General features: G+C 68.4%; 42 protein-coding genes and 1 pseudogene. 20 read left to right on the top strand and 23 right to left on the bottom strand.

Annotated elements, in window-relative coordinates:
- Both FV217_RS09420 and rocF read right to left on the bottom strand, forming a co-directional pair.
- Positions 1-666: urease accessory protein UreD (locus FV217_RS09420; RefSeq protein WP_147816934.1), on the bottom strand; the 666-nt coding region annotated here is incomplete at its 3' end.
- Between the two features lie 9 nt (positions 667-675).
- Positions 676-1,623 (bottom strand): arginase, encoded by a 948-nt coding sequence (rocF, locus tag FV217_RS09415; protein WP_147816933.1) that lies wholly within the window; start codon positions 1,621-1,623, stop codon positions 676-678.
- Positions 1,624-1,905: 282 nt separating this feature from the next.
- Here rocF and urtA point away from each other — a divergent pair, with 282 nt between their 5' ends.
- From urtA to FV217_RS09385, 6 genes are all read left to right on the top strand, one after another.
- Positions 1,906-3,147 carry an urea ABC transporter substrate-binding protein gene (urtA, locus tag FV217_RS09410; protein WP_246682748.1) on the top strand — a complete coding sequence of 414 codons (1,242 nt, stop codon included), beginning with the start codon at positions 1,906-1,908 and terminating at the stop codon, positions 3,145-3,147.
- Between the two features lie 10 nt (positions 3,148-3,157).
- Positions 3,158-4,747, top strand: a complete 1,590-nt coding sequence (gene urtB, locus FV217_RS09405; protein ID WP_147816931.1) for an urea ABC transporter permease subunit UrtB — start codon at positions 3,158-3,160, stop codon at positions 4,745-4,747.
- 1 nt (position 4,748) lies between these two features.
- Positions 4,749-5,906 carry an urea ABC transporter permease subunit UrtC gene (urtC, locus tag FV217_RS09400; protein ID WP_147816930.1) on the top strand — a complete coding sequence of 386 codons (1,158 nt, stop codon included), beginning with the start codon at positions 4,749-4,751 and terminating at the stop codon, positions 5,904-5,906.
- A complete protein-coding gene (gene urtD, locus FV217_RS09395; RefSeq protein WP_147816929.1) occupies positions 5,903-6,700 on the top strand; it encodes an urea ABC transporter ATP-binding protein UrtD in 798 nt (265 codons plus the stop codon). The genes urtC and urtD overlap by 4 nt, the downstream gene beginning before the upstream one ends.
- Positions 6,701-6,711: 11 nt before the next feature.
- Complete coding sequence (gene urtE, locus FV217_RS09390; RefSeq protein ID WP_147816928.1) at positions 6,712-7,407, top strand: urea ABC transporter ATP-binding subunit UrtE; 696 nt, start codon at positions 6,712-6,714, stop codon at positions 7,405-7,407.
- Positions 7,408-7,572: 165 nt separating this feature from the next.
- Entirely contained in the window at positions 7,573-9,384 is a 1,812-nt protein-coding gene (locus FV217_RS09385) for an adenine deaminase C-terminal domain-containing protein (RefSeq protein WP_147816927.1), read from the top strand.
- Here the strand turns inward: FV217_RS09385 and atzF are convergent.
- The 4 genes from atzF to FV217_RS09365 all read right to left on the bottom strand — a co-directional run bounded on the left by atzF (position 9,357) and on the right by FV217_RS09365 (position 13,362).
- Positions 9,357-11,222 carry an allophanate hydrolase gene (gene atzF, locus FV217_RS09380; protein ID WP_147816926.1) on the bottom strand — a complete coding sequence of 622 codons (1,866 nt, stop codon included), beginning with the start codon at positions 11,220-11,222 and terminating at the stop codon, positions 9,357-9,359. The two genes, FV217_RS09385 and atzF, sit on opposite strands and share 28 nt — an antisense overlap.
- Before the next feature lie 134 nt (positions 11,223-11,356).
- Entirely contained in the window at positions 11,357-12,316 is a 960-nt protein-coding gene (locus FV217_RS09375; protein ID WP_147816938.1) for a LysR family transcriptional regulator, read from the bottom strand.
- Positions 12,317-12,474: 158 nt separating this feature from the next.
- Entirely contained in the window at positions 12,475-12,744 is a 270-nt protein-coding gene (locus tag FV217_RS09370) for a hypothetical protein (protein ID WP_147816925.1), read from the bottom strand.
- Between the two features lie 366 nt (positions 12,745-13,110).
- Complete coding sequence (locus tag FV217_RS09365; protein WP_147816924.1) at positions 13,111-13,362, bottom strand: hypothetical protein; 252 nt, start codon at positions 13,360-13,362, stop codon at positions 13,111-13,113.
- A gap of 824 nt (positions 13,363-14,186) precedes the next feature.
- On the opposite strand from FV217_RS09365, the gene FV217_RS09360 reads away from it, so the two are divergent.
- Entirely contained in the window at positions 14,187-14,489 is a 303-nt protein-coding gene (locus FV217_RS09360) for a hypothetical protein (RefSeq protein ID WP_147816923.1), read from the top strand.
- Between the two features lie 10 nt (positions 14,490-14,499).
- On the opposite strand, the gene pucL is transcribed toward FV217_RS09360, so the two are convergent.
- On the bottom strand, positions 14,500-15,339 hold the full coding sequence (gene pucL / locus FV217_RS09355; protein ID WP_147816922.1) for a factor-independent urate hydroxylase: 840 nt from the start codon (positions 15,337-15,339) through the stop codon (positions 14,500-14,502).
- A gap of 39 nt (positions 15,340-15,378) precedes the next feature.
- Positions 15,379-16,794: a nucleobase:cation symporter-2 family protein gene (locus tag FV217_RS09350; protein ID WP_238232508.1), complete on the bottom strand. Its 1,416-nt coding sequence runs from the start codon at positions 16,792-16,794 to the stop codon at positions 15,379-15,381.
- Between the two features lie 235 nt (positions 16,795-17,029).
- On the opposite strand from FV217_RS09350, the gene uraD reads away from it, so the two are divergent.
- Positions 17,030-17,926, top strand: a complete 897-nt coding sequence (gene uraD / locus FV217_RS09345; protein WP_147816921.1) for a 2-oxo-4-hydroxy-4-carboxy-5-ureidoimidazoline decarboxylase — start codon at positions 17,030-17,032, stop codon at positions 17,924-17,926.
- 742 nt (positions 17,927-18,668) lie between these two features.
- Positions 18,669-18,860, top strand: coding sequence for a hypothetical protein (locus FV217_RS09330; RefSeq protein ID WP_147816918.1), 192 nt, complete (start codon positions 18,669-18,671; stop codon positions 18,858-18,860).
- Between the two features lie 213 nt (positions 18,861-19,073).
- On the opposite strand, the gene FV217_RS09325 is transcribed toward FV217_RS09330, so the two are convergent.
- The 6 genes from FV217_RS09325 to FV217_RS09300 are packed head-to-tail and all read right to left on the bottom strand — an operon-like array spanning position 19,074 to position 26,290.
- A complete protein-coding gene (locus FV217_RS09325) occupies positions 19,074-20,144 on the bottom strand; it encodes a BMP family ABC transporter substrate-binding protein (protein ID WP_147816917.1) in 1,071 nt (356 codons plus the stop codon).
- A 47-nt stretch (positions 20,145-20,191) separates the two neighbouring features.
- The gene (locus FV217_RS09320) at positions 20,192-21,118 is read right to left on the bottom strand and encodes an ABC transporter permease (RefSeq protein WP_147816916.1); all 927 of its coding nucleotides are present in this window, start codon (positions 21,116-21,118) and stop codon (positions 20,192-20,194) included.
- 18 nt (positions 21,119-21,136) lie between these two features.
- Positions 21,137-22,228 carry an ABC transporter permease gene (locus FV217_RS09315; RefSeq protein WP_147816915.1) on the bottom strand — a complete coding sequence of 364 codons (1,092 nt, stop codon included), beginning with the start codon at positions 22,226-22,228 and terminating at the stop codon, positions 21,137-21,139.
- A 12-nt stretch (positions 22,229-22,240) separates the two neighbouring features.
- Positions 22,241-23,860 carry an ABC transporter ATP-binding protein gene (locus tag FV217_RS09310; RefSeq protein ID WP_147816914.1) on the bottom strand — a complete coding sequence of 540 codons (1,620 nt, stop codon included), beginning with the start codon at positions 23,858-23,860 and terminating at the stop codon, positions 22,241-22,243.
- 1 nt (position 23,861) lies between these two features.
- Entirely contained in the window at positions 23,862-25,226 is a 1,365-nt protein-coding gene (locus tag FV217_RS09305; RefSeq protein WP_147816913.1) for an 8-oxoguanine deaminase, read from the bottom strand.
- Between the two features lie 56 nt (positions 25,227-25,282).
- Positions 25,283-26,290, bottom strand: a complete 1,008-nt coding sequence (locus tag FV217_RS09300; RefSeq protein ID WP_147816912.1) for a hypothetical protein — start codon at positions 26,288-26,290, stop codon at positions 25,283-25,285.
- A gap of 452 nt (positions 26,291-26,742) precedes the next feature.
- Here FV217_RS09300 and FV217_RS09295 point away from each other — a divergent pair, with 452 nt between their 5' ends.
- The 7 genes from FV217_RS09295 (at position 26,743) to FV217_RS09265 (ending at position 32,407) form a co-directional block, all read left to right on the top strand.
- Positions 26,743-27,483, top strand: a complete 741-nt coding sequence (locus FV217_RS09295) for a GntR family transcriptional regulator (protein ID WP_147816911.1) — start codon at positions 26,743-26,745, stop codon at positions 27,481-27,483.
- Positions 27,484-27,638: 155 nt separating this feature from the next.
- On the top strand, positions 27,639-28,313 hold the full coding sequence (locus FV217_RS09290; RefSeq protein WP_147816910.1) for a cysteine hydrolase: 675 nt from the start codon (positions 27,639-27,641) through the stop codon (positions 28,311-28,313).
- Positions 28,314-28,365: 52 nt separating this feature from the next.
- On the top strand, positions 28,366-29,958 hold the full coding sequence (locus tag FV217_RS09285) for a regulator (protein ID WP_210245130.1): 1,593 nt from the start codon (positions 28,366-28,368) through the stop codon (positions 29,956-29,958).
- A gap of 41 nt (positions 29,959-29,999) precedes the next feature.
- A complete protein-coding gene (locus FV217_RS09280; RefSeq protein WP_147816909.1) occupies positions 30,000-30,200 on the top strand; it encodes a DUF4089 domain-containing protein in 201 nt (66 codons plus the stop codon).
- An 11-nt stretch (positions 30,201-30,211) separates the two neighbouring features.
- Complete coding sequence (locus FV217_RS09275) at positions 30,212-31,615, top strand: AtzE family amidohydrolase (RefSeq protein WP_147816908.1); 1,404 nt, start codon at positions 30,212-30,214, stop codon at positions 31,613-31,615.
- A 5-nt stretch (positions 31,616-31,620) separates the two neighbouring features.
- Positions 31,621-32,001, top strand: a complete 381-nt coding sequence (hpxZ, locus tag FV217_RS09270; RefSeq protein ID WP_147816935.1) for an oxalurate catabolism protein HpxZ — start codon at positions 31,621-31,623, stop codon at positions 31,999-32,001.
- A 166-nt stretch (positions 32,002-32,167) separates the two neighbouring features.
- Positions 32,168-32,407 carry a hypothetical protein gene (locus FV217_RS09265; protein WP_147816907.1) on the top strand — a complete coding sequence of 80 codons (240 nt, stop codon included), beginning with the start codon at positions 32,168-32,170 and terminating at the stop codon, positions 32,405-32,407.
- 127 nt (positions 32,408-32,534) lie between these two features.
- On the opposite strand, the gene FV217_RS09260 is transcribed toward FV217_RS09265, so the two are convergent.
- Positions 32,535-36,260: a vitamin B12-dependent ribonucleotide reductase gene (locus tag FV217_RS09260; RefSeq protein WP_147816906.1), complete on the bottom strand. Its 3,726-nt coding sequence runs from the start codon at positions 36,258-36,260 to the stop codon at positions 32,535-32,537.
- A gap of 550 nt (positions 36,261-36,810) precedes the next feature.
- On the opposite strand from FV217_RS09260, the gene FV217_RS09255 reads away from it, so the two are divergent.
- Positions 36,811-37,227, top strand: a complete 417-nt coding sequence (locus FV217_RS09255; protein ID WP_147816905.1) for an NADH:ubiquinone oxidoreductase subunit NDUFA12 — start codon at positions 36,811-36,813, stop codon at positions 37,225-37,227.
- A 207-nt stretch (positions 37,228-37,434) separates the two neighbouring features.
- A complete protein-coding gene (locus FV217_RS09250) occupies positions 37,435-38,055 on the top strand; it encodes a DUF2155 domain-containing protein (RefSeq protein WP_238232528.1) in 621 nt (206 codons plus the stop codon).
- Between the two features lie 105 nt (positions 38,056-38,160).
- Here FV217_RS09250 and FV217_RS09245 read toward each other — a convergent pair whose 3' ends face one another.
- The 6 genes from FV217_RS09245 to FV217_RS09220 form a co-directional block, all read right to left on the bottom strand.
- Complete coding sequence (locus tag FV217_RS09245) at positions 38,161-38,640, bottom strand: DUF4188 domain-containing protein (RefSeq protein WP_147816903.1); 480 nt, start codon at positions 38,638-38,640, stop codon at positions 38,161-38,163.
- 127 nt (positions 38,641-38,767) lie between these two features.
- Positions 38,768-39,442: a leucyl/phenylalanyl-tRNA--protein transferase gene (gene aat, locus FV217_RS09240; RefSeq protein WP_147816902.1), complete on the bottom strand. Its 675-nt coding sequence runs from the start codon at positions 39,440-39,442 to the stop codon at positions 38,768-38,770.
- A gap of 40 nt (positions 39,443-39,482) precedes the next feature.
- On the bottom strand, positions 39,483-40,838 hold the full coding sequence (gene accC, locus FV217_RS09235) for an acetyl-CoA carboxylase biotin carboxylase subunit (RefSeq protein ID WP_147816901.1): 1,356 nt from the start codon (positions 40,836-40,838) through the stop codon (positions 39,483-39,485).
- A 10-nt stretch (positions 40,839-40,848) separates the two neighbouring features.
- Positions 40,849-41,325, bottom strand: a complete 477-nt coding sequence (gene accB, locus FV217_RS09230) for an acetyl-CoA carboxylase biotin carboxyl carrier protein (RefSeq protein ID WP_147816900.1) — start codon at positions 41,323-41,325, stop codon at positions 40,849-40,851.
- 11 nt (positions 41,326-41,336) lie between these two features.
- The gene (gene aroQ, locus FV217_RS09225) at positions 41,337-41,798 is read right to left on the bottom strand and encodes a type II 3-dehydroquinate dehydratase (RefSeq protein ID WP_147816899.1); all 462 of its coding nucleotides are present in this window, start codon (positions 41,796-41,798) and stop codon (positions 41,337-41,339) included.
- A 126-nt stretch (positions 41,799-41,924) separates the two neighbouring features.
- Positions 41,925-42,704, bottom strand: a complete 780-nt coding sequence (locus tag FV217_RS09220) for a DsbA family protein (protein WP_147816898.1) — start codon at positions 42,702-42,704, stop codon at positions 41,925-41,927.
- A 164-nt stretch (positions 42,705-42,868) separates the two neighbouring features.
- On the opposite strand from FV217_RS09220, the pseudogene FV217_RS23365 reads away from it, so the two are divergent.
- Positions 42,869-43,168 (top strand): annotated as a pseudogene (locus FV217_RS23365) (MmcQ/YjbR family DNA-binding protein); the annotation flags it as partial.
- Positions 43,169-43,270: 102 nt separating this feature from the next.
- Positions 43,271-44,425 (top strand): aminotransferase class I/II-fold pyridoxal phosphate-dependent enzyme, encoded by a 1,155-nt coding sequence (locus FV217_RS09215; RefSeq protein WP_238232527.1) that lies wholly within the window; start codon positions 43,271-43,273, stop codon positions 44,423-44,425.
- Positions 44,426-44,495: 70 nt separating this feature from the next.
- Here FV217_RS09215 and FV217_RS09210 read toward each other — a convergent pair whose 3' ends face one another.
- Positions 44,496-45,698: a methyl-accepting chemotaxis protein gene (locus FV217_RS09210; RefSeq protein WP_246682747.1), complete on the bottom strand. Its 1,203-nt coding sequence runs from the start codon at positions 45,696-45,698 to the stop codon at positions 44,496-44,498.
- Positions 45,699-46,072: 374 nt separating this feature from the next.
- Positions 46,073-48,660: ribonuclease E/G (locus FV217_RS09205; RefSeq protein ID WP_147816895.1), on the bottom strand; the 2,588-nt coding region annotated here is incomplete at its 5' end.

Raw genomic sequence — 48,660 nt, 5'->3', positions numbered from 1 at the left:
CTCCAGCAGGGCGCGGGCCTCGTCGAGGCGGCTTTCCGCATCGGGAGAGGCATCGAGGAGGGTCGCGCAGGCGGCGGCGCCTCCGCCGATCGCCGGGCGGCTCAGCCGGTCGGCGATGGCACCGTCGAGGCGCAGCGCGTCGGCGTAGACGAGTCGGCCGTCCCGGCGGATGCGCCAGATGTCCTCGAACAAGCCCTCGGCGAGGCGCTCGCCGCGGGCCGCGCGGCCGAAGGCGACGATCTCCACGACGAGAAGCGACGAGTCTGCCGCGAGATCGGCCTCGAAGCGCCGCCGCAGGCGGCTGCCGTCATAGAGGATCGTCTCCTGCGGCAGCCAGTCGAACCGCGCGTCGGCGGCAAGATCGAGGCGATTGTCGATGCGGCTGACAGGGCCGTCCGAGCGGTAGATCTTTTCCGCCGCCGTGGTCGAGACGACGAGGCGCGCGCCCGCCTCGAGGGCGACCGAGAGTTCGAAGCGGTCGCCGCAGGCGATGCCGCCGGCGGTGTTGACGAGGATCGCCTCCGGTGTCGCTCCATGGCTGCGGGGAAAGCGCAGGCGCGAGGGGCCGCTCTCGAACAGGTCCGCGACGCCGGCGGGGCCGTGGCGGAGACGCACGATGCCGTGCGAGCGCTGGCGCGCCGGGGCCGGCTCGGTTTCTTCGTGCATGGACGTCCGTCAGCCTCGCACAGGCTGGGCGGACACCGCCTCGATCACCGGTGTCGGCCGGTCGAGGATACGCCGGCCGAACAGGCTCGCCACAAGTTCGACGAGGACGCGGGCGCTGCGACCGCGCTCGTCCAGGAAGGGGTTCAGCTCGACCACGTCGAGGGAGCCGACGAACCCGGAATCGTGCAGCATCTCCATGATCAGGTGGGCCTCGCGAAACGTCGCGCCGCCGGGCACCGTGGTTCCCACCGCCGGGGCGATGCCGGGGTCGAGGAAGTCGATGTCGAAGCTGACATGGAGGTGTCCGTCCTCGGCCGCGACGCGTTCGAGGATGCGCCGCAGCGGCGCCACCACACCGAACTCGTCGATGGCGCGCATGTCGGTGACGGCGACGCGGGCCTTCGTCACCAGCGCCCGCTCGCCGACATCGATCGAACGCAGGCCGAAGAGGTGGACGCGCGTCGGATCGAGGAAGGGACGGTCCTGATCCGCGAAAAGCTCCGAAAAGCCGGGTTCACCGCAGAGCGCCGCCAGCGGCATGCCGTGGACGTTGCCGGAGGGCGAGGTGTCCGGCGTGTTGAAATCCGCATGGGCGTCGAGCCAGAGCACGAACACGGGTTTTTGGGAGGCGCGGCAATGGTGGAGCACCGCGTCGATCGAGCCGAGCGACAGGCTGTGGTCGCCGCCCAGGACGACAGGCAGGGCACCACCTTCGAGTGCCGCCGTCACCCGCTCGGAGAGCGCCCGCGTCCAGCGCGCCACCGCCGGCAGCCCGCGCGCGGCGCCCGAGGTATCGGGCGCGACATCGCCGGCATCCTCCACGTCGTGGCCGAGATCGGCCAGCGTGCGGATGAGACCCGCCGTGCGGAGCGCCGCCGGCCCCATGAGGGCTCCCGGCTCGCTGGTGCCGATCTCGATCGGCACGCCGATGATCGCGATCCGCGTCGTCTCGCTCATGCTGCCCCTCTCGCCCCGATGCCGTGCTCACGCAAGCACTGCGCCCCGCCCCGCTCTGACAGGGCGAGGTGACGGAACCACGACCTGTCGCAGCCCATGGCCAAGCTGTTTGCCGTTTCCGCAAGCACTTGGCGCAAAGACGAGCAATCGACCCTTCCGTCCAATGCCCATCCGAATGGCACAGCCTTTGCCAGCCCTGGGCGAAGCCGGAACAGGCAGGGGACGACGATGGCCGACACTCTCTGGACCCGACGGGGCTCCGCGATCCTGCTGGCGGGCAGCATGGCGCTGTCGCTGTTCGGCGCCAGCGTGGCGCGGGCGGAAGAGACCATCAAGGTCGGTATCCTGCATTCGCTCTCGGGCACGATGGCGATCTCCGAGACCACGCTGAAGGACGCGATGCTGATGCTCATCGCCGAGCAGAACGCCAAGGGGGGCGTCCTCGGCAAGAAGCTCGAAGCGGTCGTGGTCGACCCGGCCTCGAACTGGCCGCTCTTCGCCGAGAAGGCGCGCGAGCTCATCTCCAAGAACAAGGTCTCGGCGGTTTTCGGCTGCTGGACCAGCGTCTCGCGCAAGTCCGTTCTGCCGGTGTTCAAGGAACTCGACTCGATCCTGTTCTACCCCGTCCAGTACGAGGGTGAGGAGAGCGAGCGGAACGTGTTCTACACCGGCGCCGCACCGAACCAGCAGGCCATCCCCGCCGTCGACTATCTGATGAAGGAAGAGGGGATCGAGCGCTGGGTGCTGGAGGGGACGGACTACGTCTATCCGCGCACCACCAACAAGATCCTGGAGGCCTACCTCAAGGCCAAGGGTGTCGCGCCCGAGGACATCTCGATCAACTACACGCCGTTCGGCCAGTCCGACTGGCAGACCCGCGTCGCCTCGATCAAGGCCTTCGGCTCGGCCGGGAAGAAGACCGCCGTCGTCTCGACGATCAACGGCGATGCCAACGTGCCGTTCTACAAGGAACTCTCGAACCAGGGCCTGAAGGCCACCGACATCCCGGTCGTGGCCTTCTCGGTCGGCGAGGAGGAACTCGCCGGTATCGACACCAAGCCCCTGCTCGGCCATCTCGCGGCGTGGAACTACTTCATGTCGATCGACACGCCCGAGAACAAGGCTTTCATCGACCAGTGGCACGCCTTCACCAAGAACCCGAAGCGCGTCACCAACGATCCGATGGAGGCGCACTACATCGGTTTCAACATGTGGGTGAAAGCGGTCGAGAAGGCCGGCAGCGTCGAGCCCGACAAGGTGATCGCGGCGCTGCCCGGCATCGAGCAGAAGAACCTCACCGGCGGCACCGCCAAGATGCTGCCCAACCACCACATCACCAAGCCGGTCTTCATCGGCGAGATCAAGGACGGCGGCCAATTCGACGTCGTCTACAGGACCGAGGAGCCGATCCCGGGCGAGGCCTGGTCGAAGCAGCTCGAAGGTTCGAAGGATCTGGAAGCCGACTGGGTCAAGCTGAACTGCGGCAACTACAACACCAAGACCAAGAAATGCGGCGGCGCCTGAGGCCGCCGCCATGCACCGCCTCCTCGCGCTCCTCCTGCTCTGCCTGACGCTGACGGGCGCAGCGCTGGCGCAAGCCCCCGCCGACGGTGCCTATGGCAAGCTCGCCGCTGGCAGCTATTCGGATATCGAAGCCGGTGTCGCCGAGCTCGTCACCAGCGGCGATCCGCGCGCCGGCACGGTAATCGCGGCGCTCGTCGACGGCCGGCTCTACGCCCGCGCCTCCGACAAGGCCCTGCTGATCCGCACCGGCGAGACCTACGTCGACGCCCGCACCGGCCAGGCTGCCGAGGGCGCGACCGACGGGCTGAAGGCGCTGCGGCTCAACAACAAGGTCCGCCGCGCGGTCGATGCCGCGCAGGGTCAGCTCAACCTGCTGAGCCCCGATCCGATGAAGCGCCGCGAGGCGGCCGACGCCGTGTTCAAGGCGCGCGACGCCACGGCCCTTCCCGCGGTGGAGGCGGCCATTGCCCGGGAGAGCGATGCCAGCATCAAGCGGACCCTGTCGGAGGCCCGCGCCGCCGCGATCCTCGCGAAACCCGCGAGCCCGGAGTCGGACCGTCTCGCGGCCATCACGACGATCCAGACCCGCGCCGACGGCGACGCCATGGCCATCCTGCGGAGCCTCGCCAACGATCCGAGCGAGGCGGTGAAAACGGCATCGGCGAAAGGCATCGCGGCGATCGAGACCCGGCTCGCCATCATCGGCGGCGTCCAGAACGTCTGGTACGGGATCTCCCTCGGCTCCGTGCTGCTGCTCGCCGCCATCGGCCTCGCCATCACCTTCGGCGTGATGGGCGTGATCAACATGGCGCATGGCGAGATGGTCATGCTCGGCGCCTACACGACCTACCTCGTCCAAGAAGTTTTTCGGAGTCAGGCGCCGGCCTGGTTCGACTGGTCGGTCGCCGTGAGCATTCCCGCGGCCTTCCTGGTGGCCGGCGCCGTCGGCGTCGCGATCGAACGCGGCATCATCCGCTTCCTCTACGGGCGGCCCCTGGAGACCCTGCTCGCCACCTTCGGCGTCAGCCTGATCCTGCAGCAGACCGTGCGCACGATCTTTGGACCCACCAACCGCGAGGTCGGCGCACCCGGCTTCATGACCGGCGCCGTCGACGTGTTCGGATTGTCGATCACCTGGGGCCGGCTCTGGATCGTCGGCTTCTCCTTCGCCCTTTTTCTCTTCCTGCTGTTCGTGCTGCGAAAGACTTCGTTCGGACTGAAGACCCGCGCCGTCACCCAGAACCGGCGCATGGCCGCGGCCATGGGCATCCGCACGCCGTGGGTCGACGCGATGACTTTCGGCCTCGGTTCGGGGATCGCGGGCATCGCCGGCGTGGCGCTCTCGCAGATCGACAACGTCTCGCCCAATCTCGGCCAGGGCTACATCATCGACTCGTTCCTCGTCGTGGTGTTCGGCGGCGTCGGCAGCCTCTGGGGCACGCTGGTCGCGGCGCTGACCCTCGGCGTCGCGAACAAGCTCGCCGAGCCGTATCTCGGCGCGGTGCTCGCCAAGATCGCGCTGCTGATCTTCATCATCCTGTTCATCCAGAAGCGCCCGCGCGGCCTGTTCGCGCTCAAGGGCCGGGCGGTGGAGTCCTGAGATGAACCCACCCCGCACCCCACTCATCGACCTCAAGGGCCTGATCTTCCTCGGCCTCCTCGCGGCCGCCTGCCTCGTCGTGCCGCTGCTCAACCTGATGGTCCCGGAGGTCTCGCCCCTCCACATGCCGACCTATCTCGTCTCGCTCTTCGGCAAGTACCTGTCCTTCGCCTTGCTCGCCGTGAGCCTCGATCTGGTCTGGGGCTATTGCGGCATCCTCTCCCTCGGCCACGGCGCGTTCTTCGGGCTCGGCGGCTACGCGATGGGCATGTACCTGATGCGCCAGATCGGGCCGCGCGGCGTTTACGGCAATCCGGTCCTGCCCGACTTCATGGTCTTCCTGAACTACAAGGAACTGCCCTGGTACTGGCTTGGCTTCGACCTGTTTCCCTTCGCCGCGCTGATGGTGCTCGCGGTGCCGGGTCTCCTCGGCTTCGTGTTCGGCTGGCTCGCCTTCCGCTCGCGGGTGACCGGCGTCTACCTCTCGATCATCACCCAGGCGCTGACCTACGCGCTAATGCTCGCCTTCTTCCGCAACGACATGGGGCTCGGGGGCAATAACGGCCTCACCGACTTCAAGGACCTTCTGGGGTTCTCGGTGCAGGCGCAGGGCGTGCGCGTCGCGTTGTTCGTAGCCACCGCCATCGCGCTGGCGCTCGGCTACCTGATCGCCCGCGTCATGACGGTCTCGGCCTACGGCAAGATCCTGATCGCTGTGCGCGACGCGGAACCCCGCACGCGCTTCCTCGGCTACCGGCCGGAGCACTTCAAGACGCTGGCCTTCACCGTCTCCGCCATGATGGCGGGCGTGGCCGGCGCGCTCTACGTGCCGCAGGTCGGCATCATCAACCCGTCCGAGTTCGCGCCGACCAATTCCATCGAGGCGGTGATCTGGGTGGCGGTGGGCGGACGCGGCACGCTGGTGGGCGCCGCGCTCGGCGCCATCATCGTCAACTACGCCAAGACGATCCTGACCGGCGCGCTGCCCGATGCCTGGCTGTTCGGGCTCGGCGCGCTGTTCGTGCTGGTGACGCTGTTCCTGCCGAAGGGCATCGTCGGGACGCTGATGCAGCGCTACGGCAGCCGGCGCGCTGCGGCGAAACTCCCGCCGGAGCCCGAACTCGCCCCGAAACTCGTGGAAGAGGGGCGCGGCTCATGAGCGACGCGGCCACCCTCGCACCGCCGTCGGCCGCCCAGGTACCGGACAAGCGCCTCACCCCGGCGCTGCTCTATCTCGACGACGTCCAGGTCACGTTCGACGGCTACCGGGCGCTCCGCGGCCTCTCGCTGACGCTGGACAAAGGCGAGATGCGCGCGATCATCGGCCCGAACGGCGCCGGCAAGACCACGATGATGGATTGCATCACCGGCAAGACCCGGCCGGATCTCGGCCGCGTGGTCTTCGACGGCACCATCGACCTGACCAAGCTCGACGAGCCGGCCATCGCCGACCTCGGCATCGGCCGCAAGTTCCAGAAGCCGACGGTGTTCGAGAGCCACACGGTGGCCGACAACATCCTTCTGGCGCTGAAAGGTCCGCGCGCGGCTTTTCAGTCGCTGTTCGGCTGGCGCAACCGGGTCGCGGCCGAGCGCATCGACGCGCTGCTCACCAAGGTCGGCCTGATCGCGCACCGCGAGCGACCCGCCGCCGACCTCTCACACGGCCAGAAGCAATGGCTCGAGATCGGCATGCTGCTCGCCCAGGATCCGAAGCTCCTGCTGGTCGACGAGCCCGTCGCCGGCATGACCGACGCCGAGACCGCCGCGACGGCGACGCTGCTGCGCGAGATCGCGCGGGACCACGCGGTGGTGGTGATCGAGCACGACATGCATTTCGTGCGGGCACTCGATTGCCGCGTCACTTGCCTGCACGAGGGCGCGGTGCTGGCCGAGGGCTCGATCGATGCCGTCTCCGCCGACCCACGCGTCGTCGAAGTGTATCTGGGACGTTGAGCGAGGGCGACATGCTGAACGTCGAGGGCATCGATCTCTTCTACGGCGCGGCGAAGGCGCTACGCGGCGTCTCGCTTCAGGCCGAGCCGGGGCAGGTGACGGCCGTGCTCGGGCGCAACGGCGTCGGCAAGACCTCGCTGATGCGGGCCATCGTCGGCCAGCAGCCGATCGCCAAGGGCTCGATCCGCCTCGGCGACGAGGACATCTCGCGGCTCGCGCCCTACGACCGGGCGCGCCGTGGCGTCGCCTTCGTGCCCCAGGGCCGCGAGATCTTTCCGCTCCTCACGGTCAAGGAGAACCTCGAGACCGGCTTCGCCCCGTGCAAGCGCGCCGACCGCTTCGTGCCGGCCGAGATCTACGACCTGTTCCCGGTGCTGAAGGACATGCTGCACCGGCGCGGCGGCGACCTCTCCGGCGGCCAGCAGCAACAGCTCGCCATCGGCCGCGCCCTGGTGACCCGTCCGCGGCTCCTGGTGCTCGACGAGCCGACCGAGGGCATCCAGCCCTCGATCATCAAGGATATCGGCCGCGCCATCACCTATTTGCGGGGCAAGGGCACCATGGCGATCGTGCTGGTCGAGCAGTATTTCGAATGGGCGCGCGACCTCTGCGACACCTACGCCGTGATGGATCGCGGACAGGTGATGGATGCCGGCCCGCGCGCGTCGATGAACGAGGCCGACGTGCTGCGGTGGTTGTCGGTCTAGTTGCGGATCGCACGGTCGCGGCACGGTTTCCCGACGACCGCGTGGAAGCCCCGGTCGCCATCGACCGCAAGCTGCCGAGCTTGGCGTGCCTGAAATTCGAGCCTCATCCGTGGCATGATGCGTGCGCCACGCAGCGCCGAGACCCGCCCGCGCCCCACGGACACCATGAACGAGCTCATCAAGCCGCTGAACCGTTTCTCCGTCGAACCCCTGGCCCGGATGACGCGCCGTCTCGCCGACGTCGCGGGCGGGCGGGCCGAACCCGATCTCGTGATCACAGGCGCGCGCGTGCTCTCGACCTATTCCGAGCGCATCCTGCCCGACCGCGAGATCTGGATCGCCGGCGGGCGGATCGCGGCGGTGAAGCCGGCCGGGTCGCACAAAGGCGGCGCGCCGCGCTACGACGTGGCCGGCGGCCTGATCGCGCCGGGGCTGGTCGATCCGCACCTGCATATCGAGAGCAGCATGGTCACGGCCTGCGCCTATGCCGAGGCGGCGCTGATCAACGGCACCACCACCATCGTCTGCGACAGCCACGAGATCGGCAACGTGCTCGACGTGAACGGCGTCGCCTGGATGCTGGAGGACGCGCGCGCGGCGCCGCTCAACATCTACCTGACGGTGCCGAGCACGGTGCCGGCGACCACGCCCGCGATCGAGACCGCGGGCGGCGACCTGACGCCGGAGAAGATCGCGGGGCTGTTCGATGCCTGGCCGGAAGCGCTGGGCTTGGGCGAAAAGATGGATTTCGTAGCGGTGGCCGAGGGCGATCCGCGGGCGCATGCCATCATCGCGGCGGCACTGGAGCGCGGACGCCCGGTCTCGGGCCACATCTACGGCCGCGACTTCGTCGCCGCCTATGCCGCGAGCGGCGTCACGGACACGCACGAGGCGATCGACGCCGACATCGCCGACGACCTGCTGGAAGCCGGCGTTTGGATTTTTTTGCGCGGCGGGCCGCCCACCACGCCGTGGCACTCGCTGCCGAAGGCGATCGGGACCGTGACCGATTACGGCGCGGCCTGGAAGCGGGTCTGCTGCTGCACCGACGACCGTGACGCCGAGGATCTGCTCGCCTTCGGCCTGGATTGGGTGGTGCGAGAGGCGGTGCGGATGGGCATCCCGAAGCCGGCCGCTTGGTCGATGGGCTCGCTGCACCCGGCGACACGCTACGCGCTGGACGGCGAGATCGGCGGATTGGGCGGCGGGCGCCGCGCCGACCTCGTGCTGCTCGACGACGACCTCCTGCCGCAGGCGACCTGGTACGGCGGCGAACTGGTGGTCGAGGGCCGGAAGCCCACGCCGCGCCTGGAGGCGGCGCTGGAAAAGCCGTACCGCTACCCGAAGCCTGCCTACGCCACGATGCACCTGCCCGACCCGCTGCCGGCCCTGGTGCCGACGCTGCCTGCGGGTCCGTGCACGGTCAACGCGATCCGCACGACGCTGCCGGGCATCGAACTGGTCCACGAGCGCATCGCCCTGAATCCCGGCGCGGACTGGGCCGTGACGCTCGCGGACCATGGCCTCTGTCATGTCGCAGTGATCGAGCGGCACGGTCTCGGCGGCAACGTCGCGCACGGATTGCTCAGCGCGTTCGGGCTGAAGCGCGGGGCGGTGGCGAGCAGCGTCGGCCACGATTCCCACAACGTCATCGTCGCCGGCTTCGACGAGGCCGACATGCGCGTTGCGCTCCAGGCCATCGCGGCGACCGAGGGCGGCGTCTGCGTGGTCGAGGACGGCCGCGTCGTCGCGATGGTGCCGCTGCCGGTGGCCGGGTTGATCTCCGACAAGCGCGTCGGCGCCGTCGCGGAGGAGGTGAGGGCGCTCAAGGTGGCCTGGAATCGTGCGGGCTGCACGATCCCCTATATGGGCTTCAACCTGATCCCACTCTCGGTGATCCCGCAGATTCGCATCACCGATATGGGGCTGGTGCTGGTGCCGGAGATGCGTCAGGTGCCGTTGTTCGAGGCGGCTTGAGGATCATGCGCCGCCGAGGCGAGGTAGGTTCGCCAACCGCCATAGCCCGTAATTTCCGGAGCGCTCGCCACGGCGTGGGTCTCGCACAGGAAACCCGCGACATTGCTGCCGTCGCTCAGTGTGATCCGGCCGATCCCGAGGGGTGCGGGGATGGCCGCGACAAACCGGCCGAAGGTTTCCGGCGACAGGGTCCAGATCTCGACTTCGATCCCGGGGCCACCATAGCCGGGATCGCGGACGAGACCGGGCTTGGCCGGCACGGTGCAGGGCAGAACGTATAGGCGGTAATCGGCCTTGGTCCTGGTTTTTCGCAGGAGCTTCGCACCGAGGGCGACAAGCTCCCGGTTGAGCGGGAGTTGCGAGAGATGCGCCCCGACCACGGCGAGGGCGACGCTCTCGATGGGCGGCTCCACGGGACGCACAAGGCTCGGCACGGACGCCTCCCGATCGATGCCCGTACCGCAGGCTGCGCCACGGTGGAGCGCGTCGGCCATCGGTCCCAAGGCGTCGTCGCTGCCGCCGGGGCCGACCAGCGTGACGCCAGCCGGCAGGCCGTCGCCGCGAAACCCCGCCGGCACCGCGATCGCGGCGAGGCCGAGCAGATTGGCGAAGTTCGTGTAGAGCCCGAGCCGGCTGTTCAGCGCGACGGGATCGTCGCGCATCGCGGCGACGGTGTAGGTCGTCGGAGCCGTCGGCAGAAGCAGGACGTCGACGGCGGCAAACAGCATTTCGGCCTCGCGTCGCAACGCCTCGAAGCGATAGCGGCCGCGAAAAGCGTCGACGGCGCTGAAGCGCTTGGCGGAGGCGACGATGGTGCGCACGCTCGGATCGAAATCGCCTGCGTTCGTATCGAAAAACGGTTCGATCGCAGCGAGGCGCTCAGCGACCCAGGGACCGCCATAGAGCAGTTCTGCGATAGCGCGGAGCGGCGCGTAATCGAACGGAACGGCTGTCGCGCCGAGAACCGAGAGCCGCGTCACCGCCGCCTCGTAGAGGCGCTCGGTTTCGGTATCGCCGAAGAACTCGCGATCGGCGCCCATGAGCACTCCGAAGCGCGGGGCGGCCGGGAGCGTCGCGGGCGCGATGCGGCGTGCGTAGATGTCGTCCGGGTCGAACCCCTCGGCGATCCGGCGGATGGCGATCCCGTCCGCGACGCTCGACGAAAAGATGCTGATGCAGTCGAGGCTCCGGCAGGCGGGCACGAGGCCGGTGGTGGAGAGCAGGCCCGGCGTCGGCTTGATCCCGACGACGTTGTTGAAGGCGGCGGGCACCCGGCCGGAGCCGGCGGTGTCGGTCCCGAGGGAAAAACTCGCCAGACCCGCGGCGACCGCCACCGCCGAGCCCGAACTCGACCCGCCGGAAATGTGGTCGGCGGAGAAGACGCTGCGTGGCGCCCCGTAAGGCGAGCGGGTGCCGTTGAGGCCGGTGGCGAACTGGTCGAGGTTGGTCTTGCCGGTGACGAGCGCCCCCGCTGCCTTCAGCCTCGCCACGATATGGGCATCCCGTGAGGGCACGTACGCGAAAGCGGGACAGGCCGCGGTGGTGGGCAGGCCGGCGACATCGATGTTGTCCTTCACCGCAAAGGGCACGCCCCAGAGCGGCAGCGAATTCGGCTCGGGGTGCCTCTCCATCAGCGCACGTGCCGCCGCGATCAGATCGTCGCGCAATACGGGCGTGATGAAGACGGCCGGGTCGGTATAGGCCTCCATGCGGCTGGCCACGAGCGTGGCGACATCGACGGGGGTCAGGTCGCCTGCGGCGTAACGCGCGCGCAAGATCGCGAGGGTCGGGACCGGCGGAAGGCCGTCCTCCGCGCCAATGTGCTCACCTGCGTGCATCGATGCCTCTTATGTATACACGGTGCCACCTGAGCCGGTCCGTAGCCGAGGGTCGCGAACCGATGGGCCTGCCTGAGCAAGCCCGCTGCCATGTCGTTGCTGCAGACGGTCCGAAACCGACGCGCGTGCTTGGCTCAGGCCGGCGAGACGGCGAGCATCGGGTTCGTCGAGCGTGCGTCGGGAGCCATAGGCTCGTCCGCAGCCTGCCCCGCAAAACGCTGGATCAGCCAGCGACCGGCTGGGCCGGGCGGCCTGTCGGTGCGGTAGATCGCGGTGAAGGGCAGCCGGCGGTGCTTCGCCTCCGGCATGTGCAGTTCGACGAGGCGGCCGGCCGCAAGGTCCGCCTGCACCATATGCGCCGGCATGCTGCCCCAGCCGATGCCGGCGAGCAGCAGCGTGTGCTTCGAACTGAGGTCGGACAGCCGCCAGGTGCGCGTCGCGATCACGCCGAACTCCTGTCCTTCCGACAGGGACGAGCGGTCGGCGATCACGAGCTGGACATGCTCGCGCGCCAGGCCCGGCCCGGCGGCGTCCACCATCGCGAGGGGGTGGGACGGAGCAGCAACGGGAAGCATCTCGACCTCGCCCACGGCGATGTGCTCGAGCGGATCGCCGGTCTTGTCCCAGATCTCGACGCCGATGCCGAGCACGGCCTTGCCGCTGGCGACGTATTGCTGGACCGCTCCCAACGCCTCGACGTTCAAACGGAGCGTCACGGTGGGAAACCGCGCCTGAAACGCCCGCAGCGCATCGACGAGGCGCTCGCCCGGCATCAAGACGCTGACGGCGAGGCTGACCTCGGCCTCCAACCCGCTCAGCATGCCGTTCACCTTGGCCCGCAGGGCATCGAGGCTGTGCGAGACCGTGCGGGCCTCGGCCAGCACGGCCCGCCCGGCCTCGGTGAGCTGCGGCTTACGGGTCGATTCTCGATCGAACAGCGGCAGGCCGAGCTGTGCTTCCAGGTTGGCGATGGAATAGCTGATCACCGAGGTTGCACGGTTGAGGCGCCGCCCGGCCGCCGCGAAGCTTCCTGTCTCGACGACGCACAGGAAGACGCGCAGCTGATCGAGTGTCGGGGTCCCGGAGGTCTGCATGCCGATATCCTCGAACGAGGCGCCTTCCGGCGCGTCGAGCATTTCGACAAGCAAGCCGAACGCCGATTTCCGGAGGAACGATCGCCGGCAGTGCTCACGCGAAAAAGCCGGCCCCGAGGGGACCGGCTTGCTGGACTGCTCGAAGGTTCGCGCCGGGATCAGTGGGCGGTGCGGCCGCGAACGGCTTGCGGAGTGCGGATCGAACCGGTGGTGTAGACGCCCTCGACCGAGACCTCGCCGGGACGCACCTGATAGGAACGGCCGTCGTAGGCCTGCAGGTTCGACACGGCGGCGGCACCTTCGAGACCGCCCGGCGCCGTGACGGCCGGGATGCCCGCGGGAGCATTGTAGCTCTGGGCGGAAGCGGCGGCAGGCAGGCCCGCGACGAGGGAGAGTGCAAGAGCGGAAGCGGCGAGGATACGGGACATGGTGGGTTCCATCGGTGCGATGTGATGGCCGTCCGGCCGTCATCTGATGGCGTGAAGATGCCCCCTGGCCGCCCCCTGCAAAACCCGAAAAGAATCGTCGGAAACGTTCGATGAAATCGAAAAGCGAACGCATCGGCCCGAGGCGTGGGACCGGTTCTCGGAAAAACCGGTGCCCGGTCGAGGCTCAACCGGAACGGCATCCGCTTCATGACATCCGAGAGCGTCGGTACGTAGAAGCCCGTCACATATTTTGACCAGGGCCGACCGGCCGGCGCCTATCCATCGGCATCCGAACGAAAAAGGACCGGCAACCCGATGAAGGCTACCGGTCCTAAGATAGAGGCCGAGAGAACGGAGTCGGACGTCTCAGCGGCCGCGCTGAGCCGCGGAGCCTCTCACGGAGCCGGTGGTGTACACACCGTCGACCGAGACCTGACCATCTCTGGGGCGAGCATAGCGGCCATTATAGGCCTCGATGTTCCGCTCGGCAGCCCGTCCTTCGAAGCCGCCCGGTGCGGTCGCGGCCGGAATCCCAGCCGGCGCGTTGTAGCTTTGTGCGAAGGCGGTGGTGGAAAGGGCAAGGCCGAGAGCGGCGCCCACGATGATGCGTGCTGTCATGGTCGATTCCTAGGTTCGGATCCGTCGCCGGAGACGAGGCGACCGGCCGAGTTCCCAGAATTTGTGCAGGCTTGCCCTGAAAGACAACACGCTATGCGCAAGTTATGTGCACAATGATGATGCATCGCATATGACCCACGCACCGTCATTGAGAAAGCTTGAATAAAATCGAATGCTCTATCAGTAACTTGACTGCGTTTGCGACGTTTTTTGACACAGTGTAGGAAGCTGGCACGCTTCTTTCGCAGCGCGTGTTTTTTCGCACGAAATCGGACGTCGTCGAGACCGCCCGTCGCCCGCAACCCTGCGCGAGTGGGTTGATGGGACCGTTGGGTCTCGACGTCCCCGTTATGCAGCTGCGGCCGAGTCGCCGCCGATATCTCGGGCGGGCTGATCTCCGACTTCGGAATGCCACCGAAGACCGCGCGAGCGGAGCTGCTGTCGCCGGCTCAATCGACTCTGCCGTGCTTCTCGAAGGCCGGCTCGATCCGGGCCGCGGCGAGATGGGCGGCGGCGTCCAGCGCCGAACGGGAGCGTTGCACCGGCGAGGCGGTCTGGGTTATCGCACGGGCTTCCGAGATCATCGAGAGCGAGGATCCGGCGGATCGATCCGCTGCGGACGACTGCGCCGAGATGGGGCGGTGGCCGGTGGTGCAACATGGCGCTCGCGACGGCTCCCGTGCGGCCATGTCGGCAGGGAGCTTGCCAATGGAGGTCTCGGGAACGCCTTCGCAAGCAGCTATCCGCCGTGAGACGCACAAAGCCTTGAGCCCATGTGCAATGCGGCCGCGTTGCCCCGTGACTTGGAACACGGAAAGCGCGCGATGGAACCGATGAAGCCCATGGAGCCCATGAAACCGATGGAGCCCATGAAACCGATGGCCAAGGCCGAAGCCTGGTGGCCGAAGGATCTGGGCCAGCCCTCGACCAGCGGGGGCCAGGACGACCTGCGCTATGCGTTCTTCCGCGAAAAGCGCCGCCTCGTGATCGAGCAGGGCGGTCGGACGAAGACCTATGACAGCGGCGCGCACGAGATCGGTGGCGTGTCGCAGGACGGTGACGGCGGCCTCCGGTTCACGGACCGGGACGGCGAAGTGGACTTGAGCACGCTGAAGCCGGTGGGGTGACGCATGAGGCTCAACCTCGCCCGATCGTCGCCTCGATCTGTCCGTGGGGCTCGTCTGTCGGGAGGAACACGGTGCCGGGGTTCTCAAGACCGAACGGTTTCAGGTTGATCGGGATATAGTGCTTGTTCGGCATGGCGAAGCCGATCTCGGCGATCTCGGGGATCGCCGCCAGGACGGCCTCGCCCATGCGATACATGCTGTCCTGGACCCCATAGCTGTAGGTCGCACCGAACACCTCGAGCAGGATGTCGAGCACCTTGGTATTCGTGGCCGAGTAATCGGTCGGTGCGCCGGCCCAGGTCCAGGTCGCGTCCATGGCGGTGGCGGCGATGCGGTCGGTGGTGTCGGGCAGCGTACGGTACTCGTCCGCGACGAAGTCGACCCAGCCCGACTGCGTCGTCTTCATGAAGGTGAAGCCCCGGAGCCCGGACTGCAGCACCGCGCCATCGCGGCGCGCCACGAGCTTGACGTAGCCCGTGCCGTTGCCGTCGAGGGTGAAGACGTGGCCGTGAGGCTGGCCGCCGACGGCCTGGCGCAGCCAGCGCGTTTCCAGGCCCTCGACCAGCAGCTCCCCGACCTGGAGATACTTGTCGAGGAACGTCTTCGCGACGGCCTCCGCGAACGCCTCCTTGTCGAGCGAGAGGTTTTCGGCCGCGACCACGTTGACGATGTTCTTGACGCTGTCCGTGGCGACGCAGGCCCTGTTGTCGCCCTCCGTCCAGGATGCGTCGAAGGCACCCGTCATCAGCACCGTGAGCGAGAGCTCGCGCGGGGTGTGATGGTCGCCGTCGCGGGTGAGCCGCATCACCCGCACGCGGCCCTTGCCGTATTTGGAGGCGGTCAGAGGCATGGTTTTTCTCCACTGAGAGGTAGCGCGCGGAAGGAGGGCTCAGTGCTCGGAAGAGGCAGCCTGATGCCTGGCGGCCTCGCGCGCGGCCTCGCTGCTGGTGAGGCCGTTGAAGAACAGGTTCAGGCTCACAGCCGAGATCGCACAGAGCAGGATGCCGGATTCCAGCAGCGGGTGCAGCGCGTGCGGCATCTGCTTGAAGAAGGTCGGTGCGACGAGCGGGATCATGCCGAAGCCGACCGAGACCGCGACGACGAACAGGTTGTTGCGGTTGCTGGCGAAATCCACGGCGCCGAGGATACGCACGCCGGTGGCGCCGACCATCCCGAACATCACGAGCCCGGCCCCGCCGAGCACGCATTGCGGCACCGCCTCGACCATGGCGGCGAGCTTCGGAATCAGGCCGAGCCCCAGCATGATGAAGCCGCCGACCACCGCGACGGTGCGCGTGCGCACGCCCGTGACGCCGACGAGACCGATGTTCTGCGAGAACGAGGTGTAGGGGAAGGTGTTGAAGATGCCGCCGATCATGGTGCCGAGGCCGTCGCCGCGCAGGCCCTTGGTGAGGCGCTTTTCGTCGACGGGGTCGGCGCAGATCTCGGCGAGCGCCAGGAACATGCCCGTCGACTCGATCATCACCACGATCATCACGATGCAGAGTGTGACGATCGAGACGGGATCGAAGGTGGGCAGGCCGAAGGCGAAGGGCCGCACCACGTCGAACCAGGACGCGGTGGCGACGTGGCCGAGATCGACCAGCCCGAAGAAACTCGCCACGATCATCCCGACGACGATGCCGATCAACACCGAGGCCGAGTTGACGAAGCCGGTGCCGTAGCGGGTGATCGCCATGATCACGCAGAGCACGAAGGCCGCGATGCCGAGATAGACCGGCGCCCCGTAATTCGGGTTGCCGATGCCACCGGCGGCCCAGTTCACGCCGACCTTCATCAGCGAGACGCCGATCACCAGGATGATCGTACCGGTCACCACCGGCGGAAACAGCGGCAGCAGCCGTCCGATGAGGGGGGCGACGAGAAACGCGAACAGGCCCGCCGCGATCACGGCGCCATAGATGCCGGTCAGGCCGATCTCGGGGCTGGTGCCCATGGCGATCATCGGCGTGACGGCGGCGAAGGTGACGCCCATCATCACCGGCATCCGCACGCCGACGCCCGGCAGGCCCCAGCTCTGCACCAACGTGGCGAGCCCACCCGCGAACAGATCGGCGCTGACCAGCATCGCGATCTGCTCGGGCGCCAGCTTCAGGGCCCGTCCGACGATCAGCGGCACCGCGACGGCCCCCGCATACATCACCAGAACGTGCTGCAGACCGAGCAGGCCGAGGGCGACGGGCGGCACCTTCGTCACGGGCGCGGTAGCGGGCCCGAGCGGGACGGGGCCTACGGTCTCGATGACGGTATCTGAATGTGCAGCGATGGTGGTCGCACTGTTCATGGGATCGACGCCTCGACCGCGGTGAGCGGATCCCTCGCCGGGGATGCTGTGTCCGACCGGGCAAGCCGTGTGCCACGCGAACGGGTTGCGCGTTCCGGAGAACGCGTCGTGGCATCTCCGTTGGTCGCTCGGCCCTCGAGCCAAGGGAGCCGACGTCCGCGGCTGGCCCGTTGCCTGCAAAGACCCGCCCTGCGATGCCGTGCCATCGCCTGTTTCCCACGGAGACCCGGTCATCATGGGCACGACGCTCGCAGCTCTGAACGAAGCCTCTGCCGCAGACTTCGTGGCGGCGCTCGGTGCCGTCTTCGAGCATGCACTGTGGGTTGCGGAGGCGACTTCGGCGCAGCGACCCTTCGCCAGCGTCGAAGCCCTGTTCGCCGCCATGCGAGGCGCCGTCCACGGCGCGTCGGACGCGCAGCGGCTCGCCCTGCTCACGGGACATCCCGAACTCGCCGGACGCGCTGCCCGCTTAGGCGACATCGCACCGGATTCGATCGCCGAGCAGGCCGCCGCGGGGCTCGACCGGATGTCCGACGCCGAGTACGCCCGCTTCGAGGCGCTCAATGCGGCCTACCGCGAAAAATTCGAAATTCCCTTCATCCTGTGCATCAAGCGGCACGGCCGTGCCTCGCTGATCAGGAACTTCGAGGATCGGCTGGCGTCCGTGCCCGCGGTCGAGCGGCGCACGGCCGAGACCGAGGTGATGCGGATCGCTGCGATCCGCCTGAACGCCCTGGTCGACGGCGACGGGCCCTTGAACACGACGGGCCGGATCTCGACCCACGTCCTCGACACCGTCCGAGGGCGCCCGGCCGCCGGGGTCGCGCTCGAACTCGTCGAGTTCGTCTCGGCCACGGAGACGGCACTCGTCGCCCGCGCGGTGACCAACGCGGACGGTCGCACCGACCTGCCCCTGATCCACGGGCGCCCCGTGCCGATCGCCACCTACGAGTTGCGTTTCGGGCTCGGAGACCACTTCCGGCGGGTCGGGCCGGCTCTCGGCCTCGACCTGCAGGAACCGCCGTTTCTCGACATCGTCCCCCTGCGCTTCGGCGTCGGCGATCCGGAGGGGCACTATCACGTGCCGCTGGTCGCGACTCCGTGGAGCTACCAGACCTATCGCGGGAGCTGATGCAGCGCGATCGTGCGCCGGCCGGCATAGCTTTTGCTGCGATCCGACCGCGAAACCGGCCGCAGGCCGGCGTCAGGAGTCCGTGTCAGATGCGTCCGTCCCGTGCCCTCGGCTTCAGTTTGCCTCTGGCGGCTTGGCTCATCGTGGCATGCCTGTTCGGGGGCGGTGTCATGGGTACGGCACCGGGGGCTCGCGCGCAGGGCAGTCTGACGCCGTTGGCCGGACAGCCCCGTGCGACGGCACCCGGCGGGGTGCGCGGCCGAGCCGGCCGCCGTCACCGGACGCATCGCCACCGCTGACCACGCCCGACTCGCCGGCGCCATATCGGCCGATCGACGATCGGCCTGCTCAAAACATCCTACGAGATCTGGAAGGGAATCGACCATGCGGATGACGATGTCTGTCCTCGCGCTGTGCGCCGTCTTCGGCTTGACGGGAGCGGCTTTGGCCCAATCGACGGGCGCACCCGCGGGCCGTGATCCGGCCACTTCGCCCGGAGGTACCGAGGGTATTGCCGGCCCTCGAAACGAGGAAAGGTCGATGGAAGACGGAGACGCGATCCCCGCGCCTCCCGGCATCGGCGAGCCGGTTCCTCCGCGGTCCGAAACCATGCCCCGCCAACGGACGCAGACGCCTCCGCGCCCCTGACCCTCGGCCTTTCGACGCGCGTCGAGGCCTGGCTATAGCTGCCGCCACGGGATCACGCCGACGGCGATCCGCAGACGCAATTGGGAGATGCACGATGCGCGCAATCGTCGTGGCGAGCGGCTTGCTCGGATTGATCTGGAGCGGCCCCGCATCCGCCCACGGCTGCCATCATGCCTGGCAGCAAAGCGCGATGCAGGGCTGGCATAGCCACGGAGCCAAGTGCGATGCGCGCAGGGGCATCGGCCTCTCGCGGCGCGCCAAGCAGCCAAACCGTCGCCCGGTCTGAGACCGTTTGCGACTCGATCGCTCGGGGCCGCCTCCGGCATTGCGAGGCAAACCCGAAGCAATCCAGGGCCAACACACCGATGTTGCGCGCGTCGGCCCTGGATTGCTTCGCCGCGCTCGCAATGACGGAAATGGCCCCGCGGCGGTCAATCGAAGCCGTATGATGCGCAGCGAACGCCGGGCTCCCCTCGCGAGAAGCCCGGCCCGCCTGCGATCACTGCGTCAGCTTGTCGTCGATCCCCTTCACGTACCAGTTCATGCCGAGGATCATCGGGTCGGGCGCGTTCTCCCCGGCCTTCACGGCGACGGTCCCGTCCTGCTTCGTCACAGGTCCCTGGAAGGGGTGGATCTTGCCGTCGGCGATGGCCTTCTTGGTCTCTTCGGCCATGGCCTTCACGTCGTCGGGCATGTTGGTGAAGGGTGCCAGCACCACCATGCCGTCCTTGATGCCGCCCCAGGTGTCGTGGCTCTTCCAGGTGCCGTCGAGGACGGCCTTGGCTTCCGAGATCACGTAGCCGTTCCAGTCGTCGGTGATCGAGGTGAGCTGGGCCTTGGGGGCGAAGCGGTACTGGTCGGAGGACTGGCCGAAGGCGAGCTTGCCCTGCTTCTCGGCTTCCTGGAGCGGAGCCGCCGAGTCGGTGTGCTGGGTCAGGATGTCGGCACCCTGCGCGAGCAAGGCTTTCGCGGCCTCAGCCTCCTTGCCCGGATCGAACCAGGTATTCACCCAGACGATCTTGATCTTGACGTTCGGGTTGACCGACTGCGCTCCCAGCATGAACGCGTTGATGCCGCTGACGACTTCCGGAATCGGGAAGGAGGCGATGTAGCCCACCGTCCCGGATTTCGAGAGCGTGCCGGCGATCTTCCCGCAGACGTAGCGGCCCTCGTAGAAGCGGGCTGAGTAGGTCGAGACGTTGTCGGAGCGCTTGTAGCCGGTGGCGTGCTCGAACTTCACCTTCGGGAATTTCTTGGCGACCTTCAGCGTCGGCTCCATGAAGCCGAACGAGGTGGTGAAGATCAGCCCGGCGCCGGAGCGGGCAAGCTTCTCGATCGAGCGCTCGCTGTCGGCCTCGGGCACGTTCTCGAGGAAGGTGGTCTCGACCTTGTCGGGCAGTGCCTCACTGAGCGCCTTGCGGCTGAGGTCGTGCTGGTAGGAATAGCCGAAATCGGCGACCGGCCCGACATAGACGAAGCCGACCTTCAGCTTGTCGGCCGCAAAAGCCGGCCCGGCTGCAAGCACGGCGCACAGAACCGCAGCGCCGAGCCTTGTTGACGTACCCCGCATCGTGTCGTCCTTTTCTTGATCGGTTGCCGCGCGGTCGTCGCGACCGTTCACCGGCTTGGCGTGAAGACGCGCCCGAGCGCGGCGGGCGCCAGCGAGCCGCCCCCGCGCCGTCCCAGTGAGAGCAAGACCAGGGCCAGGATGGTGGCGAGGTAGGGCAGGGCGGAGAGGAGCTGGCCCGGCAGGCCGAGGCCGGCAGCCTGGGCGTGCAACTGAAGGACCGTCGCCCCGCCGAACAGAAGTGCACCCGCCGCGACCCGCAGCGGCCGCCAGGAGGCGAACACCACGAGGGCGAGCGCGATCCAGCCGCGACCGGCGGTCATCCCGGGCGACCAGAACGGCGTGTAGGCGAGCGAGAGATAGGCCCCGCCGAGGCCGGCGCAGGCGCCCCCGAACAGCACGGAAAGGAAGCGAACCTTGCGAACCTTGAGCCCGAGGGCATGGGTTGCGACGTGGTCGTCGCCGATGGCGCGGAGCGTCAGGCCCGAACGGGTGCGCCAGAGAAACCACGACACGGCGGCGACGAGGGCGACGGCCGTGTAGACGAAGGCGTCCTGTCCGAACAGCAACTGCCCGATACCGGGAAGATCCGAGAGGCCGGGAATCGCGAGATGCGGCGCCGGATCGCGCTTGATGCCGACGTAGCCCGCGCCGACAAGGCCCGACAATCCGAGGCCGAGGATGGTCAGCGAGAGGCCGGAGGCGACCTGGTTCGCTGCGAGCCCGACGGTGAGGATTCCGAACAAGGCGGCGAGCAGCAGGCCCGCGACGGCGCCGCCGACCGCACCGAGAAAGGTCGAGTCGGTCTGCATCGCCACCGCGAAGCTCGCGGCAGCGCCGAAGATCATCATTCCCTCGACGCCGAGGTTGAGCACCCCGGCGCGTTCCGCGACGAGTTCGCCGATGCCGGCGAGGATCAGGGGTGTGGCGGCCGCCAGCACCGTGACGAGCACCATCTGAACGATGTCGAGGGTCATGGCCTGCTCCGACTTCGCTTACGGGACGGTCCGGCTCGACGGACCTCCCGGCACGAGCGTGACGTGGTAGCGGGCGAACACATCGGCCCCGAGCACGAGGCCGAGCAACAGACCCTGGAAGGCGCGAGTCAGATCCAGCGGCAGCCGCAGGTCGATCTGTGCGCCTTCGCCGCCGATGGTGGTGAGCGCGATCACGAGCGCCGCGATCAGGATACCCGGCGGCGAGAGCCGGCCGAGGAAGGCGACGATGATCGCGGTGAAGCCGTAGCCCGGCGAGATCTCGGGCTGGAGCTGCCCGATCTTTCCGGCGACCTCGCTGATCCCGGCCAGACCCGCCGCGCCGCCGGAGATGGCGAAGACGGCAAGCGTCAGCCGTGCATCCGAGAAGCCGGCGAAGCGCGCGGCGCGCGGGCTCGCGCCGACGACTCGCACCTCGAAGCCGAACAGGGTTCGCGCCAATACGACCGTTGCAAGTACCACCGCGACGAAGGCGACGAGTACGCCCGCATGCAGCGTCTCGCCGTCCATGAGGTACGGCAGCCGCGCCGCCGCGTCGAAGCCGACGCTCTGCGGGAAGTTGTAGCCCGCCGGATCGCGCAGGGGGCCGCGGACCATGTAGTCGAGCAACAGTTGCGCGACGTAGACGAGCATCAGGCTGGTCAGGATCTCGGAGACGCCGAGACGAACCTTCAGGATCGCCGGGATCATCGCGAAGGCGATGCCGGCGAGCGTGCCCACGATCAGCATCGCCGGCAGGATCCAGAGGGTGAACCCCTCCGCGCCCTGCGTCGCGACGCCGACCCAGCCGCCGGCCAATCCGCCGACCACGAACTGGCCCTCGGCACCGATGTTCCAGAGGTTCGCGCGGTAGCAGAAGGCCAGCCCGGTTGCGATCAGGGCCAACGGGGCGGCCTTGAGGGCGATCTCCTGCAGCGACCAGACTTCGCTCAGCGGCGTGACGAAATAGGTGACGAAGGCGGCGGTGGGCGAGACGCCCAAAGCCGCCACGGCGATGCCGCCGATCAGCACCGCCGCCACGAAGGCGAGGGCCGACGAGAGGATGTCGAGCACCGGCGAGCGGCGGGTGCGAGGCACGAGATCGAGGCGCATGAGGGCTACCGGTCAGTGCGCATGGGCGGGGGACGGCATGGGCTCGCGCGGATGCGCCACGTCCGCGACCGGTGGGGCGTGATCGCTCGATCCGCCCATGAGCAGGCCGATCGCCTCGCGACTAGTCTCGCCCGCGGGCACCGCGGGAGAGAGCGTGCCGTCGTGCAGCACCGCGATGGAGCCGGCGATCTCGAACAGTTCGTCGAGGTCCTGGCTGATGACGAGGATCGCGGTGCCGCGTGCAGCGAGATCGATCACCGCCTGCCGGATATGCGCGGCGGCCGCTGCGTCGACGCCCCAGGTCGGCTGGTTGATGACGAGGACGCCCGGCTCCGCCTGGATCTCGCGGCCGACCACGAATTTTTGCAGGTTACCACCCGACAAGGTCCCAGCGGCGGGGTCAGGGCCCGCCTTGCGCACGTCGAAGGCCTCGATCACGCGCTTGGCGAGGTCGCGCGCGGCCCCGAGCCGGATCAGGCCGAACCGGGTCAACGATGCGGTCGGATAGCGCGAGAGCAGGGCGTTCTCGGAGAGGCTCATCAGGGGCGCGGCGGCGTGGCCGTTGCGCTCCTCGGGCACGAAGCCCGCGCCGAGGCGTCGGCGCGCGTTGATCCCGAGCGCGCCCACCGGCTTGCCGTCGAGGCGCACGGAATCCGGCTCGGGCGCGCGGGACTCGCCTGAGAGCGCGGCGAAGAGTTCGGCCTGACCGTTGCCGGCGATGCCCGCGATCCCCAGGATTTCGCCGCCGGCGACACTGAGCGACACGTCGTGGAGCGCGGTGGCGTGCAGGTCAGGGGCGGGGAGCGAGAGACGATCGAGCCGCAGGCGCTCCCGGCCGACGGCTCCGCCCTCGCGCGGCGTGACCTCGCGGACCGCGCTGCCCACCATCATCGCGGCCAGCGAGCGGGCGGTTTCCTCGCGCGGGTTGCAGGCCCCCACGACCTTGCCCCCGCGAAGGATGGTGGCGCGCACGCAGAGCCGGCGCACCTCGTCGAGGCGGTGGGAGATGTAGAGCAGTGCCCGGCCTTCCTCGCGCAAGCGCTCCAGCACGGTGAACAGCACCTCGGCCTCGCCGGGGGTGAGCACCGAGGTCGGCTCGTCGAGGATGACGAGGCTCGGATCCTGCAGCAGGCAGCGGACGATCTCGATGCGCTGGCGCTCGCCGGCCGAGAGCGACCAGACCGGGCGATCCGGATCGAGATGCAGGCCGTAATCGATGCCGAGCCGCGCGATGCGGTCGGCCAAAGCCCGGCCGGACAGGTCCTTCGGCATGACGAGCGCGATGTTCTCGGCGACCGTCAGATTCTCGCACAACGAAAAATGCTGGAAGACCATGCCGATCCCGAGCCGGCGGGCGGCCTCGGGATTGGGCAGTTGCACGATGTCGCCTTTGTGCGTGACGACGCCCTCGGTCGGCTCCAGCAGGCCGTAGAGGATCTTCATCAGGGTCGACTTGCCGGCCCCGTTCTCGCCGAGCAGTGCGTGGATCTCGCCGGCCCGGATCTCCAGGTCGACGCCGTCGTTCGCCGTGAAACTCCCGAACCGCTTGACGATGCCGTAGGCCCCGAACAGGGGCGTCGGCCCCTCCTTCGAGCGGCGGGCGAGGGCAGAAGCGGGGAGGGTGGCATCCATGTCAGGATGTACCGAACAGATTTCGTGCCAGTTGGCTGTGCTGTTCGCGAAGCCGGCGCGTGTCGAGCCCGATTGGATGGCCGTCGATCACCCGCCATTGCCCGGCGACCATCACCCGGTCGGCGCGGTGCGCGCCGCAGAGCACGAGGGCCGCCAGCGGATCGTGACTGCCGGAAAAGCGCAGTTCGTCGAGGGTGAACAGGGCGAGGTCGGCCTCGCGGCCCTCCGCGATCCTGCCGATGTCGGAGCGCCCGAGACAGGCGGCCGAGCCTTCCGTCGCCCAGCGCAGCGCGTCGAGATGGGTGACCCGCTCCGCACCGTAGGTGAGGCGGTTCAGCATCAGGGCGTGGCGGACACCCTCCATCAGGTTCGAGTTGTCGTTCGAGGCCGAGCCGTCGACCCCGAGGCCGACGGGGCTACCGGCGGCCTCCAGTTCGCAGGTCCGGCACTGGCCGGAGGCCAGGGTCATGTTGGAGGTCGGGCAGTGGCAGACGCCGACGCCCGCTTTGCCGAGGCGGCGAACCTCGTCGTCGTTGAAGTGGATGCCGTGGGCGAGCCATGCGCGCGGGTTCATCCAGCCGACCTCATCGAGGTAGTCGACCGGACGCTGGCCGAACGTTGCGAGGCAGTAGGCCTCCTCGTCGAGGGTCTCGCCGAGGTGGGTGTGCAGGCGGCAATCGAAGCGCTCGGCGAGGCTTGCGCTCTCGCGCATCAGCCGCTTCGTCACGTTGAAGGGCGAGCAGGGCGCGAGCCCGATCTGCACCATCGCGCCGGGCGCAGTGTCGTGGAACAGCGAGAGCACGCGCTCGCTGTCGGAAAGGATGGTGTCGTCGTCCTGGACCAGCGCGTCCGGGGGCAGGCCGCCGTCGCGCACCGACACGCTCATCGAGCCGCGGGTGACGTGGGCGCGGATGCCTAAGCTCCGCGCCTCCTCGACCTGGATGTCGACTGAGGCCTCGAGGCCTTTGGGAAACAGGTAGTGGTGGTCACCCGCCGTGGTGCAGCCCGACAGCAGCAACTCGGTGTACGCGAGCCGCGTCGCGAGGCGGAACGCCTCCGGGGTGAGCTTGTCCCAGACCGTGTAGAGGGCCTTCAGCCAGGGAAACAGCGGCTTGTTGATCGCCAGCGGATGGGCGCGGGTGAGCGTCTGGAAGAAGTGGTGATGCGTGTTGACGAGGCCTGGAATGACCACGTGCCGCGCGGCATCGAAGGTCTCGTGCACCGGCGCCGACGGCTGGCCGCCCGAGGGTACCCGCTCGACGATGCGCGTCCCCTCGACGACGATGCCGCCGGCTGCGTCCTCCGCCAGGATCGCCAGCGGGTTCTTGATCCAGAGGCGCGAACCCTTCCTCGACAATGCCGTCATCCAGCCTCTCTCGGTTGTCGTGGGAGCTGCCGGCCGAACGGCCGGCGGATCCATCGTCAGAATACGTGCACGGCGATGCCGGCCAAGAACGCCTTCTGCTCGGCGCCCGGCCCGGCACCGCCCTGGGCGAAGGTGATGTCCTGGTCGACGCCGAACTTGTTGCGCCAGTATTCGAAGCCGATGAAGGCATCGAGCTTGCCCGGCTGGTCCCAGATCAGCTTGCCGACGTCGAGGACGAGGTTGGTGCGCGACAGGAACTCGACATTCGTTTGGGCTGCACCGGGGATCTGGCCGTTGCCCTTGGGCAGGACGATGTTGTTGAAGCCGGCGAGCTTCAGCGGGAATCCGCCGAAGAAACCGTCGAGCGGGATGCTGTAGACGATTTCGAATTCGGGGACGGTGTTGAATTCCGTGCTGCGGAAAGGCTGCGGCACGAAGCCGTTGCGGTTCCACTCCTTGTAGGCGTGCACCGCGATGTTGAGAAAGCCGATCGGCACGTCGAACGAGAAGACGAGACCGCCGACCACGTCGCGCTTCATCGGCCCGAAGACGGTATTCTTCGCATTGGCATCGAAGCCGAAGGACAGCGAAACGTCCTTGACGATGCCGGTATAAGCAAAGGCGGTCGTGTTCGTGAGCTTGTTCAGGCTGAGAGACCCACGGTACAGGCCGTAGGCTTCGGTGGCGCCGAAGTCGTACAGCAGGGGCCCCCCGGGGGCGTTCGCGGTTCCGGCGGGGTCCTGGTTGCCCGACCTCAGAATGTCGAGCGAGAAGAAGTTGGTGCCGTACTCCCAGGCATCGGCATGCGCGATGTTGAGCACGTCCTTGGGGATGTCGGCGCCCTGCAGCGGGTTCGTCGAGCCGGGCTTCGGCACGCCCGGCTCGGAGCCGTTGAAGACATGGCGATAGCTGATCTGCGTATCGGCGAAGAGGAAGAAAGGCACCTCCTTCACCGGTGCCGCCTCGAGGGCCCTGTTCCTTTTCACCGTGTCGAGATCGGCCGCCACGGCGCACCCGATCATCCCGAGCGACACAGCCGCCGTCGTGAGCCCCCTTGCGAACATCGTTCTTCTCCTCATTCGCAAAATCTGAGGGAAGGGCAGCAACCGATATGCCATCGAAAGCAGTCGGATCGACGTCGGATCCTGCTGTTACAAAACCGCAACATCTTCTGAGCTGCCCGAAGCCTCGCCCGAGTGCCAGCCCTCAAAACGGCCCGTGAACGGCAAGGCGATGTGCGGCACGCGGCGCGGCTGTGTATGCACGCTTAAGAAGCAGCGGAGACCGCGGGGCGCGATTTGCGGCCGGTCTGCGCGATCGGTAGCCATAATGCCGGCACGCGATCGAACCGATGACGATCTGCGCGCGCTCACCGGCTGGACCGATACGGCGACGGCCGACGGGCCGCCCAGAGGCCTGCCGATGCCACGTTGCAGGCGGTGCGAAACTGGTCTTAATCACCGGGGCGAATGCATACGAACGCCGTGCAGGTCGCGTGTCGGGAACCGAGACAAAAGTGCCTGCGTCCCCAACCCGCGCCGAAAGCCTGTCGGACCAGATCGCCAACGCCATCCTGGCCGGCGAGTTCGCGCCTGGAACCCATCTCGACGAGCAGATCCTTGCCAAGCACTTCGGTGTTTCGCGCACGCCCGTGCGCGATGCCTTACGGCTGCTCAACGGAACCGGCCTGATCGACCTGCGCCCGCGGTTCGGGGCGACCGTCCGGACGATCACGCCGGACGAACTCGACATGCTGTTCATCGCCATGGGCGAGATCGAAGCGACCTGCGCACGCCTCTCGACGCTGAGCATGTCGTCGGCGGAACGTGGCGGGCTTCGGGTGCTCCACGAACACATGGGAACTCTCGCCGAGGCCGGCGACCACGACAGCTACGTCGTCGCCAACCAGGAGTTTCACGGGCTTCTCTACGCTGGCGCCCACAATTCCGTGGTCGACGAGATCGCCCGCAACCTGCGGCGGCGCCTGACACCTTACCGCCGGATCCAGTTCCAGGCCGCAGGGCGGCTCGCCCGCTCGCATGCCGAGCACGGTCTCGTCGTGCGGGCCATCCTCGCGCGCGACGCAGCGGCCGCGAACTCCGCCATGCTCGTCCATATGAGCGTCGTCGAGGATGCCTTCGTGGCGGTCGATGCCGAAAGCGCGGCCGCGCGTGAAGCCGCGGGCGAGCGGGTCCGGGAGCGTCGCACGCGGATTGCGGCGCCGGTGCGCGCCGGCAAGGCGCGCCCGCCGCGCTGACGGCCTGCGATTCGACCGGGCCGACTGCCCATCGGATTGCCAGAACGGCCGAAACTTCGCGCAGAGAAGTGTATGGTTTGTGCAGGCGTTTCTGTCCGCTTGCATACATGATCGCCGGACGTTGATCCGATTCAACGGCCTGCGAGGCAGTCCGCATGCCCAGCGTTCTCGAAGCCCAGCCGTCACCGCTCACCTTCGCTGCGTCGACCACGGCTCTCGTGATCATCGATATGCAGCGCGACTTCCTGGAGCCTGGCGGCTTCGGCGAAAGCCTCGGCAACGACGTCTCGCTCCTCGCCGCCGCCGTGCCGCCGACGCAGGCTCTGCTCGCTGCGGCCCGCGCGGCTGGATTGCTCGTCGTGCATACACGCGAGGGCCATCGCCCGGACCTCTCCGACGCACCGCCAGCCAAGCTGGAGCGCGGTGAGCCGACCGCGCGGATCGGACAGCCAGGCCCGATGGGCAGGATTCTGATCCGCGGCGAACCCGGGCACGACATCATCCCCGCACTGAAGCCGTGGGACGGCGAGCCGGTGATCGACAAGCCGGGCAAGGGCGCCTTCTACGCGACCGAGCTCGCCGAGGTGCTCGCGGCCCGGAACATCGCGACGCTTCTCGTCTGCGGCGTGACCACCGAGGTCTGCGTGCACACGACGGTGCGGGAGGCCAACGACCGCGGCTATCGCTGCGTCGTCGTCGCCGACGCCTGCGGGTCGTACATCCCAGAATTTCACGAAGCCGGCCTCGCGATGATCAAGGCGCAGGGCGGCATCTTCGGCTGGGTCTCGGACTCGGGCAGCGTGATCGCCGCCCTCAGCCGACACACGTGATCCACTGCGCGGGCGCGGTGCCGCCGCCCCGCCGGACGTAACGGAGGGCATCATGGCAAGTGGCATGACCACGACGGCCGCGGCGAGCGGCCGACCGGCCCTCTGGGTGCCCGGCGACTGGAACGCCTTCTTCGGCTTCGGCACCAACATTCTCGTCAACATGCTGGTGCTGACCGGCCTGCTGCGCTTCGTCCTCGGCATGCCCGACGCGATCACCTTCGGGCGAATCCTGCCCGCCGTCGGCCTGATGCTCTTCCTCTCCACCGCCTATTACGGCTGGCTCGGCTATCGCCTCGCCAAGGCGACCGGCCGCGACGACGTCTGCGCGCTGCCCTCCGGCATCAGCGTGCCGCACATGTTCATCGTGGTCTTCGTGATCATGCTGCCGATCAAGCTCTCCACCGGCGATCCGGTGAAGGCCTGGGAGGCGGGGCTCGCCTGGGTGTTCATCCAGAGCTTCATGCTGATGGCCGGCGGCTTCATCGCCCCCCTCATCCGCCGCATCACGCCGCGCGCGGCGCTGCTCGGCACGCTGGCCGGCGTCTCCGTCACCTTCATCGCCATGCGGCCGGCGCTCGAACTCATCCAGACGCCGGTGATCGGCGTCGTCGCCTTCGCCATCATCCTGCTCGCCTGGTTCGGCGGCGTGCGCTACCCGGGCCGCCTTCCGGCCGGGCTCGTGGCCATCCTGTTCGGCATGGCGGTCGCCTGGGGGGCGAAGCTGTTCGGGATCGATATCGGTGGGGTCAGCGGCCCCGGCCTGACGAGCGCGCTCTCCGGCATCGGCTTCTCGGTGCCGCTGCCGGCCGTCGACCACGTCTTCGGCGGCTTCGAGTTCATCGGGATCATCCTGGTGACCGCGATCCCCTTCGGCATCTACGATCTCGTCGAGGCGATGGACAACGTCGAGAGCGCGGAGGTCGCGGGCGATGCCTACCCGACCACGCGGGTGCTCACGGCGGACGGCGTCGTCAGCCTGATCGGCTGCCTGATGGGCAACCCCTTCATCAACGCGGTCTATATCGGCCATCCCGGCTGGAAGGCGATGGGCGGGCGGATCGGCTATTCCTTCGCCACCGGCATCGTCGTCCTGCTGCTGGCCTGGTTTAACCTGATCTCGCTCATTTCCAGCGTGGTCCCGGTCGTCGCGATCTCGCCGATCCTGCTCTACATCGGCATGCTGATCGGGGCGCAGGCCTTCCAGGAGACGCCGCATTCGCACGCGCCTGCGATCGTCCTGGCCTTCGCGCCGCATCTCGCGGCCTGGGCCAAGACGCTGATCGACGGGGCACTGGGGGCGGCCGGCACCAGCGCGGCGGTGGTCGGCATCGACAAGCTCGGGCAAGTCGGCGTGCTCTATCACGGGCTCGCCGTGCTCGGCGAAGGCGCCATCCTCGGCGGCCTGATCCTCGGCGCCATCGCCGCCTTCATCATCGAGCGGGATTTCCTGCGGGCCTCGGCCTTCGCGGCGGCCGGCGGGGTGCTGACCTTCTTCGGCTTCATGCACGGACCGGCCGTCGGCTTCGCCGTGACCCCGACCTTGGCGCTCGCCTACATGCTCGTCGCGGGCCTCCTCTTCGCGGCGGCGCGCGGCGCGGTCCCGGTTCCGGCGATGGCGCAACCGGCGCACGCCCCTGCGGAATAGGATTTGCGGGCGGACCTCGTCCGGACCGTCTGGAGGGATGCATGACGGATACACCGAAGAACCCGGCCTTCGATCACGCGGCTTACGCCTCGGCCGCCGCCGCCATGCTCGCGCTGCCGATCGACCCCGCCTGGATGCCGACGATCGTGGCGAACCTGCGCGTGCTCCACGCCGCGGCCGATCACGTCGGCACCTTCCCTCTGCCGGACGAGGCCGAAGCCGCTTCGATCTTCACGGCGTGAGGCAGAGACACGTGAGCGAACAGGATTGGGCCACCGCCTCGGCGGCGACGATCGCGACTTCCGTCTCGGCCGGATCGGTGAGCGCCCGGACGATCGTCTCCGCCGCGCTCGATCGGATCGGCCGGATCGACCCCGCCGTGAACGCCTTCACCGACGTCCTGGCGGATCGCGCTCTGGCCCGTGCGGATCGTCTCGACACGGCGCGCGGACGAGGCGAGGCGCCCGGAGCGCTCGCGGGCGTCCCCTTCGCGGTGAAGAATCTGTTCGACATCGCCGGCCTGCCGACGCGGGCCGGGTCGCTGATCAACCGGGAGCGGGCGCCGGCCGAACGGGATGCGACGCTGATCGCCCGCATGGAGGCCGCGGGCGCGATCCTCGTCGGCGCGCTCAACATGGGCGAGTACGCCTACGACTTCACCGGAGAGAACATCCACGACGGCGACACCCGGAACCCGCACGATCTCCGGCACATGTCCGGCGGCTCCTCGGGCGGGTCCGGCGGAGCGGTAGCGGCGGGTCTCGTGCCGCTGGCGCTCGCTTCCGACACCAACGGCTCGATCCGGGTGCCCTCCGCCTTCTGCGGCTGCTTCGGCCTCAAGCCGACCTACGGGCGGCTCAGCCGGGCCGGGAGCTTTCCCTTCGTCGGCAGCCTCGACCATCTCGGGCCGATGGCGCGCTCGACCCGAGACCTCGCCCTCGCCTACGACGCCATGCAGGGGCCTGATCCGGCGGATCCCGCCATCGCCGGCCGAGCCACGGAGCCCGCCTCTCCCGGCCTCGACGAGGATATGGCGGATCTGCGAATCGCCGTCGCGGGCGGCTATTTCGCCCGCAGCGGTGACGTGGACGTCTTCGCGGCCGTCGCGCGGGTGGCCGACGCCTTGTCCTGCACGCGCTCTGTCGAGATCCCCGAAGCCGCCCGTGCCCGGGCATCGGCCTACGTGATCACGGCCGCCGAGGGCGCAAGCTTGCATCTCGACCGCCTGCGCGAGCGGGCAGGAGAGTTCGACCCGGCCGTCAGGGACCGGCTGATCGCCGGAGCGATGCTGCCGGCGCCCTTCGTCGAACGGGCCCAGCGCTTCCGCCGCTGGTACCGCGCAGCCGTGCTCGATCTGTTTCGCGAGGTCGACGTCATCCTGGCGCCCAGCACGCCCTGCCGGGCGCCGCGTTCGGGCCAGGCGACCTTCGTGCTCGACGGTGTCGAATTACCGGTGCGCCCCAATATCGGCCTGTTCACGCAGCCGATCTCCTTCATCGGCCTGCCGGTCGTCGCCGTGCCGGTCCGGCTCGACGCGGGTCTGCCGCTCGGCGTGCAGATCATCGCCGCCCCCTGGCGCGAAGACCTCGCGCTTCGGGTGGCCCACCACCTCGAATGCGCGGGCATTATCCGCGCGCCCGTCGCGAACCTCGCGTGACACCGATGCGCATCGACGATCCCGTGGCGAAGGCCGAGGTCGAAGCGGCGTTCGCCCGCTACGAGGCGGCGCTCGTCGGCAACGACGTCGAGACGCTGGAGGCGCTGTTCCACGACGATCCGCGTACGATCCGCTACGGCGGGGCAGAAAACCTCTACGGCATGGACGCGATCCGCGCCTTCCGCCGGTCCCGCTCGCCGCAAGGTCTCGCCCGCAACCTCTCGGGCACGGTCATCACCACCTACGGACGCGATCTCGCCGTCGCGATGACGTTGTTCACGCGCGAGGGCGCCTCGGATCGCGTCGGGCGGCAGAGCCAGACCTGGATACGGTTTCCCGATGGCTGGAAGGTCGTCGCGGCCCATGTCAGCGAGATCGAAACCTAACCCGGCATCATCCGCAGGCGCGATCCTTCCGGCTCACGGCTTTTCGATTTTCTCAAACGTCTCCTTCTAAGCTTTTCAGGTTTTCCGGGAGACCAGCGAAGGTCATCTTCACTCCATCAGATGGCGGGCAGCGCCCCGCCACCGCCCGGACTTGATGGAGACCACGATGACCCGCCTTCTCACCGCATCCGCCCTGGCCCTCGCGCTCGTCGGCGCCGTGCCCGCCGCCGCCCTCGCCCAAAGCTACAACGCACCGGCCGGCATCCCGGCTCAAGCAGCACCGGGCACCTCCGTCGAGCAGGGCGCAGGCCACGGCTGGACCGCCGCCACGCCGGGCACCTACGACAGCCTGACCACCGGATCGGTCACGCAGCGGTCGCATCAGAACGGGACGGCCCGCCGCTAACCCGCGGGATGTCGCGACAGGACCGACGAAGCCGGCCCCGCAGCTGCGGGGCCGGCTCGCTTACGTCAGGATTCCCTCAGCCGAATTGCGGAGAGTTTCGTTGCTCCGATGCCAACGGCTCTCGGCTTCAGCTGCAGCCCGTCGTCGAGCCGCAGGTGTCGCACTTCAGGCAGGTCCCGTTGCGCACGAGGGTGAAGTTCGCGCATTCGGGGCAGGATTCGCCGACATAGCCCTTCATCTTCGCCTCGGCCCGGCGGTCGGCAGCCGTACGCTCGGGCTTGGCGAAGGGAAGTGCGTCGACGAGGGCCTCGGCCTTGCCGGCGAGAACCGGGTCGAGCTTCAGCGCGGTCGAACCCCGCATGGCGTGGACCGTGCCGCCGGCTGGGGCGCTCAGGCCGGTGGAGGCGGCTGCGACTCCGGTGACGGCGCCGGCCGGGCCGCCGTGGATCAGCGTGAGCCGGTCGGCCGAGCCGCGCAGCAGGCCGCGGGAGACCACGCTGGAGGCGGCGGGGCCGGGCTTGCCCGCCTCGCGGGTGGTGTCGCTCTCGCCACCGCCGAGGACGGTCGAGCCGATCTCGGACGGATTGACGTGGGCGAGGTCCGAACGACCGAGATACGAGATCGCCAGTTCGCGAAACACGTAGTCGAGGAGCGAGGTGGCGTTCTTGATCGCGTCGTTGCCCTGCACGAAGCCCGAGGGGTCGAACCGGGTGAAGGTGAAGGCCTCGACGTATTCCTCGAGCGGCACGCCGTACTGGAGGCCGAGGGAGATCGCGATGGCGAAGTTGTTCATCAGCGAGCGGAAGGCGGCGCCCTCCTTGTGCATGTCGATGAAGATCTCGCCGAGGCGCCCGTCGTCGTACTCGCCGGTACGCAGGTAGACCTTATGGCCGCCGACCACGGCCTTCTGGGTGTAGCCTTTCCGCCGGTCGGGCATCTTTTCGCGGGAGCGGATGTGCTCGATGCGCTCGATGACACGCTCAACGATGCGCTCGGCGGCGATCGTCGCCTTCGCGGCGGCGGGCGCCTGGATCAGGGCCTCGACCGCATCCTCCTCGTCGTCCTCGTCGGCGATCAGCGCTGAGTTCAGCGGCTGCGACAGCTTGGAGCCGTCGCGGTAGAGGGCGTTGGCCTTGAGCGCCAGGGTCCAGGACAGGCGGTAGGCCGCCTTGCAATCCTCGACCGTGGCGTCGTTCGGCATGTTGATGGTCTTGGAGATAGCCCCCGATATGAAGGGCTGCGCCGCCGCCATCATGCGGATGTGGCTATCGACCGAGAGGTAGCGCTTGCCGGTACGGCCGCAGGGATTGGCGCAGTCGAACACGGAGTAGTGTTCGAGCTTGAGGAAGGGTGCGCCCTCCAGCGTCATCGCCCCGCAGATGTGGATGTTGGCCGCCTCGATGTCCTTCTTCGAGTAGCCGAGGAACGGCAGCAGCTCGAAGGTCGGATCCGTGAGCTTCTCCTCGGGCACCTTCAGCGTGTCCCGCAAAAAGTCGTCGCCGAGGTTCCAGCGGTTGAAGACGAACTTGATGTCGAAGGCCGATTTCAGGCCGCCCTCGATCGCCTTGATCTTGTCGTCCGTGAATCCCTTGGCGCGCAGCGAACCGGGGTTGATCGCCGGAGCCTGGCCCATGGAGCCGTGGCCGACGGCGTAGGCTTCGATCTCGGCAATATCGCTCTCGCGATAGCCGAGCGAGCGGAGCGCATCGGGGGCGGCCCGGTTGATGATCTTGAAGTAGCCGCCGCCGGCCAGCTTCTTGAACTTCACCAGGGCGAAGTCGGGCTCGATGCCGGTGGTGTCGCAATCCATCACGAGGCCGATCGTGCCGGTGGGCGCGATGACGGTGGCCTGGGCGTTGCGGTAGCCGTGGGCTTCGCCGAGGGACAACGCACGATCCCAAGCCGCACGGGCATGGTCGCCGAGGTCGCCCTGCGGGATGTTGGCGTGGTCGAGCGGGACGGGCGCGATCGAGAGAAACTCGTAGCCCTCCGCCTCGCCATGCGCCGCGCGGCGATGGTTGCGGATGACCTTGAGCATCGCGTCGGCATTGTCCTCGTAGGCCGCGAACGGCCCGAGCTCGGCCGCGATCTCGGCGGAGGTGGCGTAGCTGACGCCCGTCATGATCGCGGTGAGCGCGCCAGCGAGCGCCCGGCCCTTATCGGAATCGTAGCCGAGGCCCATGGTCATCAGCAGGCCGCCGATATTGGCGTAGCCGAGGCCCAGCGTCCGGTACTTGTAGGACAGCTCCGCGATCTCCTTCGACGGAAACTGCGCCATCATCACCGAGATCTCGAGCACCACCGTCCAGAGGCGGTTGAGATGCTCGAAGGCCTCGACGTCGAAGCGCTTCGAGGCGCGGTCGTACATCGTCAGCAGGTTGGCCGAGGCCAGGTTGCAGGCGGTGTCGTCGAGGAACATGTACTCGGAGCACGGGTTCGACGCCCGGATCCTGCCGCCCGACGGGCAGGTGTGCCAGTCGTTCATCGTGGTGTTGAAGTGCAGGCCCGGATCGGCCGACTGCCAGGCCGCCTCGCCGATCTTCTCCCAAAGGTGGCGGGCGTCGACTTCACGCGTCTTCGACGAGTTGCGCTCCTTGAGCTGCCACTTTCCGCCGGCATCCACCGCGCGCAAGAAGTCGTCCGTCAGCGAGACGGAGTTGTTGGAATTCTGGCCGGCCACCGTGAGGTAGGCTTCCGAGTCCCAGTCGGTGTCGTAGACGGGGAAGTCGATCTTGGTGAAGCCCTGACGCGCGAACTGCACGACGCGCTTGGTGTAGCCATCGGGCACCATCGCCTTGCGGGCAGCCTTGATCTCGCGCTTGAGGGCCGGGTTGCGCTCGGGGTCGAAGCAGGCGTCGCCCTCGGCCTCGCACTGGGTGCAGGCCTTCATCACCGCGGTAAGGTGCTTCGAGACGACCTTCGAACCGGTGACGAGGGCGGCGACCTTCTGCTCCTCCTTCACCTTCCAGTCGATGAAGGCCTCGATGTCCGGGTGGTCGATGTCGACGATGACCATCTTGGCCGCGCGGCGTGTGGTGCCGCCGGACTTGATCGCGCCGGCCGCCCGGTCGCCGATCTTGAGGAAGCTCATCAGGCCCGACGACTTGCCGCCGCCGCCGAGTTTTTCGTTCTCGCCCCGCAGCATGGAGAAGTTCGAGCCGGTGCCGGAGCCGTACTTGAACAGGCGCGCCTCACGCACCCACAGGTCCATGATGCCGCCCTCGTTCACGAGGTCGTCCTGGACGCCCTGGATGAAGCAGGCATGCGGCTGCGGGTGCTCGTAGCTCGATGCCGACTTCGTCAGCTCGCCGGTGCGGTAGTCGCAGTAATAGTGGCCCTGGCTCGGGCCATCGATGCCGTAGGCCCAATGCAGGCCGGTGTTGAACCATTGCGGCGAATTCGGCGCGACCATCTGGCGGGCGAGCATGAAGCGCAGCTCGTCCATGAACGCGGCGGCGTCCTCTTCCGAGGTGAAGTAGCCGCCCTTCCAGCCCCAGTAGGTCCAGCAGCCGGCCAGCCGATCGAACACCTGCGTGGAGGTGATCTCGGAGCCGACACGCTCGGCCTCGGGCAGCTCGGCCAGCGCCGCCTCGTCGGCGACGGAGCGCCAGAGGAAGGAGGGGACGGAATTCTCCTCGACCTTCTTCAGCCGCGCGGGCACGCCGGCCTTGCGAAAATACTTCTGCGCCAGCACGTCGGCGGCGACCTGGCTCCAGCTCTCGGGAACCGAGATGCCGTCGAGCCGGAACACGACCGAACCGTCGGGGTTGCGGATCTCGCTCACCGCCTCGCGGAACGGAATCGTCGCGTAGGGGGACTGGCCTGCCGTGGTGTAGCGCCGCTCGAACCGCATGAATCGCTTCTCCCTGGACGCGCAGGGCGCGCCCCGCCGACGACCCCGTCGGCATGGCTTGAACACATGAGACAATCGCCCGGCCGGACAACGGATTCGGCAGCAAATGCAGAGATTTGCCGAACCTCGCCGCGACATGCGTGCGGGGGGTGCGTACCCCGCTCCGCGCCGTCCGAAGCGTTGACCGGACCCTAACGCTGGGGCACGCGGCTCGTCAACAACTGGTGCTTTGCCGGCTGGTTGCCCCAAGATGTAGTGTTTTGCGCACCAAAATCTGTGGAAAACCCCGGCGTCGCGCTAAGTGCCGATCCGGCCTCGCCGATTGCCCGGCATAAAATTTTTGCTCCACAGCCTCCCTGGCAAGTGCCGCGTCGGAGACCTCGCTCGAACCGTCGGAATGTGGCGGACGTGTCGCACATGCAGCAGTTGGCGGGGCCAGGACCGGGGGCTGTCGCCGCCTGCCCGGGCCGTCCGCCACGCTGGACTTGAGCAGGGGCCCCGCTCATAAGAGCGGCGCCGACGGCAGGCCCGCGCGCCGCGACGAGGAACCATGGCCCTCAAGGACACGCTGCTTCGCATCTTCACCTGGTGGAACGGTCAGACCGTTTCGCTGGCCATCATGACCGCGCGCAGCGGTCAGTTCGTCGGCGCGGACGAGTTCGGCAACAAGTACTACAAGGCGCTCGGTCCCCTGATCGACCGATCGGTCGGCCCGGAGCGGCGCTGGGTGATCTACAACGGCTATGCCGACGCCTCGAAGGTGCCGCCCGGCTGGCGCGGCTGGCTCTGCCACAACGGCGACATCCCCCCGAGCGAGGAAGACTATCAACCCCGCGAATGGCAGAAGGCCCACGTCGCGAATACGACAGGCACCTCCGAGGCCTATCGGCCGAGGGGGTCGCAGCTCTCGCGGGGAGCGCGTCCCGCCGCGACCGGCGATTACGTGCCGTGGTCGCCGGGGGAATAGACGCCCCGGCCTGATCCCGCTCCGCATCGTTCCTGTCCGCGAACCGTTGCAAGCGTCGCGGAGCGCTGCTCAAGCCGCCCTTTTTCCACCAAGCTTCCCGTGTCCATAGCGCCCCATGCCGGCGCAGCTCCGGCCTCACGCCCAGCACAGTTTCGAGAGGGGCGCGCCTTGAGCCGCAGATCCGCACGCTTTCTTCGTCCCGCCGCCCTGGTGCTGGCGGCCCTCGGCCTCGCCGTGGGTCCCGCGCAAGCCGACAAGATCAAGAATCCGACCGCCGTCTTCTCCGGCCTTGACAAGATCACCGGCCGGATCGTGTCGTTCGAGGTCGCCGTCGACGAGACCGTGCAGTTCGGTGCGCTGCAGCTGACGCCGCGGGTCTGCTATTCGCGCCCGCCCACCGAGACGCCGAAGACCACGGCCTTCCTCGAGGTCGACGAGGTCACCCTCGACAACAAGTATCGCCGCATCTTCACGGGCTGGATGTTCGCCTCGAGCCCCGGCCTCCACGCCATCGAGCACCCGATCTACGACGTCTGGCTCGTCGATTGTAAGGGCGGCACCGACGTGATCGCCGAGCTCAAGGAGCAGGAGGACACGCCGGCGCTCGCCTCCCGCACCGACAAGAAGAAACGCGACAAGGCGGGCGACCCGACGAAGGCGACGGCCCAAGTCAACCAGCAGGGCCAGGTCGACGTCGAAGGTCCGCGCGGCGTGCCGGTGCAGCCCAAGCAGAAGCCGTCCCGAAAATTCTTCCCGACGAACGAAGGCCCGGGTCCGGCCCCCCCGCCGCAGCGCGAAGAGACGATCTTCGACCGGATCTTTCGCTGAGGCATCAAAGCGTGCTGCCGTTTCACAGAAACGGCAGCACGCTTTGCGTTATCGCGATCGCATGATGGTTTCGGAAAACCGGATTCCACTTTTCCGCATCATGCTTCAAGCCGCGATCCTGCCGCGCGCGCTCATGAACGGGCCGACCGGCGCGCGGGCGGCTGCGAACGAGCCGAGCCCGATCGGCTTCGGCATGCCGAGATAGATCGCCTCCATCCCGCCGGACCGCCGATAGGTCTCGTGCCAGAAGCCGGAGCCGGCGGGATCCTTCGCGAATCGACTCCACCAGCCCTTGTGCGGCTCCGAGCGGGTGAAGGCCTCGAGGCTCTCGAAATCCCGCCAGTACTGCCGCATGCCGACGTGGTTGAGGGCATAGAGCACGCTCTCGTGCGCCAGCAGCCCGTCGGGCTTTTCGCGGTTCAGATCTCCGAGCCGGCGGCCGATGCCGAGGAGTGCTTTCAGGCCGCGCCAGGTGGTCACCCGGAAGCCGAGATAGACCACCACGAGATCGGGATAGCCGCCGAGATCGACGGAGATTCGTCCGGGGCCGATAGGCGGGGCTTTTGGGTCCGTCTGGTCCGTCATGGCCGCGTCTCCTGCCGAGGCGGTCAGCATAGGCGCAATGCCGATCGTGTGGGCAAGTTCCTCGCCGGCAGCCGGCCAGTGGAGCGCTCCACCGCACTGGCCGTCCTTCAAAGGCGGAACGGCCCAATCACGGCCGCTCGGAGGCGAGTGCCGCAAGGGCCTGGGCCCCACCGACACCCCGGTCGCAGGGCCAGATCGCCCAGTCCGCCTCCTGCGCCACCGCCTCGTTCAGGCGGCGCTTGTAGATGTGGCGCGGCACTTCCTCGACGCCGAACTGGCCGAGATGGTCGGTGAGGAACTGGGTGTCGGCCAGCTGATAGCCGCCGGCGCGCAGCCGCGCGACGAGGTGGACGAGGGCCACCTTCGAGGCGTCGCTGACCTCGTGGAACATGCTCTCGCCGAAGAAGGCCGCACCCAGCGAGACGCCATAGAGGCCGCCGACCAGCCGGCCCTCGCTGTAGACCTCGACCGTGTGGCAGCGGCCGGCATCGAACAGCGCGCCGTAGAGATCGCGGATCCGAGCGTTGATCCAGGTCCGGGCGGTGTCGCGCCTGGGTGCGGCGCAACCCGAGATCACCGCCTCGAAATCGCGGTCCGAGACCACCTCGAACACGTCCGAGCGCACGGTGCGGGCAAGACGCCGGGGTACGTGGAAGCGGTCGAGCGGTAGGACTCCGCGGGCGCGGGGCTCGACCCAGTAGATCGTCGGATCGTCCGCGTCCTCGGCCATCGGAAAGATGCCGGCGGCATAGGCCTTCAGCAGGATGTCCGGCGTGATGTCCACGGGAGTGCGATCGTGCATCCCCCGTTCTCGCGCGCCGAGCCTGCGAACGCCAGCCGCCTCAGACGCCGTCCAGGCCGACGGTCTCCAGAAACCCTTCGAGCCAGTGGATGTCGTAGAGGCCGTTCTGGACATCGGCGTTGCGCACCAGCGTGCGGAACAGCGGCAGCGTGGTGTCGACGCCGTCGACGACGAACTCATCGAGCGCCCGGCGCAGACGCATCAGGCACTCGTTGCGGGTGCGGCCGTGCACGATGAGCTTGCCGATCAGCGAATCGTAGTGCGGCGGGATGCGGTAGCCCTGGAACACCGCGGAATCGACGCGCACGCCGAGGCCGCCCGGCGGGTGGAAATAGGTGATCAGGCCGGGAGAGGGCCGGAAGGTCGAGGGGTGCTCGGCATTGATCCGGCACTCGATGGCGTGGCCGGTGACGTGGATGTCCGACTGGCCGACCGAGAGCGGATTGCCGGCCGCGACCCGGATCTGCTCGTTGACGAGGTCGATGCCGGTGATCATCTCCGTGACCGGATGCTCGACCTGGATCCGGGTATTCATCTCGATGAAGTAGAAGCGCCCGTCCTCGTAGAGGAACTCGATGGTGCCGGCGCCGAGATAGCTCAGCTCCTGCATGGCCTTGGCGCAGATGCCGCCGATTTCGGCGCGCATCTCGGCGTTGAGCGCGGGCGAGCCGCCCTCTTCCCAAACCTTCTGGTGGCGGCGCTGCAGCGAGCAGTCGCGCTCGGCCAGATGGATGGCATTGCCCCGGCCGTCGCCGAGGATCTGAACCTCGATGTGGCGCGGCTTCTCCAGGTACTTTTCGAGATAGACCGCGTCGTCGCCGAAGGCGGCCTTGGCCTCGGTACGGGCCATGTTCAGCGCCTCTTCGAGGTCGGCCTCGGTGCGCGCGACCTTCATGCCGCGCCCGCCGCCGCCCGACGCCGCCTTGACCAGCACCGGATAGCCGATCTCGGCTGCGACCTTCTTCGCCTCGTCGGTGTCGGTGACGCCGCCCTCGGAGCCGGGCACGCAGGGAATGCCGAGGCGCTTGGCCGTGCGCTTCGCCTCGATCTTGTCGCCCATCGTGCGGATATGCTCGGCCTTGGGGCCGATGAAGCCGATATTGTGGTGCCCGAGCACCTCGGCGAAGCGGGCGTTCTCCGAAAGGAAGCCGTAGCCGGGATGCACGGCGTCGGCCCCGGTGATCTCGCAGGCGGCGATGATCGAGGGGATGTTGAGGTAGCTGTCGCGGGCGGCCGGCGGGCCGATGCAGACGCTCTCGTCGGCGAGCCGCACATGCATCGCGTCGGCATCCGCCGTGGAGTGGACGGCGACGGTCGCGATCCCGAGCTCCTTGGCCGCCCGCAGGATGCGCAGTGCGATCTCGCCGCGGTTGGCGATCAGGATCTTGTCGAACATCTTTTCGGACTTACTCAATCACAAGAAGGGCTTCGCCGAATTCCACCGGCGTGCCGTCTTCCACGAAGATCGCCGTGACGGTGCCGGCGCGGGGCGCCACGATGTCGTTGAAGGTCTTCATCGCCTCGATGAGCAGCACCCTGTCGCCGGCCGCGACCTTGGAGCCGACATCGATGAAGGGCTTCGCCTCGGGCGAGGGGCGCAGATAGGCGGTGCCGACCATCGGCGAGGGCACCGCACCGGGATGGGCCGCGCCCTTGGCGGGCACCGCGGGCGTGCCGGGAGCGGAGGCGGCGACCGCCACGGGCGACGGAGCGGCCGCGGCGAGGGGGGCGGGCGCCACCTGCACCGCGATCTGCTCGATCTTGCGGGCGACGCGGATGCGCAGGTCGCCCTTCTCGACCTCGATCTCGGTGAGATCCGTCTCGGCGACCATCTTGGCGAGTTCGCGCACGAGTTCGGGATCGAAGGGTTCGTTCTTGGCCATCGCCTGCCGTCTTATGCGTCGGGTGAAGGGGGCTGACGCCCCTGAAGGAGATGCGCGAGCGCGTCGAGCCCCGCGCGGTAGCTGTAGGCGCCGAATCCGCTGATCACCCCGGCACAGACCGGCGCGATCAGCGAGACATGGCGGAAATCCTCACGGGCATGGACGTTCGAGAGGTGGATCTCGACCGCGGTGACCCTGGAGCCGGTGATCGCATCGCGCAGCGCGATCGAGGTGTGGGTGTAGGCGGCGGCGTTGATCAGCACGCCAGCCCCCGCCTCGCCCGCGTCCTGGACGAACGTCACGAGCTCGCCCTCGTGGTTGGTCTGGCGGAAGGTCAGCGCAAGCCCAAGCTCGCCGGCGCGCGCGACGCAGTCCCGCTCGATCTCCGCGAGGGTGGTCGAGCCGTAGATGCCCGGCTCGCGGCGGCCGAGCAGGTTGAGGTTCGGCCCGTTGAGGACGTGGATGGCGCGCATGGACCCTTAAGGTTGCGGCGGCCGGGCGAAAAAGCGTCCGGCCGGGGCGGAGCCGGTCTTAAACGACCGGCGAAGGCTGCGACAAGGGGACACGCGATCATGTCCCCGTCGCGCGATCGGTCGCGCTCAGCAGCTGGCGTGGCCGCACTGGCGGATGTCGGCGATCGTCTTCTTCATCGGCTCGACGCCGACGGCGCCCGGAAGGATCTCGTCGCCGATGATGAAAGCCGGGGTACCCGACAGGCTGAGCTTGTCGCCGAGACCCATGTTCTCGGCGAGCGCGGCCTTCACCTCGGGGCCGGCGGCGTCCTTCTTCAGCTTCTCCAGATCGAGGCCGAACTCCTTGGCGACGGCGAGCGCGCGCTCCGCGTTGATGCGTCCCTTGCTCTCCAGAAGCTTGACGTGGAAGTCGAACATCTTGTCGCCCTTGAGCTGCTGCTTGGCGGCGAGCGCGATCTTGCTGGCCTCCACCGACTCGTTGCCGAGCACGGGAAAGTCCTTGAGCACGACCTTCAGCTTCGGGTCGCCCTTCATCAGCGTCTGCACGTCGGTGAGCGCCTTGCGGCAATAGCCGCAATTGTAGTCGAAGAACTCGACCACGGTGACGTCGCCTGCCGGGTTGCCCGCCGTGACGCTGTGGGGGGAATCGACGAGGGTGGCGCTCGCCTCCTTGAGGGCGGCGGCCTGCGCGAGCTTCTGGGTCTCCTGCTGGCGGCGCTCGCCCTCGGCGACGGCCTCCTGGAGCACCTCGGGATTCTTCACGAGGTAGTCCTTGACGATCGCCTCGATCCCCTTGCGCTGCGAGTCGGTGAACGCAGCCGCATCCTCGGCCGACACGGAGGAGACGGCACCGAAGGCGACGGCCAGGACGAGGGCAAGCGCGGAGACGGAGCGGAGCAGGGGCATCGATGTCCTCGACGAGATCGGGGCGGGCCTCGCAACGGGCGCTGGGAGGCGGTGCGCTTCGGGTCTTGCGTTAGCGGCGGGGTTAGGCGTTTTCGCGGCGCGTGGTCAAATCACGGGCGCGTCGGCGGATTCGCCGCCGGCCCCGGCAGCGAAGGTCCGTCGCGATGTCCGACGATCCGATCGAGCGCCTGCGCCGGATCTGCCTCGCCCTGCCGGAGGCAAGCGAAAAACGCGCCTGGGGCGACCCGACCTTCCGGGTGCGCGACCGGATCTTCGCGATGCCGAAATCCGGTGACGGCCGCCTCTCGGTCTGGATGAAGGCGCCGCCGCACGCCCAGGAGATCCTGATCGGCGCCGACCCGGCGCGCTTCTTCGCGCCGCCCTATGTCGGCCCCAAGGGCTGGGTCGGCATGCGGCTCGACGCTGCGCCGGACTGGGAGGAGGTGAGGGCACTCGTCACCCGCAGCTACCGGCTGATCGCGCCGAAGCGGTTGGCGGCGCGGGTGGCAAAGTCGGCAATGCGGATTGAGCTTGCCAGCAATGGAATCCCGATCGATCGAGACGCGATGACCAACTCCCAAAAAATCTCGCGGCGCGTCCAGGCCGTGGCGCCGTTCCTGGCGATGGACGTGATGGCCGCCGCTGCCGCGAAAGTGCGGGCCGGCGACAGCGTGATCCGCATGGAGGTCGGCCAGCCCTCGGCCCCTGCCCCGCGGGCGGTGATCGCGGCGGCGCAGTCCGCCCTCGCCGACGGCCGGGTGCCGTACACGGAGGCGCTCGGCATGCCGGCTTTGCGCGAGCGCATCGCCCGGCACTATGCCGAGACTTACGGCGTCGCGGTGGCGCCGGAGCGGGTCGTCGTCACCACGGGCTCGTCGGCGGGGTTCGTGCTCGCCTTCCTGGCGCTGTTCGATGCCGGGGCGCGGGTGGCGGTGCCGCAGCCGGGCTATCCGGCCTATCGCAGCATCCTGCATGCCCTCGACCTCGTGCCGGTACCGCTGGTTCTGCGCCGGGCCGACCGCTTCGCGCCGACGAGCGCGCTGATCCGGGAGGCGGAAAACCTCGACGGGGTGCTGGTGATGAGCCCGGCCAACCCATCCGGCACGGTGATCGCGCCTGCCCGCCTCGCGGAACTCTGCGCCACCACGAAGGCGCTCGGCCTGCCCTTCATCTCGGACGAGATCTATCACGGGCTGAGCTACGGCGTGCCCACCGCCACCGCGCTGCAGTTCGACCCGGACGCGGTCGTCATCAACTCGTTTTCGAAATTCTACTGCATGACCGGCTGGCGCGTCGGCTGGATGGTGGTGCCCGAGACCCTGGTCCGCCCGATCGAGCGGCTGGCCCAGAACCTCTACATCTCGGCACCGTATCTCTCGCAGGTGGCGGCGCTGACGGCCTTCGATACCCTCGACGCGATCGGCGCGATCCGCGACGGCTACGCCGAAAACCGGAAAATCCTGCTCGACGCGCTGCCGGGCCTCGGCCTCGGCGAGGCGCATCCCGTCGACGGGGCCTTCTACCTCTACGCCGATGTCGGGCGGCTCACGGACGACGCCACCGCATTCTGCCGCCGGATGCTCGACGAGGCGGGGGTGGCGGCGACGCCGGGTCTCGATTTCGACCCGGCGCAAGGCCACCATCACGTCCGATTCTCGTTCGCCGGCTCCCAGGGCGAGTGCACCGAGGCCGTGCGGCGATTGCGGGCGTGGTTGTGCTAGACGCGACGGGAAACAGTGAAGACGACGAAGCCGTCGGCTCCGGCGTCACAGCCCCCTCGATCGCGTCCGCTCAGGCGGCCATCCGGCCCGTCACACCGTTGCCGCTGACACGGACGGCCTCGGTGCAGGTGGCGTCGAACGCGGTGAAGGCGGTCGAGGCCTTGTCCCAGTCCGAAGCGCGCACGCTGTCGACCATGAGACGGGCCTGACGGCCGGCTTCGGCGAGCATGTTGCGAAGAGCCATGTCGAGTCCGGATTCCACTGCCGCGTCCGCACCGGGGCGCTGGGCCGCGGCGGCGTCGGCCGGCGCGAGACCGACGAGGAGTCCGGCGAGGCCGCGTTTCCAGGTGGCGAGATCGGAGGGCAGCCGCGCGACGAGCGTGCCGGCCTTGTCGGCCTCGTCGCCGATCAACATGGCGCGGCTCGCCGTCTCCAGGCCGACGAGGCGGGTGATCGCGGCGGAGATTTCCGTACGGGCCTTGTCGGTGCCGGCGGCGATGCGCTCGACGCTGGACGAAATCTCGCCGGTGGCCTGCTGCTGCTGGTCCATGACGTCGGCGAGGGCGCGCATCTCGGCGGCCGCCTCGGCGACGGCACCGCTCTCGGATTCGACCCGGAGATTGGCGCGCTGCACGGCGCCGGCACCGGCGGCGACGGCTTCGCGGGTATGGGCCACGGTATCGCGCATGGTCGTGAGCTCGCCGCGCAGGCCGTCGAGACGGGTGCGGATCTCCTCGGTCGCCTTGGCGGTCTGACCCGACAATGCCTTCACCTCGCCGGCGACGACCGCGAAGCCGCGACCGGCCTCGCCGGCGCGGGCCGCTTCGATGGTGGCGTTGAGCGCCAGCAGATTGGTCTGGGCCGAGATGCTGGCGATGGCGGTGGCCATCTCCTCGATCTGCGCGGCCGCCCGCTCGAAGGCGGTGAGGCAGCCGGCGATCTTGGCCGAATGGGTCTCGATGGCGCCCATGCGGGCACCGGCCTGCGCGATGTCGCCGGCACAATCGGAGATGCCGGCGCGGGCGCGCTCGGCGGTGGCGGCGGCCTTCTGCGAGCGCGCGGCGATCTCGGCGGTCGAGACCGCAACCTCCTCGCTCGCGGCGGCGATGGTACGAGCTTGGTCGGCGATCTGCACAGCGTCGTGGGTGAGCCAGCCGATCGCGGTACCGGCCTCGGAAGCGTCGGCGGCAATCCCCGCCTGACGGCGCAGGAGATCCATGTCGATGGCGACGGGCGCCGGCTCGACGATCACGGCCGGCGCAACGAGAGACACGAGCGTAGAGGCGGTTACGGCGTCCACACTGACGCGAGACTTGCGGAATCGTCCGAGCATTGTGGTGGAGTCCCCCCGCAAGCCGCAGAAACCGGCTCGACAGCGCCCACCATTAAACCACAGATGCAAAGCGCTGGTTAACGCAACTTGTCGGGACGCCTTCGGCAATAGCCAACGGATGCTGCACCGCAGAAACAACTTAGGTTGCGAAATACATGCGCATGCCCGCGATCCCGGTTCGGAGGAAGATCCGATACTTGGGTGATGGGGCGGTCGCGACAGAACGAAGCCGCCGAACCGAATGTTTCGGTGCGACGGCCTTGGAATCTCTCAGGTCCCGACGGCGAACCGGGATCCGGTTCGCCGGGAAGGGCTTACTCGCCGGTCAGGGCGGCCTTCGTGCGCGACCACCAGCCGGCACGCTTCGGACGGTCCGGATCGATCGGAGTCAGGACCACGGCGACCGGCTCCGGCGCGGGCTGATACACGGGGACCGGCTGCGGCTCGGCCTCCGGAGAGGCCAGGGCAGGCTCGACCGGCAGATCGACGGCATCCTGGATCGGAGCGTCGGCCTGCGCGGCCGGTTCCGCGTCGGCGCCATTGGCCACGGGCTCTTGATGCACCGGCTCCTGGGCAGCCTCGGCGGAGACGGCCATGACCGTCTCGGCACTGACCGGCTCCTCGGCGGCGGCGACATCGCCGGACTCTGACTCCTCCGATCCGTTGTCGTCACCCCGGTCGGCGCGGCCACGTCCGCCACGCTCGCGCTCGCGCCCACGGCCACCGCGGCGGCCACGGCGGCGGCGGCGTCCTGCGCCGTCGCCGTCAGCGTCGGTCGCGGTCTCGTCGCGGTCGGCATTCGCCGCGACTCCGGTCTCACCGATCTCGGCGTCGCTCCCCTCGTCGGAGCCGGCTTCGATCTCGTCGGACGCTTCGCCGGACTCGTCCGACTCGTCGCCCTCGCGGCCGTTCTCCTCGTCGGACCCGGTGCGGCCGCCGCGACGGCGACGACGGCGACGACGGCGACGGCCGTTCTCGTCGCTCGATTCGTCGCCGGCCTCGCGGGTCTCCGCGCCGTCCTTCGCCTCAATCTCGGTCTCGACCTCTGTCTCCTCCGCGACCTCGTCCTCGATCTCGTCGTCCTCGGCTTCGTAGACCGGAGAGATGGCGAGGGCGCGCACGCCCGTGACCGGCCCTGCCGCCTTCACGGCGAGTTCGCCGCGCTCCAGCAGGTAAGGCGAGCTCGCCACGAGACTGTCGTCGGCGGCGATGGTGACGGTGACGCCGAAGCGCATCTCAAGCTCGTGCAGATGCGCGCGCTTCTGGTTGAGGATGTAGAGGCAGGCTTCCGTGCGGGTGCGGAGCACAAGGTTGTGGGTCGCGCTCTTGACCAGCGCCTCCTCGATCGAGCGCAGGGTGTGGAGCGCCACCGACGAGGTGGCCCGCACGTAGCCCGAGCCGCCGCAATGCGGGCACTGGATCGACGAGGATTCGAGCACGCCGGCACGGATGCGCTGACGGCTCATCTCCAGGAGGCCGAAGGGCGAGATCCGGCCGACCTGGATGCGGGCGCGGTCGTTCTTGAGGGCCTCGTTGAGGCGCTTCTCGACGGCGCGGTTGTTGCGCTTTTCCTCCATGTCGATGAAGTCGATCACGACGAGGCCGGCGAGGTCGCGCAGGCGCACCTGGCGGGCGACCTCGTCGGCCGCCTCGAGGTTCGTCTTGAGTGCGGTATCCTCGATGTCGTGCTCGCGGGTGGCGCGCCCGGAATTCACGTCGACCGAGACCAGCGCCTCGGTCGGGTTGATGACGAGGTAGCCACCAGAGCGCAGGGTGACGTGGGTCGAGAACATCGCGTCGAGCTGCTGCTCGATGCCGTAGCGCGTGAACATCGGCGTCGCGTCGGTATAGGGCTTCACTACCTTGGAGGAGGTGGGCATCAGCATCCGCATGAAGTCCTTGGCCTCGCGGTAGGCGTCGGCGCCCGCGACCAGGACCTCCTCGAGTTCCTTATTGTAGAGATCGCGGATCGCCCGCTTGATCAGCGACCCCTCCTCGTAGACCAGCGCCGGCGCGGTCGAGGACAGCGTCAGCTCCCGCACGCTCTCCCAGAGCCGCATCAGGTACTCGAAGTCGCGCTTGATCTCGGGCTTGGTGCGCGAGGCGCCGGCCGTGCGCAGGATGATCCCCATGCCCTCCGGCACGTCGAGATCGGCCACGACCTCCTTCAGGCGCTTGCGGTCGGCCGCCGAGGTGATCTTGCGGGAGATGCCGCCGCCACGACCCGTATTCGGCATCAGCACGGAGTAGCGGCCGGCGAGCGACAGGTAGGTGGTGAGCGCCGCGCCCTTGGTGCCGCGCTCTTCCTTGACGACCTGGACCAGGATGATCTGGCGGCGCTTGATCACCTCTTGGATCTTGTAGTGACGACGATAGGCGCGGGGACGCTCGGGGATTTCGGCCATCGCATCGCCGGCGCCGCCGGTCTGCGCGACGCGGGGCTCGCCGTCCTCGTCGACGGAATCGTCATCCTCGTCGGAATCGTCCTCGTCTTCGTCTTCGTCGTCCTCCGAATCCTCGTCGGAATCGTCGTCCTCGTCTTCATCCGCGTCGGCGTCGTGCTCGTCCTCTTCCTCGGAGACGTGCGCATCGGACTCGGCCTCGGTCGGCGCCGCCGCGATGGCTGGCTCGGCATCGGCTTCGGCCGGATGCGGCGCCTCGGAGATGGCGGCAACGTCGGCGGGCTCCGGCGATGGCTCGTCGGCAGACGTCTCTGCGGGCGCGTCGTCCGTACGGTCGGCGGCGTCGAGGACGCCAGGCGGCAGTTCCGAAGCGTCGCCGCTGACGCCCGGCTCGTGCGCCGTCGCGTCGGACCGCGCCTCGTCGGCGTGATTCGCGTCATGCTCCCCGGAGGCCGGCGCGTGCTCGTCCTCGGCGCTGACCGATTCGTCGGTCTTGGCGG

This window comes from Methylobacterium sp. WL9, assembly GCF_008040035.1.
GTDB classification, from domain to species: Bacteria; Pseudomonadota; Alphaproteobacteria; order Rhizobiales; family Beijerinckiaceae; genus Methylobacterium; species Methylobacterium thuringiense.
Note: the sequence above shows the minus strand (reverse complement) of the source record. Positions and strands in the feature narration are given on the sequence as shown.

Coding starts and splice junctions, on each gene's coding strand:
- rocF (WP_147816933.1), bottom strand. CDS start 1,623: ATGAGCGAGACGACGCGGATCGCGATCATCGGCGTGCCGATCGAGATC.
- urtA (WP_246682748.1), top strand. CDS start 1,906: ATGGCGCTGTCGCTGTTCGGCGCCAGCGTGGCGCGGGCGGAAGAGACC.
- urtB (WP_147816931.1), top strand. CDS start 3,158: ATGCACCGCCTCCTCGCGCTCCTCCTGCTCTGCCTGACGCTGACGGGC.
- urtC (WP_147816930.1), top strand. CDS start 4,749: ATGAACCCACCCCGCACCCCACTCATCGACCTCAAGGGCCTGATCTTC.
- urtD (WP_147816929.1), top strand. CDS start 5,903: ATGAGCGACGCGGCCACCCTCGCACCGCCGTCGGCCGCCCAGGTACCG.
- urtE (WP_147816928.1), top strand. CDS start 6,712: ATGCTGAACGTCGAGGGCATCGATCTCTTCTACGGCGCGGCGAAGGCG.
- FV217_RS09385 (WP_147816927.1), top strand. CDS start 7,573: ATGAACGAGCTCATCAAGCCGCTGAACCGTTTCTCCGTCGAACCCCTG.
- atzF (WP_147816926.1), bottom strand. CDS start 11,222: ATGCACGCAGGTGAGCACATTGGCGCGGAGGACGGCCTTCCGCCGGTC.
- FV217_RS09375 (WP_147816938.1), bottom strand. CDS start 12,316: ATGCAGACCTCCGGGACCCCGACACTCGATCAGCTGCGCGTCTTCCTG.
- FV217_RS09370 (WP_147816925.1), bottom strand. CDS start 12,744: ATGTCCCGTATCCTCGCCGCTTCCGCTCTTGCACTCTCCCTCGTCGCG.
- FV217_RS09365 (WP_147816924.1), bottom strand. CDS start 13,362: ATGACAGCACGCATCATCGTGGGCGCCGCTCTCGGCCTTGCCCTTTCC.
- FV217_RS09360 (WP_147816923.1), top strand. CDS start 14,187: ATGGAACCGATGAAGCCCATGGAGCCCATGAAACCGATGGAGCCCATG.
- pucL (WP_147816922.1), bottom strand. CDS start 15,339: ATGCCTCTGACCGCCTCCAAATACGGCAAGGGCCGCGTGCGGGTGATG.
- FV217_RS09350 (WP_238232508.1), bottom strand. CDS start 16,794: ATGAACAGTGCGACCACCATCGCTGCACATTCAGATACCGTCATCGAG.
- uraD (WP_147816921.1), top strand. CDS start 17,030: ATGGGCACGACGCTCGCAGCTCTGAACGAAGCCTCTGCCGCAGACTTC.
- FV217_RS09330 (WP_147816918.1), top strand. CDS start 18,669: ATGCGCGCAATCGTCGTGGCGAGCGGCTTGCTCGGATTGATCTGGAGC.
- FV217_RS09325 (WP_147816917.1), bottom strand. CDS start 20,144: ATGCGGGGTACGTCAACAAGGCTCGGCGCTGCGGTTCTGTGCGCCGTG.
- FV217_RS09320 (WP_147816916.1), bottom strand. CDS start 21,118: ATGACCCTCGACATCGTTCAGATGGTGCTCGTCACGGTGCTGGCGGCC.
- FV217_RS09315 (WP_147816915.1), bottom strand. CDS start 22,228: ATGCGCCTCGATCTCGTGCCTCGCACCCGCCGCTCGCCGGTGCTCGAC.
- FV217_RS09310 (WP_147816914.1), bottom strand. CDS start 23,860: ATGGATGCCACCCTCCCCGCTTCTGCCCTCGCCCGCCGCTCGAAGGAG.
- FV217_RS09305 (WP_147816913.1), bottom strand. CDS start 25,226: ATGACGGCATTGTCGAGGAAGGGTTCGCGCCTCTGGATCAAGAACCCG.
- FV217_RS09300 (WP_147816912.1), bottom strand. CDS start 26,290: ATGTTCGCAAGGGGGCTCACGACGGCGGCTGTGTCGCTCGGGATGATC.
- FV217_RS09290 (WP_147816910.1), top strand. CDS start 27,639: ATGCCCAGCGTTCTCGAAGCCCAGCCGTCACCGCTCACCTTCGCTGCG.
- FV217_RS09285 (WP_210245130.1), top strand. CDS start 28,366: ATGGCAAGTGGCATGACCACGACGGCCGCGGCGAGCGGCCGACCGGCC.
- FV217_RS09280 (WP_147816909.1), top strand. CDS start 30,000: ATGACGGATACACCGAAGAACCCGGCCTTCGATCACGCGGCTTACGCC.
- hpxZ (WP_147816935.1), top strand. CDS start 31,621: ATGCGCATCGACGATCCCGTGGCGAAGGCCGAGGTCGAAGCGGCGTTC.
- FV217_RS09265 (WP_147816907.1), top strand. CDS start 32,168: ATGACCCGCCTTCTCACCGCATCCGCCCTGGCCCTCGCGCTCGTCGGC.
- FV217_RS09260 (WP_147816906.1), bottom strand. CDS start 36,260: ATGCGGTTCGAGCGGCGCTACACCACGGCAGGCCAGTCCCCCTACGCG.
- FV217_RS09255 (WP_147816905.1), top strand. CDS start 36,811: ATGGCCCTCAAGGACACGCTGCTTCGCATCTTCACCTGGTGGAACGGT.
- FV217_RS09245 (WP_147816903.1), bottom strand. CDS start 38,640: ATGACGGACCAGACGGACCCAAAAGCCCCGCCTATCGGCCCCGGACGA.
- aat (WP_147816902.1), bottom strand. CDS start 39,442: ATGCACGATCGCACTCCCGTGGACATCACGCCGGACATCCTGCTGAAG.
- accC (WP_147816901.1), bottom strand. CDS start 40,838: ATGTTCGACAAGATCCTGATCGCCAACCGCGGCGAGATCGCACTGCGC.
- accB (WP_147816900.1), bottom strand. CDS start 41,325: ATGGCCAAGAACGAACCCTTCGATCCCGAACTCGTGCGCGAACTCGCC.
- aroQ (WP_147816899.1), bottom strand. CDS start 41,798: ATGCGCGCCATCCACGTCCTCAACGGGCCGAACCTCAACCTGCTCGGC.
- FV217_RS09220 (WP_147816898.1), bottom strand. CDS start 42,704: ATGCCCCTGCTCCGCTCCGTCTCCGCGCTTGCCCTCGTCCTGGCCGTC.
- FV217_RS09215 (WP_238232527.1), top strand. CDS start 43,271: ATGACCAACTCCCAAAAAATCTCGCGGCGCGTCCAGGCCGTGGCGCCG.